The organism is Ruegeria sp. AD5 (assembly GCF_056542345.1).
Genome location: NZ_JBQFZR010000001.1, coordinates 336,682 through 392,236 on the forward strand (window position 1 = coordinate 336,682; position 55,555 = coordinate 392,236).

The 55,555-nt window shown below is 56.3% G+C and carries 58 protein-coding genes, 1 tRNA gene and 1 pseudogene (2 of these 60 running past the window's edge); 18 read left to right on the forward strand and 42 right to left on the reverse strand.

Going from position 1 to position 55,555, the window contains the following annotated elements; genetic code table 11:
- Positions 1-299, forward strand: the final stretch of a protein-coding gene (locus ACR0JG_RS01675; RefSeq protein ID WP_480567354.1) for an NAD(P)-binding domain-containing protein. It extends 457 nt beyond the left edge of the window; the window shows 299 of its 756 coding nt (coding positions 458-756); its start codon lies off the left edge, out of view; its stop codon occupies positions 297-299.
- A gap of 2 nt (positions 300-301) precedes the next feature.
- Positions 302-1,369, forward strand: a complete 1,068-nt coding sequence (locus ACR0JG_RS01680) for a 5-(carboxyamino)imidazole ribonucleotide synthase (RefSeq protein WP_170636068.1) — start codon at positions 302-304, stop codon at positions 1,367-1,369.
- 62 nt (positions 1,370-1,431) lie between these two features.
- Here ACR0JG_RS01680 and ACR0JG_RS01685 read toward each other — a convergent pair whose 3' ends face one another.
- The 6 genes from ACR0JG_RS01685 to ACR0JG_RS01710 form a co-directional block, all read right to left on the reverse strand.
- Positions 1,432-2,583, reverse strand: coding sequence for an alpha-D-ribose 1-methylphosphonate 5-triphosphate diphosphatase (locus tag ACR0JG_RS01685; protein WP_480567356.1), 1,152 nt, complete (start codon positions 2,581-2,583; stop codon positions 1,432-1,434).
- Entirely contained in the window at positions 2,580-3,353 is a 774-nt protein-coding gene (locus ACR0JG_RS01690; protein WP_170401841.1) for an alpha/beta fold hydrolase, read from the reverse strand. The genes ACR0JG_RS01685 and ACR0JG_RS01690 overlap by 4 nt, the downstream gene beginning before the upstream one ends.
- A gap of 38 nt (positions 3,354-3,391) precedes the next feature.
- Positions 3,392-4,234, reverse strand: a complete 843-nt coding sequence (locus ACR0JG_RS01695) for a DMT family transporter (RefSeq protein WP_480567358.1) — start codon at positions 4,232-4,234, stop codon at positions 3,392-3,394.
- A gap of 182 nt (positions 4,235-4,416) precedes the next feature.
- Positions 4,417-6,060 (reverse strand): chaperonin GroEL, encoded by a 1,644-nt coding sequence (groL, locus tag ACR0JG_RS01700; protein WP_170392413.1) that lies wholly within the window; start codon positions 6,058-6,060, stop codon positions 4,417-4,419.
- 55 nt (positions 6,061-6,115) lie between these two features.
- Positions 6,116-6,403, reverse strand: a complete 288-nt coding sequence (gene groES / locus ACR0JG_RS01705) for a co-chaperone GroES (RefSeq protein ID WP_010441779.1) — start codon at positions 6,401-6,403, stop codon at positions 6,116-6,118.
- Positions 6,404-6,577: 174 nt separating this feature from the next.
- Positions 6,578-7,252 carry a DUF2161 family putative PD-(D/E)XK-type phosphodiesterase gene (locus tag ACR0JG_RS01710; protein WP_170594561.1) on the reverse strand — a complete coding sequence of 225 codons (675 nt, stop codon included), beginning with the start codon at positions 7,250-7,252 and terminating at the stop codon, positions 6,578-6,580.
- Positions 7,253-7,373: 121 nt separating this feature from the next.
- On the opposite strand from ACR0JG_RS01710, the gene ACR0JG_RS01715 reads away from it, so the two are divergent.
- From ACR0JG_RS01715 to ACR0JG_RS01750, 8 genes are all read left to right on the forward strand, one after another.
- Positions 7,374-8,354, forward strand: a complete 981-nt coding sequence (locus ACR0JG_RS01715) for a TraB/GumN family protein (RefSeq protein ID WP_480567361.1) — start codon at positions 7,374-7,376, stop codon at positions 8,352-8,354.
- Positions 8,355-8,453: 99 nt separating this feature from the next.
- Positions 8,454-9,374: a manganese-dependent inorganic pyrophosphatase gene (locus tag ACR0JG_RS01720; RefSeq protein WP_170512514.1), complete on the forward strand. Its 921-nt coding sequence runs from the start codon at positions 8,454-8,456 to the stop codon at positions 9,372-9,374.
- A gap of 196 nt (positions 9,375-9,570) precedes the next feature.
- Complete coding sequence (locus tag ACR0JG_RS01725) at positions 9,571-10,446, forward strand: TIGR01459 family HAD-type hydrolase (RefSeq protein ID WP_170392423.1); 876 nt, start codon at positions 9,571-9,573, stop codon at positions 10,444-10,446.
- Between the two features lie 100 nt (positions 10,447-10,546).
- Positions 10,547-10,990 (forward strand): MaoC family dehydratase, encoded by a 444-nt coding sequence (locus ACR0JG_RS01730; protein WP_170661787.1) that lies wholly within the window; start codon positions 10,547-10,549, stop codon positions 10,988-10,990.
- A 127-nt stretch (positions 10,991-11,117) separates the two neighbouring features.
- The gene (locus ACR0JG_RS01735) at positions 11,118-12,083 is read left to right on the forward strand and encodes a phosphatase PAP2 family protein (protein WP_480567363.1); all 966 of its coding nucleotides are present in this window, start codon (positions 11,118-11,120) and stop codon (positions 12,081-12,083) included.
- 99 nt (positions 12,084-12,182) lie between these two features.
- Positions 12,183-13,115, forward strand: coding sequence for a bifunctional riboflavin kinase/FAD synthetase (locus ACR0JG_RS01740; protein ID WP_480567364.1), 933 nt, complete (start codon positions 12,183-12,185; stop codon positions 13,113-13,115).
- Positions 13,112-13,585, forward strand: coding sequence for a YcgN family cysteine cluster protein (locus ACR0JG_RS01745; protein ID WP_170512517.1), 474 nt, complete (start codon positions 13,112-13,114; stop codon positions 13,583-13,585). The genes ACR0JG_RS01740 and ACR0JG_RS01745 overlap by 4 nt, the downstream gene beginning before the upstream one ends.
- Positions 13,585-14,619, forward strand: a complete 1,035-nt coding sequence (locus ACR0JG_RS01750) for a threonine aldolase family protein (RefSeq protein WP_170392428.1) — start codon at positions 13,585-13,587, stop codon at positions 14,617-14,619. The genes ACR0JG_RS01745 and ACR0JG_RS01750 overlap by 1 nt, the downstream gene beginning before the upstream one ends.
- A gap of 19 nt (positions 14,620-14,638) precedes the next feature.
- On the opposite strand, the gene ACR0JG_RS01755 is transcribed toward ACR0JG_RS01750, so the two are convergent.
- The gene (locus tag ACR0JG_RS01755) at positions 14,639-15,238 is read right to left on the reverse strand and encodes a 2-hydroxychromene-2-carboxylate isomerase (RefSeq protein WP_170420553.1); all 600 of its coding nucleotides are present in this window, start codon (positions 15,236-15,238) and stop codon (positions 14,639-14,641) included.
- A gap of 108 nt (positions 15,239-15,346) precedes the next feature.
- On the opposite strand from ACR0JG_RS01755, the gene ACR0JG_RS01760 reads away from it, so the two are divergent.
- Complete coding sequence (locus tag ACR0JG_RS01760) at positions 15,347-16,366, forward strand: ribose-phosphate pyrophosphokinase (RefSeq protein WP_170392433.1); 1,020 nt, start codon at positions 15,347-15,349, stop codon at positions 16,364-16,366.
- Positions 16,367-16,418: 52 nt separating this feature from the next.
- Here the strand turns inward: ACR0JG_RS01760 and ACR0JG_RS01765 are convergent, their stop codons facing one another.
- The 8 genes from ACR0JG_RS01765 to ACR0JG_RS01800 form a co-directional block, all read right to left on the reverse strand.
- Positions 16,419-17,111 (reverse strand): nitroreductase family protein, encoded by a 693-nt coding sequence (locus ACR0JG_RS01765; RefSeq protein ID WP_170392435.1) that lies wholly within the window; start codon positions 17,109-17,111, stop codon positions 16,419-16,421.
- A 103-nt stretch (positions 17,112-17,214) separates the two neighbouring features.
- Positions 17,215-17,565 (reverse strand): H-type lectin domain-containing protein, encoded by a 351-nt coding sequence (locus tag ACR0JG_RS01770; protein ID WP_170801993.1) that lies wholly within the window; start codon positions 17,563-17,565, stop codon positions 17,215-17,217.
- A gap of 117 nt (positions 17,566-17,682) precedes the next feature.
- On the reverse strand, positions 17,683-18,093 hold the full coding sequence (locus ACR0JG_RS01775; RefSeq protein ID WP_480567365.1) for a F0F1 ATP synthase subunit epsilon: 411 nt from the start codon (positions 18,091-18,093) through the stop codon (positions 17,683-17,685).
- Positions 18,094-18,105: 12 nt separating this feature from the next.
- Positions 18,106-19,530 (reverse strand): F0F1 ATP synthase subunit beta, encoded by a 1,425-nt coding sequence (gene atpD, locus ACR0JG_RS01780; RefSeq protein ID WP_039537698.1) that lies wholly within the window; start codon positions 19,528-19,530, stop codon positions 18,106-18,108.
- A gap of 20 nt (positions 19,531-19,550) precedes the next feature.
- On the reverse strand, positions 19,551-20,429 hold the full coding sequence (locus tag ACR0JG_RS01785; protein WP_170392441.1) for a F0F1 ATP synthase subunit gamma: 879 nt from the start codon (positions 20,427-20,429) through the stop codon (positions 19,551-19,553).
- A gap of 15 nt (positions 20,430-20,444) precedes the next feature.
- Positions 20,445-21,983: a F0F1 ATP synthase subunit alpha gene (atpA, locus tag ACR0JG_RS01790; RefSeq protein ID WP_480567366.1), complete on the reverse strand. Its 1,539-nt coding sequence runs from the start codon at positions 21,981-21,983 to the stop codon at positions 20,445-20,447.
- Positions 21,984-22,544, reverse strand: coding sequence for a F0F1 ATP synthase subunit delta (locus ACR0JG_RS01795; RefSeq protein WP_170564161.1), 561 nt, complete (start codon positions 22,542-22,544; stop codon positions 21,984-21,986).
- A 302-nt stretch (positions 22,545-22,846) separates the two neighbouring features.
- Complete coding sequence (locus ACR0JG_RS01800; protein WP_170401881.1) at positions 22,847-23,581, reverse strand: methyltransferase domain-containing protein; 735 nt, start codon at positions 23,579-23,581, stop codon at positions 22,847-22,849.
- 61 nt (positions 23,582-23,642) lie between these two features.
- On the opposite strand from ACR0JG_RS01800, the gene gloB reads away from it, so the two are divergent.
- A complete protein-coding gene (gloB, locus tag ACR0JG_RS01805) occupies positions 23,643-24,410 on the forward strand; it encodes a hydroxyacylglutathione hydrolase (RefSeq protein ID WP_480567367.1) in 768 nt (255 codons plus the stop codon).
- Between the two features lie 174 nt (positions 24,411-24,584).
- The gene (gene clpA, locus ACR0JG_RS01810) at positions 24,585-26,909 is read left to right on the forward strand and encodes an ATP-dependent Clp protease ATP-binding subunit ClpA (RefSeq protein ID WP_170401887.1); all 2,325 of its coding nucleotides are present in this window, start codon (positions 24,585-24,587) and stop codon (positions 26,907-26,909) included.
- An 87-nt stretch (positions 26,910-26,996) separates the two neighbouring features.
- Here the strand turns inward: clpA and ACR0JG_RS01815 are convergent, their stop codons facing one another.
- From ACR0JG_RS01815 to ACR0JG_RS01825, 3 genes are all read right to left on the reverse strand, one after another.
- Positions 26,997-28,676, reverse strand: coding sequence for a peptidoglycan -binding protein (locus ACR0JG_RS01815; RefSeq protein ID WP_480567368.1), 1,680 nt, complete (start codon positions 28,674-28,676; stop codon positions 26,997-26,999).
- Between the two features lie 3 nt (positions 28,677-28,679).
- The gene (locus ACR0JG_RS01820; protein WP_480567369.1) at positions 28,680-29,858 is read right to left on the reverse strand and encodes a biopolymer transporter ExbB; all 1,179 of its coding nucleotides are present in this window, start codon (positions 29,856-29,858) and stop codon (positions 28,680-28,682) included.
- A 68-nt stretch (positions 29,859-29,926) separates the two neighbouring features.
- Entirely contained in the window at positions 29,927-30,457 is a 531-nt protein-coding gene (locus ACR0JG_RS01825) for a gamma-glutamylcyclotransferase (RefSeq protein ID WP_170594547.1), read from the reverse strand.
- A 67-nt stretch (positions 30,458-30,524) separates the two neighbouring features.
- Between ACR0JG_RS01825 and ACR0JG_RS01830 the strand changes: the two genes are divergently transcribed.
- Positions 30,525-31,526, forward strand: coding sequence for a DUF2125 domain-containing protein (locus ACR0JG_RS01830; protein ID WP_170392459.1), 1,002 nt, complete (start codon positions 30,525-30,527; stop codon positions 31,524-31,526).
- On the opposite strand, the gene ACR0JG_RS01835 is transcribed toward ACR0JG_RS01830, so the two are convergent.
- The 4 genes from ACR0JG_RS01835 to ACR0JG_RS01850 form a co-directional block, all read right to left on the reverse strand.
- Complete coding sequence (locus ACR0JG_RS01835; RefSeq protein ID WP_480567370.1) at positions 31,523-32,344, reverse strand: extensin-like domain-containing protein; 822 nt, start codon at positions 32,342-32,344, stop codon at positions 31,523-31,525. The genes ACR0JG_RS01830 and ACR0JG_RS01835 overlap by 4 nt on opposite strands.
- Positions 32,341-33,261, reverse strand: a complete 921-nt coding sequence (locus tag ACR0JG_RS01840; protein WP_480567372.1) for a prephenate/arogenate dehydrogenase family protein — start codon at positions 33,259-33,261, stop codon at positions 32,341-32,343. The genes ACR0JG_RS01835 and ACR0JG_RS01840 overlap by 4 nt, the downstream gene beginning before the upstream one ends.
- On the reverse strand, positions 33,258-34,343 hold the full coding sequence (hisC, locus tag ACR0JG_RS01845; protein ID WP_480567373.1) for a histidinol-phosphate transaminase: 1,086 nt from the start codon (positions 34,341-34,343) through the stop codon (positions 33,258-33,260). The genes ACR0JG_RS01840 and hisC overlap by 4 nt, the downstream gene beginning before the upstream one ends.
- Positions 34,344-34,407: 64 nt before the next feature.
- A complete protein-coding gene (locus tag ACR0JG_RS01850; protein ID WP_480567374.1) occupies positions 34,408-35,823 on the reverse strand; it encodes an aminotransferase class V-fold PLP-dependent enzyme in 1,416 nt (471 codons plus the stop codon).
- A 103-nt stretch (positions 35,824-35,926) separates the two neighbouring features.
- Here ACR0JG_RS01850 and ACR0JG_RS01855 point away from each other — a divergent pair, with 103 nt between their 5' ends.
- Complete coding sequence (locus ACR0JG_RS01855) at positions 35,927-36,388, forward strand: Lrp/AsnC family transcriptional regulator (RefSeq protein WP_170401903.1); 462 nt, start codon at positions 35,927-35,929, stop codon at positions 36,386-36,388.
- 123 nt (positions 36,389-36,511) lie between these two features.
- Here ACR0JG_RS01855 and rpsD read toward each other — a convergent pair whose 3' ends face one another.
- From rpsD to ACR0JG_RS01930, 15 genes and pseudogenes are all read right to left on the reverse strand, one after another.
- Entirely contained in the window at positions 36,512-37,132 is a 621-nt protein-coding gene (rpsD, locus tag ACR0JG_RS01860) for a 30S ribosomal protein S4 (protein ID WP_170392466.1), read from the reverse strand.
- Between the two features lie 212 nt (positions 37,133-37,344).
- On the reverse strand, positions 37,345-37,659 hold the full coding sequence (locus ACR0JG_RS01865; RefSeq protein WP_480567375.1) for a hypothetical protein: 315 nt from the start codon (positions 37,657-37,659) through the stop codon (positions 37,345-37,347).
- A gap of 317 nt (positions 37,660-37,976) precedes the next feature.
- Positions 37,977-38,685: pseudogene (locus tag ACR0JG_RS01870) on the reverse strand (IS5 family transposase); the annotation flags it as partial.
- Between the two features lie 110 nt (positions 38,686-38,795).
- On the reverse strand, positions 38,796-39,272 hold the full coding sequence (locus ACR0JG_RS01875; RefSeq protein WP_170405730.1) for a DUF411 domain-containing protein: 477 nt from the start codon (positions 39,270-39,272) through the stop codon (positions 38,796-38,798).
- 283 nt (positions 39,273-39,555) lie between these two features.
- Positions 39,556-39,945: a hypothetical protein gene (locus tag ACR0JG_RS01880; RefSeq protein ID WP_480567377.1), complete on the reverse strand. Its 390-nt coding sequence runs from the start codon at positions 39,943-39,945 to the stop codon at positions 39,556-39,558.
- Positions 39,946-40,097: 152 nt separating this feature from the next.
- Complete coding sequence (cueR, locus tag ACR0JG_RS01885) at positions 40,098-40,484, reverse strand: Cu(I)-responsive transcriptional regulator (RefSeq protein ID WP_170405727.1); 387 nt, start codon at positions 40,482-40,484, stop codon at positions 40,098-40,100.
- Positions 40,485-40,499: 15 nt separating this feature from the next.
- Positions 40,500-43,010: a heavy metal translocating P-type ATPase gene (locus ACR0JG_RS01890; protein WP_480567378.1), complete on the reverse strand. Its 2,511-nt coding sequence runs from the start codon at positions 43,008-43,010 to the stop codon at positions 40,500-40,502.
- Positions 43,011-43,335: 325 nt separating this feature from the next.
- Positions 43,336-44,064, reverse strand: a complete 729-nt coding sequence (locus ACR0JG_RS01895; RefSeq protein WP_480436160.1) for a DsbA family protein — start codon at positions 44,062-44,064, stop codon at positions 43,336-43,338.
- A gap of 1 nt (position 44,065) precedes the next feature.
- Complete coding sequence (locus tag ACR0JG_RS01900; protein ID WP_480567379.1) at positions 44,066-44,539, reverse strand: c-type cytochrome; 474 nt, start codon at positions 44,537-44,539, stop codon at positions 44,066-44,068.
- Positions 44,539-45,345 (reverse strand): multicopper oxidase domain-containing protein, encoded by an 807-nt coding sequence (locus ACR0JG_RS01905; protein WP_480567380.1) that lies wholly within the window; start codon positions 45,343-45,345, stop codon positions 44,539-44,541. The genes ACR0JG_RS01900 and ACR0JG_RS01905 overlap by 1 nt, the downstream gene beginning before the upstream one ends.
- 141 nt (positions 45,346-45,486) lie before the next feature.
- Positions 45,487-45,909, reverse strand: a complete 423-nt coding sequence (locus ACR0JG_RS01910) for a multicopper oxidase domain-containing protein (protein WP_480567381.1) — start codon at positions 45,907-45,909, stop codon at positions 45,487-45,489.
- Positions 45,910-45,948: 39 nt separating this feature from the next.
- Positions 45,949-46,848, reverse strand: coding sequence for a c-type cytochrome (locus ACR0JG_RS01915; protein WP_480567382.1), 900 nt, complete (start codon positions 46,846-46,848; stop codon positions 45,949-45,951).
- A gap of 9 nt (positions 46,849-46,857) precedes the next feature.
- Positions 46,858-47,445 (reverse strand): c-type cytochrome, encoded by a 588-nt coding sequence (locus ACR0JG_RS01920; RefSeq protein WP_480567384.1) that lies wholly within the window; start codon positions 47,443-47,445, stop codon positions 46,858-46,860.
- A gap of 396 nt (positions 47,446-47,841) precedes the next feature.
- The gene (locus tag ACR0JG_RS01925; RefSeq protein ID WP_480567385.1) at positions 47,842-48,291 is read right to left on the reverse strand and encodes a c-type cytochrome; all 450 of its coding nucleotides are present in this window, start codon (positions 48,289-48,291) and stop codon (positions 47,842-47,844) included.
- A gap of 69 nt (positions 48,292-48,360) precedes the next feature.
- Positions 48,361-48,951, reverse strand: a complete 591-nt coding sequence (locus ACR0JG_RS01930; protein WP_170625179.1) for a L,D-transpeptidase — start codon at positions 48,949-48,951, stop codon at positions 48,361-48,363.
- A 15-nt stretch (positions 48,952-48,966) separates the two neighbouring features.
- Between ACR0JG_RS01930 and ACR0JG_RS01935 the strand changes: the two genes are divergently transcribed.
- Positions 48,967-49,242, forward strand: coding sequence for a hypothetical protein (locus ACR0JG_RS01935; protein WP_170625178.1), 276 nt, complete (start codon positions 48,967-48,969; stop codon positions 49,240-49,242).
- A gap of 484 nt (positions 49,243-49,726) precedes the next feature.
- Positions 49,727-49,933, forward strand: a complete 207-nt coding sequence (locus ACR0JG_RS01940; protein WP_480568998.1) for a helix-turn-helix domain-containing protein — start codon at positions 49,727-49,729, stop codon at positions 49,931-49,933.
- A 304-nt stretch (positions 49,934-50,237) separates the two neighbouring features.
- Here ACR0JG_RS01940 and ACR0JG_RS01945 read toward each other — a convergent pair whose 3' ends face one another.
- The gene (locus ACR0JG_RS01945) at positions 50,238-52,520 is read right to left on the reverse strand and encodes an adenosylcobalamin-dependent ribonucleoside-diphosphate reductase (protein ID WP_480567387.1); all 2,283 of its coding nucleotides are present in this window, start codon (positions 52,518-52,520) and stop codon (positions 50,238-50,240) included.
- A 26-nt stretch (positions 52,521-52,546) separates the two neighbouring features.
- Positions 52,547-52,652: transfer RNA gene (locus tag ACR0JG_RS01950), tRNA-OTHER, on the reverse strand.
- Positions 52,653-52,778: 126 nt separating this feature from the next.
- Between ACR0JG_RS01950 and ACR0JG_RS01955 the strand changes: the two genes are divergently transcribed.
- Positions 52,779-53,210: a DUF1489 domain-containing protein gene (locus tag ACR0JG_RS01955; protein ID WP_170819292.1), complete on the forward strand. Its 432-nt coding sequence runs from the start codon at positions 52,779-52,781 to the stop codon at positions 53,208-53,210.
- On the opposite strand, the gene hisG is transcribed toward ACR0JG_RS01955, so the two are convergent.
- The 3 genes in view from hisG to hisS are tightly spaced (at most 3 nt apart) and all read right to left on the reverse strand, a layout consistent with a single transcriptional unit that may run on beyond the window.
- On the reverse strand, positions 53,207-53,896 hold the full coding sequence (gene hisG, locus ACR0JG_RS01960; protein WP_170401909.1) for an ATP phosphoribosyltransferase: 690 nt from the start codon (positions 53,894-53,896) through the stop codon (positions 53,207-53,209). The genes ACR0JG_RS01955 and hisG overlap by 4 nt on opposite strands.
- Positions 53,893-54,981, reverse strand: a complete 1,089-nt coding sequence (locus ACR0JG_RS01965; protein WP_480567388.1) for an ATP phosphoribosyltransferase regulatory subunit — start codon at positions 54,979-54,981, stop codon at positions 53,893-53,895. Before ACR0JG_RS01965 ends, hisG begins: the two co-directional genes overlap by 4 nt.
- Before the next feature lie 3 nt (positions 54,982-54,984).
- On the reverse strand, positions 54,985-55,555 hold the 3' end of the coding sequence (hisS, locus tag ACR0JG_RS01970) for a histidine--tRNA ligase (RefSeq protein ID WP_480567389.1). It continues 929 nt past the right edge of the window; the window shows 571 of its 1,500 coding nt (coding positions 930-1,500); the start codon falls outside the window, past its right edge; it ends in the stop codon at positions 54,985-54,987.

Consider the following 55,555-nt stretch of genomic DNA (forward strand, 5'->3'; position numbering starts at 1 on the left):
CCCACTTCGCCATCTGCGCCATGGTGCCAGGTATCCTGGACCTTATGGCAACAGGCACCGACTGGTTGACTGATCAGACCGGCGACAAAGACCGGGCCGAATTCTACACCACGCAGCTTGTGTCAGGGTTTCTGACATCAATGCACAAAGAGCATGCGGGCCAACTGGCAGCCGAGCGTGACGCGCTTGCGACCGAGGGCACACTGAGCCTTCAGATGACGGATATTTTGCAATCTGAGGGCGCGCATGATGCCTTGCGTGCTGCACTGAGTGCGATTGGCAAGAGATTGGAGACATGACGATGTCAGATATGCTTACGCCCGGTGCGACAATCGGGATATTGGGGGGCGGTCAGCTGGGCAGGATGCTCTCGATCGCGGCTGCACGGTTGGGGTTCAAGTCCCACATATTCGAGCCGAGTGCAAATCCTCCGGCCGGTCAAGTTGCAAATCAGGTCACGACCGCAGCCTATGATGACGCCGACGCATTGAAGGCCTTTGCTGAGTCGGTCGACGTGATCACCTACGAGTTTGAAAACATCCCCACCCAGGCGCTGGATCTGCTTGAGGCACACCGCCCCATTCACCCGGGTCGAGAGGCGTTGCGGGTCAGTCAGGACCGCTTGACCGAAAAGACATTTCTACAAGGCTTAGGCCTGCAAACCGCGCCCTTTGCAGACATCTCCGATTTGGACAGCCTGCGCGCCGCAATTGATGACATTGGCACCCCCGCTATCCTGAAAACCCGACGCTTCGGCTATGACGGCAAAGGTCAGGCCCGGCTGCGCGCACCCGAAGATGCCGGGGCGGCACTGGCCGATATGGCGGGCGCGCCGTCCATACTGGAAGGGTTTGTGGACTTCAGCCACGAGGTTTCGGTCATCGCAGCACGCGGTCTGGACGGGCAAGTTGCCTGTTTCGATCCGGGCGAGAATGTCCATCGCGATGGCATATTGCACACGACCACAATACCGGCACGCCTGTCTCCGGCGCAGCGGACAGATGCGGTATTGCTGGCCGCCAACATTCTCAACGCGCTAGATTATGTCGGCGTCATGGGTGTCGAATTGTTTGTGACGCCACAAGGATTGATCGTGAATGAAATCGCGCCGCGCGTTCATAACTCGGGTCACTGGACCCAGAACGGCTGCGCCGTGGATCAGTTTGAACAACATATTCGCGCCGTGGCCGGTTGGCCTTTGGGCGACGGTCAGCGCCACTCGGACGTCGTGATGGAGAATTTGATCGGGCATGACATGGACCGCGTACCCGAGCTTTCACGCGAACGGGACGTAGCACTGCATCTCTATGGCAAGGCCGAGGTCAAGGCCGGCCGCAAGATGGGGCATTTCAACCGGATTTCGCGATGAGGTAATCGCGCTTACGCGCGATGCCTCCGGCGGAGGTATTTTTTAGCCAGATGAAGCCGGGATCAGCTCAAGAAACGTGTTGCGATACTACCGGACATATAGCTGACACACCCGCCTGACAGTGTGGCAGCGACTTGGTGGGTTGCCGCATCGAGTATCACCAGATCAGCACGATATCCGGGCTGTAACGTTCCGCGATCCTTCAGGCCTAAAACCCGCGCGGGACCGGACGAGACAAGCGCCCAGGCGCACGCAATATCCAGCAGGCCAGATTTTACCAACATCAGCGCAGCGCGGCGCGGGCTGGGGTAGTGGTAATCCGATGCCAATGCATCACACAAACCCATCGAGATCAGATCCACCGCGCTGGCATTTCCCTTATGTGAGCCGCCCCGCACAACATTGGGTGAGCCGAGGATGATGTGATCTCCGCCCGCCCGGGCACATTCGGCGGCTTCCAGCGTTTCCGGAAATTCCGAGATCATCACCCCGCGCTCGCGCCACTCAGCACGATCCTGCGGCGTTGTATCATCATGGCTGCCGAGCCGAATTCCTCGGTTCGCAAGGACAGTGCAAAGGCTGTCCAGTGCTGCTGGCACCTCGGCGCTGCGGTTGTGCATTGCCTTCAGCATCTCAAAATGCACTTCGGGATTCCGTCCCGCCTTCAGTGCCTGCCCCGTCAAGCGGGGTGGTTTTCGCCCCTCAGCCAGCCGGTCATGAGGTAGATGATCATTCAGAACCACATAAGGCACCTGCCAATCCGCGATACGTTCGGGCAGCCCGTCATAGTCGTCCAGCATATGGGTTTCGAAGCGCAGTTGAGGGATCAGTTGGGTTACAACATCATCCCGAACCGCAGCGATGGCGTCAAAAACCTGACCAGCAAACTCGGGCCCGCGCACGCCGCCTTCCCAACTGTGGAACTGCGCCAGAACAGCTGTGGTTATTCCATTCGCGGCTAGTTCCGCTTCAACCGATAAAATGCCCTCTGCCATCTGCTTCATGGCACCGCGCCGGGGCGCGATGTGACGTTCAAAACCGTCGCCATGCAAATCAATGATGCCAGGCAGGATGAGGTATCCTGACAAATCAATCTGCCGCCCTGCCCTATCGGATTGAATGGTACCTTCGGCGATCGTCAGTTCAGCACGCGACACCCCTTCGCCGGGCAACAGAACCTTCGCGCCGGTCAATGTCAGTTCCAATGAGTTCATTGAGTGGGCTCCGAGTCCGGTTCCGAGCAATCTTCCCCAAGACAGATCTGGTCGATGATATCCATCACCCCGTCAAGCCAGGTGATTTGTGGATCGAACTGTCCGAATTCGATGAAATGCAGGGTCTGCGCCATGACCCGCGGGTTGTTCATCATGAACGTATGCGTCACCGGCAAGACGATGTGATCAGCCATACCCTCAACCTTTGTGGTCTCTATCGATACCTTGCCGTCATCTGGACCATCGATCAGAGACGAGAACAATGGGTTCAATGAGTTCTCGCCTGCAATCACCCCCAAATCGAACTCCACGGGCGGCAGGCGGCGTGGAATACCCTCTGGTCCGGTTCCCAACGCAAGCCCTGCAGGGCCATTCAGAAAGCCGAAAACCTCCCAGGCGCCAAGCTCGTCTACCAGTTGGCTGCCCTGATTAGGAGGTCCGAGCATGACAACGCGTCCCAGATTCTCGGGGTCGTTGTCCTGCAACCAATAGCGCAGCAGAATGCCCCCCATCGAATGCGCTACAACGTTAACCGTATCCTCCCCGCAGGCGGCGAACGCAGCTGGTAAAGTCTGGTTGGCGAGGTCTGGTATTGGTAGGTCTGTCGAAGGGTAACCTGGACGAACCACAGTGTAACCATGCGCATGAAAAAGCTGTTCCATGACGGTAAACGAGGCCTCTGTGCGCGCGAGGCCATGCAGAAGAACCACGCATTTCGCATTGGCCACCGCAGGCATAAGGCACAAGAGGAGAACAGCAAGAAATTTCATACACGCCAGATAAGGCCTAACCCAGGCCGAGGGAACCCCTAGCCACGGTTCCGGCGCAGCACCGCCAGTGCGATGCCGCCGAGTACAAATCCGGCGCCGAGTAGAAGCCTTAGACTTGCCATCTCGGCTAACAGGATGACCCCGGCAGCAATTGCGATAACTGGAACGCTGAGTTGCACGATCGCGGCCACCGCCGGTGAAAGCTGTGGCACGACACGGTACCATAGCGCATAGCCGAGACCGGACGTGACGCCTCCGGAAAGCGCAGCCAGCCCATAGCCAAGCGGAGACATTTGCCAATTGCTTCCCAGCAGGAACAGGGCAAATCCCGTGACAGGCAACGCCATGATGAAATTTGCTGCAGTTCCCGACAATGCATCTGGTTCGGACCGGCCCGCGATGGAATATATGGCCCACCCGACCCCGGCAGCCGTCATTAAGCCGGCCCCTGTCGGGTCGACCTGAACCGTCCCAGCAGGCCAAAGAACAAAAGCCAGTCCACCAAGCGCAATACCGGCACCCAATATCTGTCTCAAAGTGGGTGCAGAACCGGTCATTGCACCAATCGCAAACATGGTAATTTGCACAACCCCGAACAGGATCAGCGCACCAAGCCCGGCATCAAGCGTCAGATACGCTACTGAAAACCCGATCATATAAAGCGACAGTGACCCGGCCCCAACAACACGTCGACGATCAAAAACAGGGATCGAGCCGCCCCGAAGCGCCACCAATACCGTCAAAACCAAGGCACCAGCCAAAACCCGGATGATGGCAAATCCCGCCGGATCACTTGCGCCACTGTCGATAGCAAGGCGGTTCAAGATCGAATTCGCGGCGAAGGCGCATATGGTTAAAGCGGTCAGAAGAAACAGTCGCATATCAACCGCATAGCCGTTTCAAAGGGATTTGCACACTCACATTCCCGATTGCCGAGCCAATCCCGACCCTCCTCGGACCAGAGCCTACCAGCGCCAATGATACGAATGCACAACAGACATTCCAAACAAAACCGGGGCCGCCCAAAGGCGACCCCGCTATTAAGCACTAAGGCTTAAGCAGCTTACATCATGCCGCCCATGCCGCCCATGTCGGGCATGCCGCCGGCAGGTGCCGCGCCTTCTTTGGCGGGCTTGTCGGCAACCATTGCTTCGGTGGTGACCAGCAGGCCAGCAACCGATGCCGCATCTTCCAGAGCGGTACGGACAACTTTGGCCGGGTCGATGACGCCGAACGAGAACATGTCGCCATATTCTTCGGTCTGAGCGTTGAAGCCGAATGCTGCGTCGTCGCTTTCGCGAACTTTGCCAGCAACAACCGCACCGTCGACACCAGCGTTCTCGGCGATCTGGCGCAAAGGCGCTTCGATTGCCTTACGAACGATGTTGATACCTGCGTTCTGGTCAGCGTTTGCACCTTCCAGAGTTTCCAGTGCTTTACCGGCCTGAACCAGAGCAACACCACCGCCGACAACAACGCCTTCCTGAACGGCAGCGCGGGTCGCGTTCAGAGCATCGTCGACACGGTCCTTACGCTCTTTCACTTCAACTTCGGTCATGCCGCCGACGCGGATAACAGCAACACCGCCTGCCAGTTTGGCAACGCGCTCTTGCAGCTTCTCACGGTCGTAGTCCGACGAAGTTTCTTCGATCTGAGTGCGGATCTGAGCAACACGTGCCTCGATCTCGGCTTTCTCGCCAGCACCGTCGACGATGGTGGTTTCGTCTTTGGTGATTTCGATTTTCTTGGCGGTGCCCAGCATGTCCATGGTGACGGACTCGAGCTTCATGCCAAGATCTTCGCTGATGACCTGACCACCGGTCAGGATCGCGATGTCCTGCAGCATGGCCTTGCGGCGATCGCCGAAGCCCGGTGCTTTGACAGCAGCAATTTTCAGGCCGCCGCGCAGTTTGTTGACCACCAGAGTTGCCAGCGCTTCGCCTTCAACATCCTCAGCAATGATCAGCAGCGGCTTTTGCGACTGGATCACCTGCTCGAGCAGCGGAACCATCGGCTGCAGCGAGGACAGTTTCTTTTCGTGCAGCAGGATCATGCAGTCGTCGAGTTCTGCGATCATCTTGTCTGCGTTGGTGACGAAGTAAGGCGACAGGTAGCCACGGTCGAACTGCATACCTTCGACAACATCGGTCTCGGTTTCCAGACCTTTGTTTTCTTCGACGGTGATAACGCCTTCGTTGCCAACTTTCTGCATCGCGTCTGCGATCTGCTGGCCGATTTCGGCTTCGCCGTTGGCCGAGATGGTGCCAACCTGAGCAACTTCTGCCGAGTCTTTGACTTCACGCGAAGCGTCTTTGATGCCTTCGACAACCTTGGCAGTTGCCAGGTCGATGCCGCGCTTCAGGTCCATCGGGTTCAGGCCCGCTGCAACCTGCTTCAGACCTTCGCGAACGATGGCTTGGGCTAGAACGGTTGCGGTGGTGGTGCCGTCGCCGGCTTCGTCATTGGTGCGGCTGGCGACTTCTTTCACCATCTGCGCGCCCATGTTTTCGAACTTGTCTTCCAGTTCGATTTCCTTGGCAACCGAAACACCGTCTTTGGTGATGCGCGGCGCGCCAAAGGATTTGTCCAGAACCACGTTGCGGCCTTTCGGGCCCAGGGTCACTTTAACAGCATCGGCCAGAACATTTACACCGGCCAGCATGCGGTTACGGGCATCGGTGTCAAACTTGACGTCCTTTGCAGACATGTTGTCTCTCCTTGAGAATATCTGTTGAAATGAAGATCAGAGAAAGCAGGTGCGCTTACTCGATGATCCCCATGATGTCGCTTTCTTTCATCATCAGCAGCTCTTCGCCGTTGACCTGAACCTCGGTGCCCGACCATTTGCCGAACAGGATCTTGTCGCCAGCTTTTACAGCCATCGCGATCAGTTCGCCGCTGTCCTTGCGCGCGCCTTCGCCGGTTGCAACGACTTCGCCTTCGCTGGGCTTTTCTTTTGCGCTGTCGGGAATGATCAGTCCGCCTGCGGTTTTCTCTTCGCTTTCTACGCGACGAACCAGCACACGGTCATGAAGCGGTTTCAATGCCATCTTTGCAGCTCCTTGGGCTCAAAGTTTGTTATCCTCCCCTCGCCGACTGACGAGGCGTTAGCACTCGGGTCTCATGAGTGATAACGACGCATAGCTAGGGAGTTGCAGGAAGCGAGTCAACAATATGTGAAAGATTTTTTTGCCCGGCGCGATAAGCAGGCAAGAACAAGGCACCTAGTCTGGCTGATCCCAGCTGTACGCCCAGTGTTTCAGACCTTCTTGCCCTGCCTCAGACAGCGCGTAGACGCCCTTTTCCACTTTTTCGAACCAGCCGTAATGATTGTCGTACATCAAACGTGTCGCCGCACTTACGCCAGTGGCCTTTGCGACATCGGCCCCCTTGCCCGCTCCGTTCTCTGCCAGATGGGCCGCGCATTTTAGCGCATCTTGCCGATAGGCCGTTACGATCCCATGACGCGTGGCACCGCCCGCATTGGGATCGCCCTGCAACCTTTCAAACTCGCGCAGCAATCGCTTAGCCCTGACCTTATCCTTGCGCGGCGCATAGGGGCCGGGATCGCATTGAACCTCGACCGCTCCATCAGAGCGCACGGTGATCAGGCCCAATCCCAGGCGGCGGCACAGCGCCAGATTATCCTTCAACGCCCGTCTCGCTGCCCGGCCTTTTGGTTTACAGACCCCAATATAGACCTGATCGGTTATTTTCAGTCGTGTGATGGCCTGATGAAACAGCGCGAGACTGAAGCGCAGCTTGAGTTCCACGATCACCGGCTCCTGCCCATCCCGCAGAGCAACAATATCGGCGGCGCCAACCTCACCTTTAACGGTATATCCCTGACGTTCCAACAAGGCTTTGATGGGTGGATAGAGATCCTGCTCGAGCTTCATAACGCTATGCTATGTAGTTTCGCGCGGATTGCCAGCCACGGTTTGAAGACAAACTACATTGCAACTTACAAGAAGGCAGGAGTACGTCTTGGTCATATTCGCCATTTCCGGAAGGTTCCATATGCGCTTGCTCAGCTTTTGTCTCGGCCTTTTGCTTCCGATTACCGCCCATGCGGCCTGCGAAGGGAGAGATCTTAGGCTTGACCTGTCGGCCGAAAGTCAAGCTGATCTCGAGAAGACAATCAGTGAAATTCCGTTTCCGGAGGGCAACCACTGGATCGCGACAAAAGACGGGACCGTCTTGCACCTGATCGGCACCCTCCACACCAGCGACCCCCGCATGGCACCCGTGGTCGAGCGCTTGGAGCCAGTTCTGAGTCAGGCCGACGCGTTTTTCTTCGAGGTCACACAGGACGAAATGGACGCGTTCGAAAAAGATCTGGCCGATGATTTCAGCCCGGTCCTGATTACGTCCGGCCCCACTTTGATTGACCTGATGTCGGAAGAAGATTGGACAGCGCTGTCCGCGACTCTGGCCGAGCGTGGCATTCCCGCCTGGATGGCCGCCAAGATGCGCCCTTGGTTTCTAAGCATGATGTTGGGCATTCCGCCTTGCCTGATGAATACCCCAGACTTTGATCGCGGCATGGACACGCGCCTGACGGAACTGGCCGAACAACACGGGATACCCCAGTATTCGCTAGAGCGGATCGAGGATCTGATAGCCATGTTCGACAGCCATCCTCTGGAGGAACAAGTGGCGTCACTGACCAGGCTGGCTGGGGCGCTGCAGGCCGGGGACGACCAAATGATCACCATGGCGAACGCCTATATCGAAGAGCAGCACGCCGCGATCATTGAGCTTGCGAAAATTCAGGGACTTGAAGCTTCAGGGATGACACCAGAAGAGTTTAACGCCGAATGGAAAGGGTTCGAGGATCAGCTTCTGGTGCAACGCAACGCCAACTGGATGGAAAAGATTCTGGACCTGAAGGATCAGACCGCGGTGATCGCTGTCGGGGCCGGACATCTGAGCAACGACTACGGCTTACTGAACCAGCTACAGCAAGCCGGATATACACTGGAACGCGCTGAATTCTAGGTTTTCAGACCAAGGGTCGCAGCAAGTTTGCTTCCGGGTGACAACCGTGTTTGACCACCCTATAAGGCGCGCAAATCCATATTCTTCAGGACACGAGACATGACAACGCTAGTTTTTGGCCACAAATCTCCCGACACCGATTCCACCGGCTCTCCGATCCTGTGGTCATGGTATCTGAACGAAGTAAAAGGTGAACAGGCACAGCCCGTTTTGCTAGGCGAACCCAACACCGAAGCCGCCTTTATGCTTGAGCGTTGGGACCTGCCCAAGCCGCAAATCATCGAGGACGTGGCCGAGGATGCACCGGTTGTCATCGTCGACACCAACAATCCGGCCGAGCTGCCCGCCAGCATCAACAGCGCAGATATCCGCGCCATAATCGACCACCACAAACTGGTTGGCGGGCTTGAAACCAAAGGCCCCATCGACATCACTGTGCGCCCGCTGGCCTGCACGGCAACCATCATGGTCGATCTAATGGGTGACGACGCCGCCAAGATGCCCGACGCGATCAAAGGTGCCGCGCTGACCTGCATCCTGTCGGACACACTGGAATTCCGCTCACCCACAACCACCGCACACGACCGCGCCGTGGCTGAGAAACTGGCGGCTGAACTTGGTCTGGATGTCTCGGCCTACGCCGCCGACATGTTTGCAGCAAAATCGGATGTATCGTCATTCTCGGACGCCGAACTGATCCGCATGGACAGCAAAGAATACGAAGTAGACGGCACCAAGTTCCGGGTCTCGGTTCTGGAAACCACAGCCCCCGGTGTCGTGCTGGATCGGAAGGACAGCATCGTAAGCTCGATGGCTGATGTGGCCAAGGAAGACGGCGTTGATCAGGTGTTGCTGTTCGTGGTCGACATTCTGAACGAAGAGGCAACGCTGCTGGTTCCAAATGATCTGGTCAAAGGTGTCGCTGAGAAGAGCTTTGGCGCAACCGTGGACGGTGACGCGGTTGTGTTGCCCGGCGTGATGAGCCGGAAAAAGCAGATCATTCCGAACCTCAAGGTTTGAATTTAGATTATCAAAGGCGCCCGAAACCGGGCGCTTTTTTTTGCGAGGCTCTGCCTCGTGCTCCGAGATATTTTTGGCCAGATGAACAAGGGGGGTTGATTTCGGCCGCTCCGCCTAGGGCTGCACCTCTGGCCAATTGCGCCACGCTCTGCCATAGGCTTTGACATCTCGCATTCCCTGCTGCACGAGGCGCGCCATGACCCAGATCGTTTCTTCACTCGCTGAAATCTCTGACCGCTACAAAGCGCTGTTTGTTGATTTGTGGGGTTGCGTTCATAATGGGATAACTGCCTACCCAGAGGCCGTCGCGGCACTGCAAGCTTATCGTCAACGTGGTGGCACGGTGGTTCTTGTAACCAATTCCCCCAAGCCTCGGGCCGGGGTTGCCGAGCAGCTTTTACATTTCAATGTGCCGGCAGATTCCTATGACACGATTGCAACCAGCGGTGATTCGGCGCGTTCAGCGATGTTTCGCGGGGCGATTGGCGAAAAAGTCTACTTCATGGGGGAATGGCAGCGGGATGCCGGTTTTTTTGAACCCCTGAAACTGCTGGATCATCCGATCCACATTGAACGCGTTCCGCTGGACGCGGCCGAAGGCATCGTGTGTTGCGGCCCATTCGACCCGATGGCGGACCCAGATGTGAACCGGCCCGACTTTCTTTATGCCAAGCAGAAAGGGATGAAACTGCTCTGCGCAAATCCGGACATCGTGGTGGACCGAGGCGAAACGCGCGAATGGTGCGCAGGTGCTTTGGCCCGACTTTATACCGAGATGGGTGGTGAAAGCCTATATTTCGGTAAGCCACACCCGCCCATCTACGATCTGGCCCGGCGCAGGTTGCAGGCGATTGGGGTTGATGTGTCGGATTCTGAAATACTTGCCATAGGGGACGGGCCGCAAACAGATATCGCTGGAGGCATGGGGGAAGGCATTGATACCCTCTTCATCACCGGCGGTTTGGCAGCCGCAGAAACCAAAACATCACATCATCCAGACGAAGACGCGTTGAAAGCTCATAACGAGAAGGAACAGATCAATCCAACCTATTCGATTGGTCGCCTGAGATAGCAAAAAAGACTTGATTTTCTGCAACTGCGAAGTAATAAAGTTGCCGACGAGCGGCAGATGATGGTCTTTTGTTGCTCTTTCGATCTCGAATGAGGGCAGCATGTTGGACAACCTTCCGCGCGGAACGATTTGCATCGAAGACATCGAAATGGGCATGTCACGGCACTTGCGCAAAGTCGTGACCGATGAAGATATCGAGATGTTCGCTCAAGTATCGACCGACCGGAATCCGGTTCATCTGGATGATGACTATGCCCGCGATACGATTTTCGAAGGACGTATTGCGCATGGCATGCTGACCGCTGGCCTGATCTCTGCGGTTATCGGAGAGCAGCTGCCCGGACATGGAACCGTGTACATGGGACAATCGCTTAAATTTCTGGCGCCGGTGCGTCCGGGCGACATGGTTTATGCCGAGGTCAAGGTGATCGATATCGATTTCGCCAAACGCCGGGTTAAGCTGGATTGCCACTGCGCAGTTAACGGAAAGAAAGTGCTGGTGGGTGAGGCCATGGTGCTGGCTCCGAGCCGCAAGTTCGACTGACATTTCCAGCAGCCACACTCCAGTCGTAGATTTTACAATTTACCGACAAAAGCCCAAACTTTAGCCACATTGTCGCCGAATTGCGCTCCTAATTCTGGGCCGTTCATTAGCGCCAGAGCAACTATTTATGAGAATTTTCTTTTTATTTTCATTTTGTTACGCCGTTTTCTCAATCGCCTTGGCACTCCTTGTCCGTGACAATGCCAGCATAGCACTGAACTACGAAACCACCAAGCTGCTCGCCCGAGTTGTTAAGTTTGTGCTTTATCTAAAGTTCGCCGGGATTCCACTATTGATATTGTTGTATGTTAGTCGGCAACAAAACTGGAAGGTCAAAGCCGCTAATACGGCATATGCGTTCTTCGGTAGCCTGATGTTCTGTGCCGCATTTTCAATAACAAAAACATCCATCCCTTACGTGGTTCCCTTTTACGCCGACCCTCTTCTGGCGGACGTCGACAAATTCCTCCACTTCGGGATTGATCCGTGGGAAATCACACATCGCGTATCCGCAAATATTACGCCAGCTATGGTCGAGGTCGTCTATGTGAAAATGTGGGCCTTGCCCGCATTCTTCCTGCCAGTGCTTATCGCACTCACCGATGGCGACAAGCCTCGTAGCCATCGTTACCTGGTATTGTACTGCGTATGCTGGATTTTACTTGGCAACATTTTGGCGCTTGGATTCAGTTCGGTCGGGCCCGTCTACTACGATTTGCTGTTTGATGACAGTCGCTTCGCTGGCCTGACACGAGCACTCAATGATACAGGGATTTCCGAGAGCATTCTTGGGCAAGTCCAAGCTTTGCTTTGGAACGACTACATCAGTAACTCGCAGAATTTTGCAACTGGGATTTCAGCATTTCCATCACTTCATGTCGGGATGGCAACCGTTATCGCCCTTTACATGACTGAACGTAGCGCCTTTCTGTTTCTGCCCGGCTTCGCGTTTCTGCTCGCCGTATTATTCTGCTCGGTCTATATCGGATTCCATTATGCAATCGATGGCTATGCCTCGATTGGCGTCATATTGGTGGTCTGGGCCTTGCAGAGACGGAGAACGCTCCCGATTGGCGCATTCGCGCCTGCATGACGGAACACACTGAAACAGAAATCCGGCGAAACTGCTGTATTGAAGCACCGCCACAATCAGATGCTTGAACCTGAACGGCAGTCCCGCTAGGCAAGCCGCATGCTTATCATCCGGGACTTCCAGTTTGTTGAACCAGAAGACCGAGGCGCAAGTGTCGCCATCGGGAACTTTGACGGTGTTCATCTTGGCCATCAATCCGTCATCGAGTTGGCGCGCAATGCTGAATTGAATGCGCCACTGGGAGTCATGACATTTGAGCCGCATCCACGAGAGTATTTTGCCCCAGAGGCACCGCCCTTTCGTCTGATGCGCGGCAATGCGCGCGCGCACCGGCTGGAAAAACTCGGCGTGCAGAAGCTTTATGAACTGCCTTTTAATTCAACGCTCGCGGGTATGACGCCCGAAGCTTTTGCGAGGAATGTCATATGCGATGGTCTGGGGCTTTCTCATGTTGTCGTGGGTGCCGATTTTTGTTTTGGCAAAGGGCGCAGCGGTAACCCTCAGGACCTGGTTCGCTTTGGCGAAGAGATGGGGTTCGGTGTGACCATCGCGCCCCTGTTGGAGCGCACCGAGAATGTGGTTTCGTCGACTGCGATCCGGACAGCTCTGTCAGAGGGGCGCCCGCGCGATGCGGCAACAATGCTGGGGCACTGGCACCGGATTGAAGGTGAGGTCGTCGGAGGCGAGCAACGCGGACGAGAGTTGGGGTACCCGACAGCCAATATGTCGATCGAAGGACTACACCCTCCGAGATTCGGCGTTTATGCAGTTTTGGTCGACGTCCTGGATGGCCCGCATCAGGGCAGCTATCACGGGGCGGCATCGGTCGGGACCCGGCCCATGTTCCAAGGCGAGGTTCCTAACATCGAGACATTTCTGTTCAATTTCTCAGGTGATCTTTACGGTGCCACGCTGTCCGTTGGTCTGGTCGACTATCTGCGGCCCGAAATGACATTCGACGGCCTTGACGGGTTGATCTCGCAGATGGATGCCGATTGCGCGCGCGCGAGAGAGATACTGGCCAGTACATGACTACGGATCCAATCGATCGAGCTGGCCTCGCGCCCCGATTCTGGGAACGCAAGCCGCTGCGCAAGATGAACCAGCGTGAGTGGGAGGCACTGTGCGATGGTTGCGGCAAATGCTGTCTGAACAAGCTGGAAGACGAAGATACGGGCGAGGTCGCATTGACCTGTGTTGCCTGTCGCCTGCTGGATGACGAAACTTGCCGGTGCACCCAATATGATATCCGCCACCAATTCGTGCCCGAATGCATCGTCATGACACCCGATAACATCGACAACCATGCCTATTGGCTGCCGCAGACTTGCGCCTATCGACTGCTCTGGGAAGGCAAACCGCTTTACGACTGGCACCCTTTGCTATCAGGTACGCCTGAAAGCGTTCACACCGCCGGAGTCTCCGTGCAGCGGCGAACCGTATCTGAATTCGAAACGCCCATGGAAGAGTGGGAAGACTACATCATCGAGGAGCCGAATTAATGCATTTTGCCTCTGATAATTCCGGGCCTGTTCATCCCGAAGTTCTGGCCGCATTGGCCGAAGCCAATCAGGGCTATCAGATGGCTTATGGCGCCGACACCTTGATGAACGAAGTGCGCGACCAAATCCGCGGCATTTTCGAAGCACCGGGTGCGGCAGTTTATCTGGTCGCTACGGGAACGGCAGCTAATTCACTGGCGTTAGCAACGCTGAGCAAGCCGTGGGAAACCGTGTTCTGTTCACCCGTTGCTCATATCCATGAGGATGAGTGCAATGCCCCCGAATTCTACACCGGCGCGAAACTGACTCTGGTGCCGGGTGGCGACAAGATGACCCCCGAAGCATTGACCAAGTCCATTGAGGGGGAAGAAACCCGCGGCGTGCATGGTCCGCAGCGCGGGCCTGTCTCGATCACTCAGGTGACCGAGCGTGGCTCGGTTTACTCGCTTGCCGAACTTCAAGCCTTGTGTGGCGTTGCCAAGAAGTATGGGTTGCCGGTGCATATGGATGGTGCACGCTTCACTAACGCTCTGGTCGCTTTGAATTGCTCACCGGCAGAGATGACGTGGAAATCTGGTGTTGACGCAGTCAGCTTTGGCGGCACCAAAAACGGGCTGATGGGTGTCGAGGCCGTAATCTTCTTCGACGAAAGCAAAGCTTGGGAGTTCGAGCTGCGACGCAAGCGCGGGGCGCACCTGTTTTCCAAGCACCGTTATCTGTCGGCCCAGATGGCTGCTTATCTGCAGGATGACCTGTGGCTGAAATCAGCTCGCAAAGCGAATGCCAATTGCGCGCGATTGGCGGATGGTCTACGGGCAGTCGGGGCAGAATTCCTGCATGAACCCCAGGCAAACATGATTTTCGCAAGCTTTCCCCGCAGCCAACACAAGCGCCTGCACGAGGCCGGCGCCGTCTATCACCTGTGGGGCGATACGTTGGACGGTGAGGACGAAGACGAGATGCTGGCCTGCCGCCTTGTCTGTGACTGGTCCATCGAAACCGACCAGATCGATCGGTTTCTGAACCTCTTGTAGCCGTGCCTCCCTGCCCCGGCTATTTCAACTCAGCCAGATGCTTGTCCAGATCATCAAGACGGTCCTGTCCCCAGAACCTCTGATCGTCCGGTGTGATGTAAAATGGTGCCCCGAAAACACCCCGGTCCACGGCTTCTTCCAGATTTGCGGCGTAGGTTTCCGCACCTACCAACAGGCCACTATCAGCTAGATTTGGATTAAATCCTGCCTGTTCCAAGCAATCCCGGATCACGCCATCATCAGAGATGTCCTTTTCTTCTGCCCAGCAGGCACGCAAGAAGGAATGGCAAAGTTTACCCACATCACCTGATCCATCCTGTACTGCTGCGATCACAGCGTAAGAGGACGGTGCCATGTTCGTCGGCCAGTGCGCAGGCTGCAGGTTCAACGGCATATCCAGATTGCGCGCTTGGCGCACCAATTCCTGCGCGCGGTATTCGATGCGAGATATATGTCGGTCTTTTGGTGGTGTTCCACCTGTCCGGCCGAACAGGGCAACAATATCCAATGGTTTATAGTTGATCGTCGCACCGTGTTTTGCCGCGATCTCTTCAAGGCGCATTCCCGCCAGATAGGAATAGGGCGAGAGTGTCGCAAAAAAGTAGTCAATCTGGGCCATGTTCACTTTCTCCGCTGCGTTATCTTTGCGGGACGGTAGACCCATGCTAAGCGGTGTCAACATCACGAATCTGTCACATTGCCACTGCTGCCCGGGGAAAATCAGCCGATGCCGACACTTCACGAACCCAAGCTTATCGCTGGGAACGCCAATCTTCCGCTTGCCGAAACCATTGCACGTCGCATGAGCCTGCATCGCGGCGTTGACCAGGGGCTGGTCGATGCTCGGGTCGAACGGTTCAACGACGGAGAGATTTTCGTCGAGGTTTTCGAGAATGTGCGCGGTGAGGATATGTTTATCGTTCAACCAACCTCGAACCCCGCCAATGACAATCTGATGGAGCTGCTGATCATCGCAGATGCGCTGCGCCGTTCATCCGCAGCCCGGATCACCGCTGTCATTCCGTATTTCGGGTACGCCCGTCAGGACCGCCGCACCAAGGCGCGCACACCAATCAGCGCCAAGCTGGTGGCAAACATGCTGACTGGTGCGGGTATCGAACGGATTCTAACTATGGATCTGCACGCAGCCCAGATTCAGGGCTTTTTCGACATGCCGGTGGACAACCTTTATGCCTCTCCGATCTTTGCCCTGGATGTGAAGAAACAATTCAAGGATCAGATGGACGACCTGATGGTGGTCTCGCCGGATGTCGGCGGTGTTGCACGTGCCCGTGAATTGGCCAAACGCATCAATGCGCCCCTTTCGATCGTCGACAAGCGCCGCGAAAAGGCAGGCGAAGTGGCCGAGATGACTGTCATTGGTGACGTGAAAGACAAAATCTGCCTGATCGTCGATGACATTTGCGATACTGCTGGCACTCTGTGCAAAGCTGCTCAGGTGCTGATGGATAACGGTGCCAAGGAAGTGCACTCTTACATCACCCACGGTGTCATGAGTGGACCGGCGGTTGAACGTGTGACCAATTCGGTGATGAAATCTCTGGTCCTATCGGACACGATCCAGCCTACGGCTGAGATCAACAAGGCCGCCAATATCCGCATCGTGCCCACCGCGCCGATCTTTACGCAGGCGATCCTGAACATTTGGAATGGCACCAGCGTATCATCGCTGTTCGAAGACAAGACACTGACGCCGATCTACGAGTCACTTTATCATATGGATTGATCAAAAAAACTGCTGACTACTATTGATAATGTCTGAATTCATGACGGCCTGCCTATTCGGCGACCGTCATGATTTCTTCCAACGGTTTTTTCATCTTTGCAACTTTTGGCACCTTCGCGTCGTCTTGCGGGTGGCCTACAGCTACGATCATAATAGGTTTTTCATGATCAGGGCGGTTTAGCAGTTTATTCAGGAATTTCATCGGGTTGGGTGTGTGGGTCAGCGATACCAGCCCTGCATGGTGCAGCGCCGTCAACAAAAAGCCCGTGGCAATGCCCGTGCTTTCAGGCACGTAGTAGTTTTTGAACCGATCTCCATCAGCGAAATGACCCCAACGTTGGGCGAAAATCACTATCAGCCACGGTGCGTCTTCCAGATGCGGCTTCTGATCGTTAGTCCCGATTGGTTCAAGCGCCTTCAGCCATTCATCCCCGGCACCGCCTTCATAAAACCTGCGCTCTTCAGCTTCCGCTTCTTCCCGAATACGGCGCTTCATCTCAGGGTTCGAGATTGCCACAAAGTGCCAGGGCTGATGATTGGCTCCTGAGGGCGCTGTTCCGGCTGCGCGAATGCACTCTTCGATGACCGTGCGCTCGACGGGCCGGTCCGAATAGTCACGCACGGTATGGCGGCGTTTCATCTTGTCGTAGAACGCTCGCGCTTCGGCCAGCATTTCTTCATCAGACAAGTCCATACGATCCGGAAGGTCCAGGGCCTCGTATTCGATATGATCTCGTGCAAACACCTGTAAGATCCTCCGGTTGCGTTAGCCGCTATTTGGGGTGGCCAGTCTTCTCTATGGGACGACGCGCGAAGGTGCGCAATCTTATCTCACGAACAGGCCTGCTTCACGAAATGTCCCAATCGTCTTCATGCGAAACATCTCCAATTGCGGTCCAGTTCACCCGAATTCTGGCGATACGCGTATCAGACCAGGTGCGAAACACCGCATTGAATCCTACCGGCGTTATATCTTCGGCCTGAACTTCAGCGCGTAAAGCGGAAGACGTATCCACATCCCAAAGCACCACGCCTATCTGGACGATTGGCTCAGAGCGGAACACTTCTGAAAAACGGATGCTTACGCGACGCTCACGCGGGCCCTCACCAGTCCACATCACGCCACCATCGGCGAAATCGGAAAACAAGACCTCCTCGCCCTGATCAATGCCGATGGGATGGGTTTGAAACTTTTTCATCTATCGTCTTTTATTGTTCAATTCCTGCAGCTTAACTTCAGCGAATGGCAAAATCACGACAAAAAAACGGCCCCGCGGATACGGGGCCGTTCCAAGTGATCAGAATGTCATGAACCCTTACAGGCTCATATGCGTTCCTAGGGCTTCCATGTCAGCCAGCAACTTTGCAGCATCGTCGACGATCGTCTGATCTTCACCGGCCTTGGCCGCCTCGTGCGAAGCGCGGGCCTCGGCGATCAGATCGTCCAGATGCGAACGTGTTACTTCGGCAACTGGGATGGCTTTTTCGGCCAGAACCGACAGGCCATCACCATTGATCTGAGCAAACCCACCGGTGACCAGGTATTCGCTGGAGCCTTGGGGTGCTTCGACCTTCAGGATGCCCGGGCGCAGAGTTGTAATTGTGGGGGCATGATCGGGCATTGCCGTCATGTCCCCGTCCGCGCCGGGAATCTGGACCGCGGTGGCCTCGAGCGAAGCAAGGCTCCGCTCGGGGCTGACGAGGTCGAATTGCATCGTGTTTGCCATCAGGGATACTCCTTAGGCGGCTTCTGCGGCCATCTTCTCCGCTTTGGCGATCACTTCTTCGATGCCGCCAACCATCAGGAAGGCCGCTTCGGGCAAGTGATCGTATTCGCCAGCGACAACCGCTTTGAACGACGCGATGGTCACATCCAGAGGAACCTGAACGCCCGGCGAACCGGTAAAGACTTCGGCCACGTCGAACGGCTGCGACAGGAAGCGCTCGATCTTACGGGCACGGGCAACGGTCAGTTTGTCTTCTTCCGACAGTTCGTCCATGCCGAGGATGGCGATGATGTCCTGCAGCGACTTGTAGCGCTGAAGGATTTGCTGAACGTCGGTCGCAACCTTGTAGTGCTCTTCACCAACGATGGCCGGGTCGAGCAGACGCGAGGTCGAGTCGAGCGGGTCAACCGCAGGGTAGATACCCTTTTCCGAGATCGCGCGGTTAAGAACGGTGGTCGCGTCCAAGTGCGCAAACGAGGTTGCCGGCGCAGGGTCGGTAAGGTCGTCCGCAGGCACGTAGATCGCCTGAACCGAGGTGATCGAGCCCGACTTGGTCGAGGTGATGCGTTCCTGCAGGGCACCCATGTCGGTGGCCAGGGTCGGCTGGTAGCCCACCGCCGAAGGAATACGACCCAGCAGAGCCGAAACCTCGGAACCCGCCTGCGTGAAGCGGAAGATGTTGTCGACGAAGAACAGAACGTCAGTACCGGACTGGTCGCGGAACTGCTCGGCCAGGGTCAGACCGGTCAGAGCAACACGCGCACGCGCACCCGGAGGTTCGTTCATCTGACCGTAAACCAGGGCCACCTGCGATTCCGACAGGTTGTCCGGTTTAATAACGTTCGATTCGATCATCTCGTGGTACAGGTCGTTGCCTTCACGGGTCCGTTCACCAACACCCGCGAACACCGAGAAGCCCGAGTGCACTTTTGCGATGTTGTTGATCAGTTCCATGATCAGAACGGTTTTACCAACGCCGGCGCCGCCGAACAGGCCGATCTTACCGCCTTTGGCGTATGGGGCCAGCAGGTCAACAACCTTGATGCCGGTTACCAGAACTTCCGACTCGGTCGACTGTTCGTCAAAAGTCGGTGCGGGCTGGTGGATCGCACGGGCTTCGGTTGCTTCAACCGGGCCTTTTTCGTCGATCGGCTCGCCAACCACGTTCAGGATGCGGCCCAGAGTGGCGTTACCAACCGGAACCGAGATCGGTGCGCCAGTGTCGGTCACGGCTTCGCCGCGGACCAGACCCTCGGTCGCGTCCATCGCGATGGTACGGACGGTGTTTTCACCCAGGTGCTGAGCAACTTCCAACACCAGGCGCTTGCCGTTGTTGGTGGTTTCCAGCGCGTTCAGAATTTCAGGCAGCTGATCTTCGAAGTGCACGTCGACGACGGCCCCGATGATCTGTGTGACTTTGCCTTTTGCATTCGCCATGTTTCGTCTCCGGTATGTCTCTACAGCGCTTCGGCGCCGGAAATAATTTCAATCAGCTCGTTGGTGATCACGGCCTGACGCGAGCGGTTGAACTGGATCGTCAGCTTGTCGATCATCTCACCCGCGTTGCGTGTCGCGTTGTCCATTGCGGACATCCGTGCACCCTGTTCAGACGCTCCGTTTTCGAGCAGAGCCGAGAAGATCGCGGTGGCAACCCCCTTGGGCAGCAGGTCGGCCAGGATGGCCTCTTCGCTGGGCTCGTAGTCGAATACCGCACCGCTGTCGTCACCCGTCGCTTCGTCTTCGAACGAGGCGGGGATGACCTGCTGTGCCGTCGGGATCTGGGTCACAACGTTGACGAACTTCGAGTAGAAGATCGTGGCAACGTCGAACTCACCCCCGTCGAAACGAGACAGGACGTCCTTGGCGATGTCTTGCGCGTTGGAATACCCCAGACGCTTGACCTCGCTCAGGTCGATATGTCCAACGAACAGATCGCTAAAATCACGCTTGAGCGCGTCGCGGCCTTTTTTGCCGACGGTCAAAACCTTGACCGTCTTGCCTTTGGCGCGCAACTCGTCCGCCTTTTGGCGAGCGAGCTTGGCGATGTTCGAGTTGAAGCCGCCACACAGGCCGCGTTCAGCTGTCATGACAACCAGCAGATGGACATCATCACTGCCCGTGCCACGGAGCAGCTTGGGGGCGCTGTCGCTGCCCCCGACCGAAGCCGCCAGCCCCGCCATCACGGCATTGAACCGCTCGGCATAGGGACGCGAGGCTTCGGCAGATTCCTGGGCGCGGCGCAGTTTTGCTGCCGCGACCATCTGCATGGCCTTGGTGATCTTGCGGGTCGATTTGACCGACTCGATCCTGTTTTTAAGGTCCTTAAGATTTGGCATATGCCCGCCTCTCCCTTAAGCGAAGGTTGCGGCGTATTCGTCCAGCGCAGCCTTGATCTTGTCGGAAGCGTCACCCTTGATCTTGGGATCTTCGTCCGTGATCCACTGAAGCAGATCCGCGTGCTTGCCACGCAGGTGCGCCAGCAGGCCGGCTTCGTATCGGCCAACATCGGACACGTCGATCTTGTCGAGGTAACCGTTGGTACCGGCGAAGATAACGCAGACGATTTCGGCGTTGGTCAGCGGCGAGTACTGCGGCTGTTTCATCAGCTCGGTCAGACGCGCACCACGGTTCAGCAGCTGCTGGGTCGCGGCGTCGAGGTCGGAACCGAACTGCGCAAACGCAGCCATTTCGCGGTACTGAGCCAGCTCCAGCTTAACCGGACCGGCAACCGACTTCATCGAGTTGGTCTGAGCCGAGGAGCCCACACGCGAAACCGACAGACCGGTGTTCACAGCAGGGCGGATGCCTTGGTAGAACAGTTCGGTTTCCAGGAAGATCTGGCCGTCGGTGATCGAGATCACGTTGGTCGGAATAAACGCCGAAACGTCACCACCTTGAGTTTCGATAACCGGCAGAGCGGTCAGCGAGCCCGCACCGAAGTCTTCGTTCAGCTTTGCCGAACGTTCCAACAGACGCGAGTGGAGGTAGAAAACGTCGCCAGGATAGGCTTCACGTCCGGGCGGACGGCGCAGCAGCAGCGACATCTGACGATAGGACACAGCCTGCTTCGACAGGTCATCATAGATGATCAGCGCGTGGCGGCCGTTGTCACGGAAGTATTCGGCCATCGCGGTCGCGGCGTAAGGTGCCAGGAACTGCATCGGAGCCGGGTCGGACGCGGTTGCCGCCACAACGATCGAGTAGTCGATCGCACCGGACTCTTCCAGTTTCTTCACAAGCTGAGCAACGGTCGAACGCTTCTGACCGATCGCAACGTACACGCAGTACAGCTTCTTCGACTCGTCGTCGCCTGCTGCGTCGTTGTAAACTTTCTGGTTCAGGATCGCGTCCAGAGCAACGGCGGTTTTACCGGTCTGACGGTCACCAATGATCAGCTCACGCTGGCCACGGCCGATTGGGATCATTGCGTCAACCGATTTCAGGCCGGTTGCCATCGGCTCGTGAACCGATTTACGCGGAATGATGCCCGGCGCTTTAACGTCTGCAACGCCACGCTTGGTCGCGTTGATCGGGCCTTTGCCGTCCAGCGGGTTGCCCAGACCGTCAACAACGCGGCCCAGCAGCTCGTCACCGATCGGAACGTCCACGATCGAGTTGGTGCGCTTAACAGTGTCACCTTCTTTGATGTCACGGTCAGAACCGAAGATAACAACACCGACGTTGTCGCTTTCCAGGTTCAGCGCCATACCCATGATGCCGCCGGGGAATTCGACCATCTCACCGGCTTGCACATTGTCCAGGCCGTATACACGGGCAATCCCGTCACCGACGCTCAGCACGCGGCCGATCTCGGCCACTTCGGCTTCCTGACCAAAACTCTTGATCTGGTCCTTCAGGATTGCAGAAATCTCTGCAGCTTGGATTCCCATTTATCCGACCTCTTTCATTGCATTCTGTAGGGAGTTCAGCTTCGAACGGATCGAGCTATCGATCATTTTCGAGCCCACTTTAACGACAAGACCGCCGATGAGGCTTTCATCAACGGTCGCATTGATTGTCACGGTCTTGCCCACACGCTCGGACAGCGTCTTGGACAGTTTATCCATTTGGGTCTTGGTGAGCGCCTTGGCCGAGGCGACATCGGCGGTCACCTCGCCACGCTCGTCAGCCAGCATGTCGCGCAGAACCTGCACCAGTTGCGGTACAACGAACAGACGACGTTTCTGCGCCATCAGACCCAACGTATTGCGCAGGATGGCATGTAGGCCCATCTTGTCAGCAACAGCAGTGATTGCGCTTTCCTGTTCGGCGCGCGAAACCAAAGGCGATGCGATCAGGTCGCGCAATTCTGCGCTATCACCCAATGCGGCTGCCAGATCGTTGATTCCGCTTTCCAGACCTGCAAGGTCATTATTCTCTTTGGCGATCTCGAAGATCGCGGTGGCATAGCGCTCGGCGATGCCAGTGGAAATCGAAGCTGGTTCGGACACGTCCACCCTTCCGATATTTGAGGCCCCGATTTTGAGTAGCGGCCGCTACCTTGGGGCGTGAGGAAACCCCGTCCATTTAGGGCGGGGATCAAAATCACCGGGGATGTAGCAGAGGTGTTCCAACCAAGCAATACGCTATAGCGGTAACAGTTTTATCCACAAATTATTATTTTTCATACACTTAACCCAACTGCGACCCTTTGGACCGATTGGGGCAGTTGAAAAATGTTACGAATATGCAGGTTTTTGCGATTCCTGTGACCTTTTTCCCGCATTTTTTCCGTTCAAAATGCGCCGGACTGTCACGCAGGCTTTAACAAACCATCCAACGCTTTGATCGGGCGCTTCGCTGTGTCTTTGGTAACGCTTCCGCTAGGCGGGCGAATGAGTTTACTGGCCTCAACCATAAGCACGCCTCCGGCCATAACGGTTGGGATGCGTTGCCCAGTCTTCTCGATCAGGCTGCCCGATTTTAGCCAGAACCTACGGAACGAAGGCGGCAGGTAAAGCGCCGAGCAATGATTTTCAGGGACGAAGTGGTGCGCGCGCAATTGGTTTTCCAATTGGGTCGTTGAATAGGGCTGCCCAAAGCCAAACGGTGTCCGGTCTGAGCGCGACCAAAGCCCGGCCCGGTTCGGTACGACAAATAGCACACGCCCTCCGGGCCCCAGAACGCGCCAGCATTCTTCCAGCAATTGGCTGGGTCGGTTTGAAGTTTCCAAACCATGCATCACCACGAGTTTATCCACATGGCCAGTTTCGATTGGCCACATCGTCTCTTCGGTCAGAACGGAAACATTGGGCATCCCCGCAGGCCATGGCATTACACCCTGCGGACCAGGCATAAGACCAATCACACGGCGCGCATCTTTGAGGTAAGGCCGCAATAAAGGTACGGCAAAACCAAATCCGACCACAGTTTGCCCCTTGGCTTCGGGCCAAAGATCCACCAACCGACCACGGATCGCTGCCTGGGCCGCGCGACCCAGGGTGCTGCGATAGTAGAAATTCCTCAGATCCTGCACATCAAGATGCATTGCGGACACCCGGTCAATCGGCTTAGCTGGGCGCAGTCTAGCAATGAAAGGGCAAAAGGCCATGCCTCTTGAGATCGTTACCATTCCTTGCCTCAGCGATAATTACGCCTTTCTCGCCCATGATCCGGCCAGCGGTGAGACTGCCTTGATCGATGCGCCAGAGGCAGCTCCGATTCTGGCTGAACTGGATTCGCGCGGCTGGCAGCTAAGCCATGTGTTGTTGACACATCATCATTGGGATCATGTGGACGGGCTGAGCGGCATTCTAGCGAAACAGCCCGCGCGTGTGATCGGCGCAAAAGCAGATGAGCATCGCTTGCCAAAACTTGATCAGGCGGTGGTTGAAGGTGACACATTTTATATCGGCGGTGAGCCGGTCGAGGTTCTTGATGTGTCCGGTCATACAATTGGGCACATTGCATTCTACATGCCCCAAACTGGCGTTGTATTCACCGCTGACAGCCTGATGGCGCTGGGATGTGGACGATTGTTCGAGGGCACGCCTGCGCAAATGTGGGCCTCTCTCAGCAAGTTGGCGGCCCTGCCCGATGAAACAATCGTGTGCTCAGGCCACGAATACACACAGGCAAACGCCAAGTTCGCCCTGACCATCGATCCCAACAACCCAGCCTTGCTTGACCGCGTGGCCGATATTAATCGCGCCCGCGCTGCCGGAGAACCCACGGTACCCTCGCTTTTGGGCCTGGAAAAGGCGACAAATCCGTTTCTAAGGGCCACTGACCCGGCGATTCAGGCCCATCTGGGCATGGAAAACTCTGATCCCGTGTCCGTATTCGCCGAAATTCGAGCCCAAAAAGACAGCTTTTAACCCGTTTCAAGCCCCAATCACGGCCACGGTCACAACAAATGTGACTGTCAAGTGAAAGAAAACCCTTGAAGCCGGGGCGGGATCAACCAAACTCTAATAGTATGAGGACATGGTTGGGATGGGGATCCGGCCTGCAGCCCGCCCCCTTCCGGCCCAATACAGAGGAGCACCCGCGTGCCTTCATTCTCGAGCACACTTGAACAAGCCATCCACGCGGCCCTTGCGGCGGCGAATGAACGGCGACATGAATTCGCAACGCTAGAGCATCTGCTGCTGGCGCTGTTGGAAGAACCCGATGCGGTGCGCGTCATGAAAGCGTGCAGCGTCGATCTGGACGAGTTACGCAGCACCTTGGTCGAATTTATCGACGAAGATCTGTCAAACCTCGTCACTGATATCGACGGGTCAGAAGCAGTACCGACTGCAGCCTTCCAGCGTGTCATTCAGCGCGCCGCGATCCACGTTCAAAGCTCTGGCCGCACAGAGGTGACCGGGGCCAATGTACTGGTGGCCATCTTCGCCGAACGTGAAAGCAACGCAGCCTATTTCCTGCAAGAGCAGGACATGACCCGTTATGACGCGGTAAACTTCATCGCACATGGTGTGGCCAAAGACCCGGCCTATGGAGAGAATCGTCCTGTAACGGGTGCTGATGAAGCCGAAGAAGAGGCTCAGACGACATCTGGTGACGCCGAGCAAAAAGAAAGTGCGCTTGGCAAATATTGCGTTGATCTGAACGCCAAATCACGCGCCGGTGATGTAGATCCGCTGATCGGACGCTCGGACGAGGTTGAACGCTGTATTCAGGTGCTGTGTCGCCGGCGCAAGAACAACCCGCTGCTGGTAGGTGACCCCGGTGTCGGCAAAACCGCCATCGCCGAAGGTCTGGCGCATAAGATCGTTGCGGGCGAGGCCCCGGACGTGTTGTCGGAAACCACTATCTACTCGCTCGATATGGGCGCCCTGCTTGCGGGAACTCGCTATCGCGGCGATTTCGAAGAGCGTCTGAAAGCGGTTGTGACCGAATTGGAAGAGCACCCTGATGCGGTTCTCTTCATCGACGAGATTCACACTGTGATCGGAGCGGGTGCAACCTCGGGCGGTGCGATGGATGCGTCGAACCTGCTGAAGCCAGCGCTTCAGGGCGGCAAACTGCGCACCATGGGCTCGACCACGTATAAAGAGTTCCGTCAGCATTTCGAAAAAGACCGCGCGCTGAGCCGCCGGTTCCAGAAAATCGACGTGAACGAGCCGTCGGTCGAGGACAGCGTCAAAATTCTGCGCGGTCTGAAACCGTATTTCGAAGAGCATCACTCGATCAAATATACTGCCGACGCCATCAAGACGGCTGTCGAATTGTCGGCGCGCTATATCAACGACCGCAAACTGCCCGACAAGGCCATCGACGTGATCGATGAGGCCGGGGCAGCGCAGCACCTGCTGGCCGAAAGCAAACGTCGCAAGACCATCGGCGTCAAAGAGATCGAGGCGGTGGTTGCCAAGATTGCGCGAATCCCACCCAAGAACGTCACCAAGGATGATGCAGAGGTTCTGAAAGATCTCGAAACCTCGCTGAAACGCGTGGTGTTTGGTCAGGATGAAGCGATCGAAGCGCTGTCCAGTGCGATCAAACTGGCGCGCGCCGGTCTGCGTGAGCCCGAAAAACCCATCGGCAACTATCTGTTCGCTGGCCCCACCGGTGTTGGCAAAACAGAGGTGGCGAAACAGTTGGCTGACACGCTTGGTGTTGAACTGCTGCGTTTCGACATGTCGGAATACATGGAGAAGCACGCGGTCAGCCGTCTGATCGGTGCGCCTCCGGGTTATGTCGGGTTTGATCAGGGTGGTTTGCTGACCGACGGTGTCGACCAGCACCCACATTGCGTCTTGTTGCTTGATGAGATCGAAAAAGCGCACCCGGACGTGTTCAATATCCTGTTGCAGGTGATGGATCACGGCGAATTGACCGACCACAATGGCCGGACGGTGAATTTCCGCAACGTGGTCCTGATCATGACATCGAACGCAGGTGCGCAGGAGCAGGCGAAAGCCGCCATCGGCTTTGGCCGCGACCGGCGCGAAGGTGAGGATACCGCAGCGATCGAACGTATGTTCACGCCGGAGTTCCGCAACCGCCTGGACGCTGTGATCTCATTTGCACCACTACCGAAAGAGGTCATTTTGCAGGTCGTTGAGAAGTTTGTCCTGCAGCTGGAAGCACAGTTGCTGGATCGTGGCGTGACCATCGACCTGACACCGCGTGCCGCCGAATGGCTGGCCGACAAGGGCTATGATGACAAGATGGGTGCGCGTCCTCTAGGCCGTGTCATTCAGGAGCACATCAAGAAACCTCTGGCCGAAGAACTGCTATTCGGCAAACTGGCCAAAGGCGGCGTGGTCCGTGTCTCGATGAAGAAGGGCGAGCTGAACCTGGAAATCCTGGGCCCCGATCAGCCCCGCATTCCGGGCGACAAGCCCCCGCTTTTGACAGCGGACTAACCCACGGCTTCTATAACGAAAAACGCCCACCTTTTCGGTGGGCGTTTTTCGTTTTTGGCAGGTAATCCAAGTTGGTTCGTACCAGCCTTATCGCTCTGTCAGCTTCAACTCGATCCGACGATTCTGGGCGCGCGCTTCGGGTGTGTCGGCGGGATTAACAGGCTGGAATTCTCCGAACCCGTTTGCCGCCAAACGATCAGGTGGAATGCCCAGTGCGTCAACCATGTAGCGCACCACAGAAAGGGCACGACCCTGGCTGAGCTCCCAGTTGTCGCGATATCGTCCGCTGCCTGCAAGTGGCACATTATCGGTATGCCCATCGACACGGATGACCCAGTTCAGCCCCTCGGGTATTTCGGCGGCAACGCTTCGCAGGATATCGGCAACTTTGGCAACCTCCTGACGGCCTTCCGCGGACAGGTTTGCGGACCCGGTGGCAAACAGCACCTCCGACGAGAACACGAAGCGGTCGCCCTCAATGCGCACACCATCCTGATCACCCAGCACATCGCGCAGTCGCCCGAAGAATTCCGAGCGATAGCGCTGCAAATCCTCGGCCTGTGCGGCTAGTTCCTGATTTTGGCCCGCCAGTTTCTCGGCCTCGGCTTCCAGCCGAATACGTTCAGCCTCTTCCAGCAGTCGGCGACGGCGTTCTTCCGAGGCTGCGCGCGCTAGAGCGGCATTCAGATCCTGGCCCAGCGTCTGTATCTGGATCTCGGCGGCGGTATTACGTTCTTCGTAGTCGTCTAACAAAGCCTGCAGCGACCCCAACTGGCTGCGCAGGGCTGCCATCTGCTGATTAAGCAGCGCGGTCTGACGTTGCGCTTCGGTCGAGATTTCCTGTTCCGATGCAAGCGCCTCTCGGGCGAGCGCCAGCAGCGCCGCGCGCTCCTCGGCCAGCGACCTTTGTTCAGCTTCATTTGCTAGTGCTTGGGTTTGGGCATCCAGTGCCGCCTGCAGTTGTTCCCTCAGTTCTTCGGCATTGATCTCACCGAACTGACGCTCAAGCTCTGCCTTGGCAGCCTGTGCCGCAGCTAGCAAAGTCAGGGTATCCTCGGCTTCCTTTCGCTGCGCTTCCAGCGCCAAGGTCATTGCCGTCAGTTCGGCATCTGCATTCTGCAGACGATCACGCAACGCCTCAGCAGCGGCGGCTTCGGCCAGGCGCGCGGCCTCTTCCTCGGTCAGTTGCTGTTCTAGCTCGGATATCTGAGCTGCCTGTGCATCTTCGCTGGTTTCAAGTTCGGCGACGAGAGCTTCAAGTGCTTCGCGTCGAGCCGCGGCAAGGCGGGCGGCTTCGGCCTGTGCGTCGATTTCTTGTCTGCTTTGAGCAAGTGCCAAATTCAAGGCATCTTGTTCATTTAGCAACTCATCGCGTTGCGTTTCTAGCGCGGCGATATCCCCCTGCGCACGCGCCTGATCAGCCAGCAAAGCCGCGACCTGTGCTTCAAAGTCGGTTATGCGGGTTTGTGCCTGCGCCAGATCGTCTTCGACCTGATTAAGCGTTGCATTCAAGTTCCCAAGACGCGCTTGAAGACGGCTGTTTTCCCGCTCTTCCAGCCCCAGCGCCCCGGCCAGAGCGGCGATTTCGTCGGACAGCGCAGTCAGTTCATCCTCTTGACCTGAAATGGTTTCGCGCAGCACAAATTGCACGACCATGAAGATGGTCAGCACAAAGGTCAGCACCATCAACAATCCCGTCATCGCATCCACGAAGCCGGGCCAGACCGAGCCCGAAAACCGTTGACCTGTGCGGCGGGACAGCGCCATGGGTTACTCTCCTTCCGGGGGGGTACGTACGGCGCCCCGTGGCAAAGTCAACGCTTTGACCAGCAGCTCAAAATCCTTGCGCAGTTCGTTCATGCTGTCCTGACGACCAGCGGAGATTTCTTCGAGTATACGCAGCAACTGAACATCCATCGACCGCAGGCGCATGCGGCTTTCCGCATCGATCCCCTCGCCCGCGCTATGTTCGCGCATGTGATCCAACAAAGCGTCCTGCCCCAGCGCCACACGTTCAAGCGCAGCCGTTACGCCTTCGGTCTGGGCCTGCCGCTGGTTCATTTCCCCGATGACATCGGCCAAATGTCCCAGTTTGGTCGAGACGTTCGTGCGATCAACTTCTTGCGCCGAGAACATGTCCTGCAGTGCATCCATTTGTTCAGACATGGCGTCCAGTACTGGGGTCAGCACGGCCAGTTCCGCGCCGCCCTCATCGCCCGCAGCAAAGCCAACGCGGGTGATTGAGGACAACCATTCTTCCAATTCGCGATAGAACCGGTTCTGGCCATGGCCCGCGAACAGTTCCAGCAAACCGACGATCAAGGATCCGGCCAGACCCAGCAATGACGACCCAAAAGCAACGCCCATGCCCTGCAGCTGCGCTTCCAATCCGGTCATCAGACGGTTGAAGACGGCCAGACCTTCTTCACCTTCCTGCGGGTTCAGGCTGCGGATCGTATCAACGATGGCGGGGACAGTGGTGGCCAAACCAAAAAATGTCCCCAGTAGGCCAAGGTAGATCAGCACGTTGGTGATGTAGCGGGTGATCTCGCGCTCTTCTTCGACCCGTTCGGCGACGGAATCGAGGATCGATCGGGTAGAGCTAGAGCTGATCTGAGACCGCGCCCCGCGTTCCCTCAACAACGACGCCAGTGGGGCAAGCAGTTGCGGCGGGCGCACATCGTCACGTTCGACCCCTCCGGCAAAGGCTTCGATCCAACGAACCGATCCGATCAGCTGTGTGACCTGCAGAAAACAGGCAGCGACACCGATGACAAAGACCAGCAAAATGAACCCGTTAAGATACAGATTGGCCTGAATAACCGGCAGTACATATGGCAACGCCATGAACACGCCAAGTCCTGACAGCCCTATTGCGATCAGCATCATCAAAATCTGACGGATCGGTTGTGAGAAATGTGGTCTCACGCCCTGTTGTGCCTGCGCCATGCGCGTGGCTCCTGGTATTGTCTGCTCTGGGCTGAACCTATCGAAGTTCGCCCCGTGACGCCAAGAGTTTATGCGCTGATTGTCCGCACCCGTTGCGACAACCACTCAAGATCAGGGTCGTGCAGTCCGATCTCGGTCAAGTGCGAGGCAGTATTGTAGAGATATTCGGTATTTGGCCCACGTCCGCCAACCGCGTGGGCGATGATCCGAGCCTGCTCTTCCAATGGAAGACCGCCGCAATACTGAACGTGGTGAGCATCGATGACGTAAGTCACTGCATTTACGATCTGCCCGCAGTCCAGATGCACGTCCAGCATCCGCTCCAGATAGGCTGACGAGATCAGCTCACGCTCACGCAATTCAGCCAAAGTGCGCTCTTCGTGACCTGCCTCGACAGCAAGCGCCAATCCAGTGCAATGCGCGTCTGGCTGTTCGTCCAGCGCCAATACCAAACCGGGGTCTTCTTCCGTGCCGCGATGGTGGATAGAGCGCATGCAAAACGACCGCGCATATCCGTGCAACTTAGCGCGTTCGCTGCGTGCCACCGGAAAGCCCGGGTTCCACAGCAGCGATCCATATCCGAATACCCACATCGTCATTGCACTGGTCCTTGCCCGTTTGGCCCTATAAACATCAAATCCGAGGCAGGAAAAAGGGCCATTCATCATGCGCCGTCTGATACGCGTTTTCGTATTTATCGCCCTCGCGTGGAGCGCGTACTGGTTTGTTGCCGGTTATGGTCTGCGAAACGCCCTGACCGGTTGGTTTGACCGGCAGCAAGAACTGGGCTGGCAGGCCGAATTCTCGGACGTGTCGACGGCAGGATATCCATTTCAGCACATCACACGCCTGAATAATCCCGCTTTGGCCGATCCGGTCAACGGAACGGCGTGGAGTGCGGACTGGGTCGAGTTCCAAAGCCCAGCAATCTGGCCCGGCCGCCAGATGCTGCGCTTTGCCAGTACGCCGCAGCGCCTTTCCTATTTCGACCAGACCACGACCGTTCAGGCCGAAGCGCTACAAGCCGAATTGCAGCTCCAACCCGGTGTCGCGCTGGTGCTCGAGAAAATGGCGCTGACCTCAAAGCGCTGGCTGCTGACAACCGAAGGTGATCCGCAAGCCGGAGGCCAGTCGCTGAGCCTTGTGATGGAGCAATCTGGAGCGCCCGAAAGCTATGGGATTACTGCGAAGATCGACGGATTTACCCCCGGCGATGATCTGAGACGCCTGATGCGTTCAGCATCGACCCTGCCGCAATCGTTCGAAACGCTGGAAATGGATATGTTTGTCACTTTCGACAAACCCTGGGACCGCACCGCACTTGAGCAGCGTCGCCCCCAACCCGTTGCGATTGATCTGCGTTTGGCAGAAATGAAATGGGGTGAGCTGCGTCTGTTCGCCACCGGCGAACTGGAAGTTGACGAACAGGGCATTCCAACGGGTGAAATTGCGATGAAAGCCGAAAACTGGCGCGACATGATCGCGATGGCAAACGCCGCAGGTGCGCTGCCGGATCAGGCAGTCGATCCTGTGACCCGCGCATTGGGCTTCATGGCTGGACTGGGTGGCAACCCAAATGCGCTGGATTTACAGCTGAATTTCAGAGATGGGTTCGTCGCCTTAGGTCCGTTGCCCCTTGGTCCTGCCCCGAGACTGGTGCTGCGTTAACGGCAATAGGTGCCGCTGCGGTAGCGCGCGGTGTCTAGGTGGAAATGATCCCGATGGTAGCGATCAGAGTTTGGTCCGAGAACCGTGCCAAATGGCCCACACGCGCCGCGCCAAACCTTGGTCAGTTGCTTCTTGGTCGGATTTTTGCGCCAGCCATTTAAAACCGTCACCACCTCACCATCGGCCATCTTGAAGCCCGAAATGTCGATGGCGCGCCCTTTACCATGCTCAGAGATCCGCGCCCCTTTACGGTTGTTACGTGTTCTACAGGCGTAATGCGCGGCGACCTGTAGCTCGACCACCGGACCTCGGCGTTTGAACGTGGGCTTTACAGTTTTGTCGACCCAATTGTTCAGCGCCTGTGCAGTGCCGCAATCCATCGTCGCTGGGCGGCTCAGCCCGACCCCCGATACTGAGGTGATTTGCACTGCATCCTTAATCCCGCAGGCTTTGATCTTGCCCTTCACACGTCCAACCGGCTTACCCTGAATATCGATATCGCCACAGACTGAACCCTTACGCAGCTTGCGTTTCTTAAGAAAGACGCGTTGTTCCAATTCTTCCGGGCGCACAAACGGGCGGATCGAATTCTCGGGCCCGAGCAATGGTAATTCAGCGGGACGGGCTGCAGCGGCCGTTACCTGCGGCGAAGCGGGCCGTAGCACCGGCCGGATGTTGGGGGTGACGATTGCCACCATCGCTTGGGTGGTTTCCGGGCGCGTCAACGGCACAATAGAAGTCTCAGGCGCCGCCGCATTTGCAGTCGTTGCCGCCAAAGCAACGCAGAAAATCAAATGGCTGCAACCGATCTTTCTCATGTCGATGTTTTTCCCCGCCCGAAATCTGGCGCATCCGTATCCTGGCCCGCATCAATGATGCCGCGGCGGATCGCCCGTGTGCGCGTAAAGTAGTCGAACAATTGCTCTCCGTCACCTGTTCGGATGGCCCGCTGTAGCGCAAAGAGCTCTTCCGTAAACCGGCCCAGAATCTCCAGCGTTGCGTCTTTGTTGGTCAGAAACACATCACGCCACATCGTCGGGTCCGAAGCCGCGATGCGGGTGAAATCGCGGAAACCAGCTGCCGAATACTTGATGACTTCGGTGTCTGTAACCCGCCGGAGATCATCCGCAACACCCACCATCGTATAGGCAATCAGGTGAGGTGCGTGCGAGGTGACCGCCAGCACCAAATCATGATGCGCGGCATCCATTTCATCGACATTCGATCCCAGACCCTCCCACAAAGCCCGCAGGCGAGCGATCGCATCCGGATCGGAATCTTCGACCGGCAACAACAGGCACCAACGGTTGTCGAACAGTTCGGCGAAACCCGATTCAGGCCCGGAATGCTCGGTCCCGGCCAGTGGGTGCGCCGGAATGAAATGAACGCCATCAGGTATGTGTGGTGAGACGGCGTCAATCACGTGACGCTTTACCGACCCCACGTCTGAAACGGTGGCACCGGATTTCAGAACCGGCGCAATCTGCTGCGCTACCGGTCCCATTGCGCCAACCGGAACACACAGAACCACCAGATCAGCACCCTCGACCGCCTCTTCCGCGGTCTCGCAAACCCGGTCACAAAGGCCGATCTGGCGCGCCGTCTCGCGGGTTGCCTCGGATCGCGCATAGCCCGTCACTTCGCCCGCAAGCCCAGCCCGTTTGATCGCCCAGAACATGGACGATGCAATCAGGCCCAACCCGATCAGCGCAACACGGTCGTAAATCTGGCTCATGCAGCGCCCCCTTTGAACGCAGCAATCGCTGCAACCACGCGGCCACAGCCGATTTCGTCACCTACGGTGATCCGCAGCGCGTTTGGCAGGTTGTAGCCCGCGACCCGCCTCACGATCAAACCCTGCGTTTTCAAATAGTCATCGCAGGCTTCCGCCTCGGCCCTGTCAGCAAAGCGGGCGAGGATGAAATTCGTGCATGACACATCGGATGCGACGCCAACCTTCGCCAGTTCATCAGACAACCAAATCCGGAGGCGTGAATTTTCAGATAGACAGAACCGCAGATATTCCTCATCCCGCACGGCGGCCTCGGCCGCCGCAAGAGCCGTCAGCGACAGGTTGAACGGCTGACGAACGCGGTTCAGCACATCAATAATCTCTTTCGCCGCATAGCCCCAGCCAACGCGCATCCCACCTAGACCGTACACTTTCGAAAACGTCCGGGTCATGATGACATTGCTAAACCGGTCCACCAGCCCTGCGCCTCCATCGAAACCATCGACAAATTCGGCATACGCACCATCCAGCACCATCAGGCAATCGGCTGGCAATGCGTCCGCCAACCTCTGCAATTCGGCGTCTGAGATCATGGTTGAAGTAGGATTTCCCGGATTGGTCACAAAGACAATCCGTGTTTGCCCAGTGACCGCAGCAAGGATGCTATCTACGTCCACCCGGCGATCCCGCTCGGACACCATGACCGGGGTCGCGCCAGCCATGCGTGCGATGATCGGATACATGGAAAATCCATGCTCGGTATATATCACCTCATCCCCCGGACCGGCATAGGCCTGCGCCACGAACTGCAACACTTCATCACTGCCGACACCACAGATGATACGGGTGGCATCCAGCCCATGCCGTTCAGCAATTGCGGCGCGCAGACTGGCATGGTCGGTGCTGGGATAACGATGCAGCGAAGCCGCGCTTTCGCGCACCGCTTCGATCGCCTTGGGGCTTGGCCCAAACGGGTTTTCGTTGGAACTCAGCTTGATGACATCCGCAACGCCGTCGACATGGGACTGACCGCCCTGATACAGTGCGATGTCCATTATGCCGGGTTGAGGGGTGATCTGGTTCATGAGGGGCTCCGCTAACTTGGCCCCTCATACCTGTCTCAACGGGTTGAGAAAAGCAGCAATTCCTTCAGGCCGCCTTGAAGCGCGCCGTTGCAGGGTCGGCATTGTAGAATGGCACGAATTCCTCTGTCCGGCGCGACAGGTCATTAACGCTGTCGATGATGAACTGAACGGTTTCTTCACTCATGAGGTACGAGAAATTCAGTCGCACCCAACCGGGCTTCTTCATTTCTTCACCCGCCGACAACGAGGCATGCAACTCATCCGATGTGGCACGATCAATGCCCAGCAAACGATGCGCATATGGCCCGGCACAGGCACAGCCGCCACGCGCCTGTATGCCATAGATATCGCTGAGCATTCGGGTAAACAGCTGCTGGTGCACCGGTTGCCCACTCCGATCACGCACAAGGAACGAGAAGATCGGTAAACGATGCGTATTCTCAGTGCCAAGCAGTGTCAGGTGGGGGTTGTCGGACCATCCATCCAACGCCATGCGGTTATACAGCGCCTCTCGCCGCGCAATCTCGTCCGTTCCTACGGCGTCTTTCACGATGAAGGCTAAAGCTGCACGAATGTCTCCGATAACATTGGGTGTACCCGCCTCTTCCCGCGTCGCCAGATCTGCGCTGTAGTCGTGCCGCCATGGCGAAACAAAACTGACGGTCCCACCGCCGGGCCAACTCGGACACGTCCGCTTCACAGCGCATTGGTTGACGACCAAAACACCCGACGCCCCCGGCCCGCCCGGAAACTTATGCGGAGAGACAACGATCGCGTCCTTGCGCGCATCTTCCGGCCCAATGTCCATCGGCAGATATGGACCACCACCCGCATAGTCCCATACCGCAAGCGCACCATGCTCTTTCAGCATCCGTGTCACTGGATCAGGGTCGGTGATGATGCCGGTGACGTTTGACGCCGCTGAGAATGACCCAATCACAAGATCGGAATCCGCGTGTTCGATCAGCGCCGCCTTAAGCGCCTGCATGTCGGGACCACCATCAACGGCTTCAGGAATCTCGATCACCCGCGCCTTGCTTTCACGCCACGGCAGAATGTTCGAATGATGCTCATACGGACCGATCAAAACGACCGGCTGATTAGCCTCTTGCACTCCCAGCAGACTAACCAGCCGGTTGAGACCCGCTGTAGCGCCAGACCCGGTAAAGATCACCGCGTCCTCTTCCTTGGCGCCAACTATGCGGGCGATCTTGGCCCGCGCCTCGCGGCGCAAACGGGTTATATAGGAACCGCAATAGGAGGCTTCGGTGTGGCTGTTGGCATAGAACGGCAACACATGCTCAGCCACGAAATTTTCGACCTGTCGCAACGCGCGACCCGAGGCAACGTAGTCCGCATACACAAGCGGCACGTCCCCATGCAGACCCGGGATGAGTACCCCCTCACCGATCAGCCCATCACGCAGAGTATTTCCGTGAGCAGCAGATTGAATTTCTGCGCGAAAGTTGGACAAGGTCATAACACAGGCTCCATATTGCTAACTCCAATATGATTGATCCATCCTGTGGAAACCTCACAATTTTATGCTTTATATGTCCGAGTTTCGTGTCATATGAGTTTATATGGAGAAAAAATTAGATCAAATTGACACGCGTCTTCTGAAGGAACTGCAAAAAGACGCAACACTTTCCCAGCGAGAATTGGCAGATAGGGTCGGCCTGTCCCAAAATGCCTGCTGGCGAAGAATAAAGGCCTTGAACGACACAGGTGTCCTGCAAGGTTCTACGGCGCGCATCGCGCGCGAAAAGCTTGGGCTGAATCTGGTGGTTTTCGTCATGCTACGCACGCGCCACCACTCTGCCCAATGGTTGCAGGCCTTTCGCAGTCATGTCCTGACCATTCCTGAAGTGGTCGATTTCCATCGCATTGGCGGCGACTATGACTATCAACTCAAGGTCGTTACAGAAGATATGGCCTCTTACGACAAAGTCTATCAACGCCTCATCGATAAGATCGAACTGGACAGCGTCACCTCCTATTTCGCAATGGAGGCCATTGCCGAAAGTCGCCCGCTTCCTATCTGATCCGCCTCTTCATCTGGCCAAATATATCTCGGGGGAGTCGCGCAGCGACTGGGGCAGAGCCCCATCGAAACAAAAAAGACCGCGCTGAAAGCGCGGCCCTTAAACTCAACAGGTCGGCGAAGATTAGTTCTTCGCGTAGAATTCGACGACCAGGTTCGGTTCCATCATAACCGGGTAAGGCACATCGCTCAGGCCCGGTGCACGCACGAAAGTCGCGGTCATTTTCGAGTGGTCGGCGTCGATGTAGTCAGGCACATCACGCTCGGCCAAGCCGACAGCTTCCAGGACAACGGCCAACTGCTTGGACTTGTCACGCACTTCGATAACGTCGCCTTCTTTGACGCGGTAGGACGGGATGTTGACCCGCTTGCCGTTCACTTTAACGTGGCCGTGGTTCACGAACTGACGTGCGGCGAACACGGTCGGAACAAACTTGGCGCGGTAAACAACGGCGTCCAGACGGCGCTCCAGCAGACCGATCAGGTTTTCACCGGTGTCGCCTTTGACACGCTCAGCTTCTGCATAGATGCGGCGGAACTGCTTCTCGGTCAGGTCGCCGTAGTAGCCTTTCAGCTTCTGCTTGGCACGCAGCTGCAGACCGAAGTCAGACAGTTTGCCCTTGCGGCGCTGGCCGTGCTGGCCGGGGCCGTATTCACGACGGTTAACCGGGGATTTCGGACGACCCCAGATGTTTTCGCCCATCCGGCGGTCGATTTTGTACTTGGCAGACGTGCGTTTGGTCACGGCTGATCTCCTTCTTTAGATTGAGGCCCCGATGGGCCACTATGAAGGGCGTTGTCCTCTTGAGGTTTCCCCCATGACAGGCATCCCCTCGCGGGGGCCACCAACACCAATGAAGCCGCGCTTATATCCCTGCTTCGGCCAGAGTCAACACGCCACAGCAAGCAAAGGGTAGGATTTCTGCTTAGAGTTGGAATCTTTCTGAGAAGTATCCGTTATTCAGCGGCCCAACCGGCAGTATTTGATAGACTTACCGGCACTGAACTTGCATTTGCACGAGCCGCCGGGAACACGACAACCTTGTCGTCATAACCGCTGTCAATCTCAACAGGTTCAATATGCGAAACTGCCGAACTGACCCAGAAATCTTGATCAGGCTCAGGGTATCCATCCTCAAACACAAGCACCAGAGACGCTTCGTTCAACTCACGCACCAGCTCGGCAACGAAAGTCTGAGCGCCGTTTGACAACTCGATCTTGGCACTTTCGTTGATCTCGCCGGGGTTGGTGAAACTGGCTCTGGCCGCCAATATAGATCCAAGACCGGTGGAGTCTGCGTGCAGCGCAACTTGGTCAGCACTTGCGGCGAGTTGGACCCCTCGCCCCCTCCAGGACCAAGAGCTACCAACGCGCAAGTGGGCCAAAGGCGCCGCCTCAAGCCCGTCAACTTCCGTCTGTGTCCAAAATATTGCTATCCGACCGTTACAACCGGTTCTCATCTGTCCGCCCGCACTTTTACTCATCCCACAAGTAACTGTGCTTGTGTATCAACGAAAAAATGGGCGGAAAAGAGACCGAAATGTAGCAATCACGAAAATGTTGCTAAAGAACAGCCTCATATTGATACTTATCGTCGAATGTTGGTGAACGTCTGGCGCACTGCGCTAGACTCTAGGCTCATTGAATTTCGGAGCCTGAAAATCTCTGCGGGTGCGATGGCTGATGGGAACACTTTCGGCCATATTTCGTAGCGGGTTTCTACTCGGCTCCATTCCTTCAAGCGACCGAATATGATCTTGATGCGGTTTCGGCGCTTGAACCTGTGTTTGTCTTTTCGGACAGGCTTCTCGCGTGACTTTCTGCCGGGCATGCATAGGCGTGTCCCTTTGTATTTCATAACCTTTCGGAACTAGTCAGAATCGTAACCCCGATCAGCAATCATCCAATCGGCGGCTGGTAGGCTGCTCAGAAGTGCCCTGGCACCCGTGTAGTCACTGATCTGATCGACAGTTATGAAAGACCGGACTGGGTGACCAGAAGCATCGGTGACGGCATGCAACTTGGTGTTCATTCCGCCTTTGGCACGCCCAATCAGGCACCAGCGCCCCTTTTTTCAACCGTAGGCTTAAAGCCATACGATGTGCCTTCAGATACTTGCGCAGGTCCACTCGAACGCATGGCGATCACCTGCTCACTTTTATCATGATCGCCCTGTGATCGGAATGGTCCGAAGCCAGCCCTTCCATGATCCGTGCAAACACGCCGTTGTCGCTCTAACGTTTTCAGCAGTTGTAGAGCGTCTTGGGTGGGCCTTACTCTCTCGGAGCATCGGACCAGCCCCGTATCGGACTAGCCGACCTTGAACTCGCTTTTCAATCGCTGCTACCGAAATTCACCTTAAACGCATGACAATTCCGTTTGCGGTTGTTGCAAAAAAAATTGGCGATCAAGCTGCCTCGTAATGGTTGAACACTTCCGTGGTGCCATCCTTACCGATCAGGAAAACCGAATAGGCTTCCCGCTCACTCTCCGGCCCCATACCAGGTGAGCCATAGGGCATACCTGGCACTGTCAGCCCGACCGCATCAGGGCGTTCGGCCAACAAGCGCCGGATGTCCGCCGGGGGCACATGACCTTCTATGACATAGCCCTCGAGCAAGCCCGTGTGACAGGACGCCATCTCTTCTGGAATACCCTTGTTAGCTTTGTATTCGGACAAAGTCTCCCAGGAGGCATTCTGCACTTCCATCTCGAATCCTTCGCGTTGCATAATATCAATCCACGCGCCACAACACCCGCATGCGGGGTCCTTGAGAACCTGCACCAGCGGTTTGGTCGTTGCAAATGTAGGTGAAGCCAGGGCGATGCCGGAGGCGCTGAGGCCAGCCAGGAAAAGGCGTCGGTCAAGTTTCGTGGTGGTCATGTCATTTCCTTTCCGGGTTTACGCCTGCGCTGTGATATTCGGTCTTGTGACCGAAATCGCAGGCAAGTGCTATGATTTGTGTCAAGCACGCGATCATGACCAGCCCTGTTTCTGTTCGCTTTCGGTGCATAGCGCACGCATGTCGCAACCGCTTGGATACGATGAGCGCCAAGGCAAATACTGATAGTTTAGCCTCTCTTCCACACATAATAATCTCCTTACGACCGCAGTGCATGCTCGAACAGAAACAATTTGAAAACCCGCACTTTCGGGACTTTGGGTGTTAGGATACTTGTGGAGGAAGATTGGGCGTCAGAGGCGCTTGAGAATTATGGTTATCCGTGTCCATGTTACGGTTTCTCTGGCCATAAGCTTCCACCAAAACCGCAAGTCCTAATTGGGTCGGGTTTTCACCAACGCAACAGGTTCCGGTGTGGCATGCCCCGCCACAACTCACGCAGTCGTCCACGCAATCTTGATCGGTGGTAGAATGCGAACGGCGATTGTTGTGTTTGAATTCAGATGCTTTTGACGCGATCGAAACGCCATACTGTCTGTGGCTGTCTGCGATCTCAAAGTCGTTGTTTGCAAAAGCAACAGAGCCGATGATTGTCACCGTAAGACAGACGCACACTAAAAGCGTTTCTCTTAAAACAGGGATCAACTCATTCACCGTACTGCGGACGTAGTGTGATCGTGGCAACGTGCTGACCCGAAGCCAACAAAACTACAATTGATAGTGCGGCGCGCACTAGAGAAGAGCGGATTGCCACGTCTGAAGAAAAAGATTGCCAAACTTGGAGGCAGATCAAACAACAAGGTTAACTACGCTTGGCCCAAGTTTTTTAGAATTGGACAGTCTGGGCGGTGGTCGCCAGCGCATTCTTCGATCAGATGAGACAGTGTTTCATGCATCGCCTTCAGATCGGCAATCTTATCGTCGATCTCTTTCAGATTCTGTTTTGCAATTTCTTTCACGTCCGCGCTGGCACGTTCTTTGTCCTCGTACAACGCCAGTAGTGAACGACAATCCTCAATGGTAAAGCCCAATGAGCGGGCTCGCCCGATGAAAGCCAGCTTGTGCAGTTCCTTTTCGTCGAAATGGCGATACCCATTGAGGCTCCGCTTGGGTTTGATGAACCCGATATCCTCGTAATAGCGGATGGTTTTGGCAGGCAGACCCGAACGTTCTGCTACATCTCCGATATTCACAGCGGTTCTCCTATACTATCCAGCATGCACTGAACGCAGCGTTTGCTCGGTGTTCTGCGAGATCTGTTCTCGCCCAACTTTGATCGGCTTTACCCAGCGCAACCGCAGCGCATTGGTCAGGACAAATACGCTGGACAGCGCCATGGCACCTGCGGCCAAAACCGGCGACAGCAGCGGGCCGCCAAACGGATAAAGCACCCCTGCCGCAACCGGTATGAGCAGTGTGTTGTAGCCGAACGCCCAGAACAGGTTTTGGCGGATGTTATGCATGGTGCGCTGACTAATATCGAAGGCATTGACCACGCCCGTCAGGTCGCCTGACATCAGAACGACGTCAGCCGCTTCGATGGCAATGTCAGTGCCTGTCCCGATCGCAATTCCTACCTCAGCTGCCGCCAAAGCAGGCGCATCATTGATGCCATCACCCACAAAGGCCAGTTTTCCGCCATTTGAACGCAAATCCTGTAGCGCGGATACTTTACCCTCGGGCAGAACTTCAGCCACGACATGATCGATGCCAAGCTGCGCCGCAATGGATTTGGCAGTAGCGGCATTGTCACCGGTGATCATCGCTACTTTCAGGCCCTGCCCGTGCAGAGCTTCGATTGCGTCCGGCGTGGTGGTTTTGATTGGGTCCGCCACAGCGATTACGGCCGCGATAGCCCCGTCTACGGCAGCATAAAGTGGAGTCTTTCCGTTGATTGCGAGTTCAGCGCCCCGATCAGACAACGCGCCCATTTCTACCCCTTCGCGACTCATCAGGCGGTCGGCCCCGATCAGGATTTTATGGCCTTCGACTGAGGCGCTTACCCCGTAACCGGTGATCGACGTGAAGTCTTCTGGCTTGGAAAGCTCCAGACCACGGGTTTCTGCCGCGCGCACGATGGCTGTGGCGATTGGATGTTCGGAAGTGACCTCAACGGCAGCAACAAGGTGCAGAACCTCGTCTTCGGTCATTCCTTCGGCCACAATCAGGTCGGTCAGCTCCGGACGCCCTTCGGTCAGGGTGCCCGTCTTGTCCACCGCAACAACGGTGGTTTCCTGCAGCATTTGCAAGGCATCGCCCTTTCGGAACAGGACGCCCATCTCGGCAGCGCGGCCAGTGCCGACCATGATGGAAGTAGGTGTGGCCAACCCCATGGCGCAGGGGCAAGCAATGATCAGTACCGCAACCCCGGCCACCAACGCCAGGCTAAGCGCGGGATCGGGTCCGAACAACATCCATACCAGCACTGTTACAACGGCCACTGCGATCACTGCCGGCACAAACCACAGCGTGATGCGGTCGACCAGGCCTTGAATCGGAAGCTTGGCACCCTGTGCTTGTTCGACCATCTGAATGATCTGGGCCAACATAGTGTCTGCGCCGATCTTTTCAGCACGGTACGTCAATGCACCAGCGCCATTTACGGTCCCCCCGACCACAGTTGCGCCCTCGGTTTTTTCGACGGGAACCGGCTCTCCGGTGATCATGCTTTCATCGACATATGACGCGCCGGTCATTACGGCACCATCCACCGCGATTTTTTCGCCCGGTCGAACGTGCACAATATCCCCTACAACGATCTGCTCAATCGGTAGCTCGACAACCGATCCGTCGCGCTCAACTCGTGCTGTTTTTGCCTGCAGACCGACCAGTTTTCGGATCGCTTCACCCGTTCGGCCCTTGGCGCGCGCCTCGAGGAACCGCCCAAGCAATATAAGAACCACGATTACCGCTGCGGCCTCGTAGTAGACATTTGCGGTTCCGGCAGGAAGAATATGCGGCGCAAAGGTCGAGATAAGCGAGAACCCATAGGCCGCCGAAGTGCCCAGAGCCACCAGAGAATTCATGTCCGGCGCGCCTTTGACCAAGGAAGGGAATCCCTTGGTGTAGAACTGCAAGCCTGGCCCAAAAAGAACGATCGTGGTCAGAAGGAATTGCAGGTAATAGCTGTTCTGGATGCCGATGGTGCTCGCTATCAGGTGGTGCATGCCCGGAATAACATGCGAGCCCATTTCGAGAATGAATACCGGCAAAGCGAGCAAAGCGGCGAAGCTTGTTCGCCGCGCCAGATGGCTGATCTCTGCCGCTTTGCGGTCTTGTGGTTCGGTCTGCGTTGCGGATCGCAGGCTCGCCGGATAGCCGGCAGATGCCGCAAGCGCCGCGATTGCTTCGGGTGTTGTGACTCCCTCAGCAAAACGCACAGTTGCACTTTCAGTGGCCAGATTGACCGACGCGGACAAGACGCCGCCATCGGCTTCCAGGGCTCGTTCAACGCGCCCTACACAGGATGCGCAGGACATGTTCTGAATATCCAGCGTGACCTCTGCCGTCCGCGCCGGATATCCGGCGCGGTTTAACGCATCAGCAATGGCCGCTTTATCGGCTGGATCGCGGAAATCGACCTGAACGCTTTCGCTGGCGAGATTAACCGAAGCGGAATCTACCCCTGGCACAGCTTTCAGCGCGCGCTCGACGCGCCCAACGCAGGAAGCACAGCTCATACCCTGAACCTGGAACCGCGCATGTGAATTTTCAGTCATATTGTCACCACGTATGTTCTGCTGACGGGCAACATAAGGGTTCCAGCAAGTGGAAGGTCAAGGGATGAGGCTGACTTTCTTTCTCATCATCCATGACGACGCTAAGTATCCCGGATATGAGCTGCGGGCACCGCAAGTCAGTTATAGACAAAGCCATTGACACAGTAAGTTCCTCCGCAAAGTTGGACTTTGACATGAAAAACCGCAGGGTACGTGTCTTAAGCACCAATCAACTTGATCATATCCTTGCAGCTCAGAGTCCGAGGGATACGAAGCCACGTTCGCAACAGAAGTTTAGGAGCGCAAATGCTGTCGTCCCTTAGTTCTATCTTGCGTCTCTGACTGCCTCGATTAGCCGGGTCATTTCATCTTCGGCGATCAGACCCGGGGCAAGCGCATCTCCAATCACAAACGAAGGGGTGCCACTGAAGCCAAGCTGCCGGGCCAATTCCATGGACACCTGAATATGCGCGTCGACTTCCGGCGCCTCCATGTCTGCGCGCAATTGATCCTCGTCCAGGCCAAGTTCCCGAACAACTTTCAGGACACTGGCCTCAGTGGCACGACCGTTCAGAGCCATAAGCGCCCAATGAAATTCTTCATATTTTCCCTGATTACGTGAGGCAAGCGCGGCGCGTGCCGCGAAGTCGGAACCTTCTCCGAGTATGGGCCATTCTCGGTAAACAACTCGGACATCGGAATCGCCTGCGATTACGTTTTTCACGACCGGGGCCGCGCGTTTGCAATATGGGCAGTTATAGTCAAAAAACTCGACTACGGTTACATCACCTTCCGGGTTTCCGATGACAGGCGCATTCGGATCCTGTTCCAGCAATTCACGCTGATTTTCCAAGACGTTTCCAATGGCTTCGGCTTTTGCCTGATCTTCGCGCTGTTGAAGCAATTGAATCGCCTGCATGATGATTTCGGGGTTTTCCATAATGGCTTCCAGAGCCAGCCGTTTTACATCGGAGTCAGACAATTCGTCAGCACTCGCCATAGCAGCACCAATCGACATAGTGATGGCAATTAAGCCTGCAAAAAATCGTTTCACGTCAGTTTCCTTCCGTTTGTTCTGCCTCGGTGCGCTGCTCTTGCAGCTTGCGTTCCCGATCCGGCCAACTCTCCTTGATGAAGGCGAGGATGTCCCAGATTTCCTGATCCGACAGAGTGTACTCGAAACCTGGCATACCGCTTTTGACGTCAGTGACACCCATCTGCTTCAAAGTTTGGTCCCCACCAAGTTTTGTATAATCGAACAACAGCTTGTCGCCGTGATGCCAGGTGTGCCCTGTTCGGTCATGCGGGGGAGCTCGCAAGACGCCATCTGGATCAGGTGTCTGCCAATCTGGTTGACCCTCCAGACTTGCCCTGTGGCATGACGCGCAGTTTTCGGCGTACAAAACTGCACCACGTGCCGAATCCGCTGATGCACCGTTTTGTGCGCGCCCGCTCAGGCCCCAGCCAGCGACCGCGACAATGATCACCACAGCAGCTAGTGACACCCATTTCGCCGCGCTCTTATTCATCACGCCACGCTCAGCCAGGTCTTCATTCCAGCGGCCTGATGCGACAGCATGTGGCAATGAAACAGCCAGTCCCCCGGGATATCCGCAACGAACGCAATCTCCCGCGTTTCCATCCGGTCAACCAGTATTGTGTCTCGCAGCGGTCCCAGGCTCCCGTTCGGCAGAACTTCCTGAAAGTGCGTCCCGTGCAAGTGCATGGCGTGCGCAAAGACAGTGTCGTTCTGCATCTGAATACGGACTATGTCGCCACGCGAAACAGAAGCGAGCGGGTCTTCGGGTAACCCTGCGACTCCGTTGAATGTCCAGATCTGTCCTTCCTGAACCAACTCATTAGCGCTCATGACTTGGCCGTTGTAAGTACCTTGACGCAGTCCGCCCATCGCCCCGCCTTCCATCACCAATGGAACCTTTAAGGCGTCAGAAACATCTTCAAGAAAAGAAACAGGGTTGGGTGGCAGAGCTTCGATCTCACCGCGGCTGGCAGATGTACCGCTTCCCGAAACCGGGATCTCAGCGATAACAAATGATTCATCGCGTTCGTGAAGAGTTATTTGAACGGCTTCGTTCGATTCCGCTGTGACGTCGACAATCAAATCTGCTCGCTGCGCAGGTCCGAAAACAAGTGTTTCGAAATCTTCTGGCTGCCTTACAGGCATGCCATCATAAGCGACCAGTTTCCCGTTTGCGCCACCTACTGACACATACATGATCCGATCAGTTGCCACGTTGACCATTCGAATTCGCAATCGCTGGTTCGTCAAAACTTCGGTCATTGGCGATATGCGCGCGTGAACGTAGTTTCCCATGCGACCTGCATGGGTCCAATCATGCATTGCACCAAATTCATCTACTATTTGAGCGTCCTTACCCAACCGCCAATCATCCAGAAGGATCGTGATGTCATGGTCCGTGTCTGGCGGGTCCGTTTCGTCGACGATGAACGCGCCTTAAAGGCCCTTGGCCACTTGTTCCGTTGACTGGTTGTGAGAGTGATACCAGAAGGTCCCCGCGTCCTTCAGAGGCAAGTCATACTGAAATTTGCCGCCGATTGGTACAGCCTCCTGCGTAAGGCCCGGCACCCCGTCCATATTGTTCGGAACCCGCAATCCGTGCCAATGGATTGCTGTAGGCTGAGGTAGCGAGTTCAGGAGTGTCCGGCGAACCGTTTCGCCTTGCCGGGCTCGAATTTCAGGGCCCGGAACACCGCCATCATATCCCCATATCTCGGTCTCCGGATAGTTGTCGGGGGCAACACGCGCCAATCCTGAGCGCGCCTCGATTATTCGGGGGGCGGTAGCCGCCTTCCCGATAGTCGGCACCGCGAACAATGCCGACGTGCCCGCAACGAATTGCCTGCGATTGAGCTTCATTAGGACTTCCTTCCAAAGAATACTTGATCTCGCACTGGATTATCCCTCGTCGTGTACATCCAGCAGATAGGTCGCCATTGCCTTCCGATCTTCGTCTGTCAGAAAGCTGGTGCCATAGTTTACGACCTCTCCCATGGCGCCGCCGAAGACATCGCCATCAGGCATGACGCCGGTGCGCAACGCGTAGGCCAGATCATCAACTGTCCACCCACGCATTTGCAGGGTCTCAAAGTCGATGGCCGGTGCCTTGTCACCGCCCGGCAGAGAGTCACTTCCCTTGAAGTGTTCCGTGTCCGAATTTCTTGCGCCAGCCAGGTTCCTCCCGGTGTGACAGGCGGCACAATGCGTGGCACCTTCAACGAGTAACCGGCCCCGGTTCCATACATCATCATTGCCCGGCACGGGATCGGTCCGCGGCGGTTCCAAAAATGCCGCCCGCCACAGCTTCAGGCCCCATCTCTGATTGAAGGGGAACACCATTTCCTGCTCTTTTGACGGTTCCGCAACTGGCGGAACCGTTTGCCAGGCGGCCCAAAGATCGGCGATGTCCTGATCCGTGAAGTTGGCATAGAACGGATAAGGAAAGGCCGGGTAGTAGGGTTGTCCGTCGGGCGACACACCCTGACGTACTGCGCGGGCAAATTCCTCGATGGTCCAATCACCGATCCCGTGATCGGGATCTGTGGTCAGGTTCGGCGAAAAGAGCGTGCCGAACGGGGTATCCAACTCCACCCCACCGGCCAAGGGCTCACCTCCTTTGGCAAAGTCTGTGTGGCAGGCGATACAGCCGCTTGCCCTTGCCAGATACGCCCCGCGGTTAACGTCACCTTGAATGTCGAGAGCTTGTAAGGGCTGGCCAATCGGCCAAGCCATCACAGCAACAAACCCTGCTGACGCCGTAACGGCGGCAGCAAGACTCAACCGTATTATCGGCTTCATGATGCATTCCTATTCCGACCGAAATCGCGTGTGACACGCCGAGCATGTCTGGCTCAGCATCATGAACACACCATCTGCCGGCATTTCAGACAGCTGTGCTAAGTTTGGACTGCCAGCCATCATCCCGCTGCCCATCATGGAACCACCTCCCATCATGGAACCACCTCCCATCATGGATTTGCCGCCCATCATGCCGGAACCATGACCCGATCCGGACGCCATCAGCCCGTTGTCTGCCGAAAGCGCAAGGCCTTCTGAGTAGATTTCCAACTGTCTGGCTATTTCTGTAAAGGAACCCCAATCCTGCCAGATTTGCGATTTGGCCTCCGAGGGTTTGCCATCAGATCCCTCTGGAAACAGCTTTGTCATGCTTTCACCGGCGTGGCTTCCGATTTTCTTGGCTTCGCTTCGTACCGTTTGCGCATTGTAGGGCGTTTTCCCCTGCATCATCGGTGTAAGGACCTTCATGCTGTCCTTCATCGCGGACATGCCGTCCATGCGTTCTTTGACGATGCCGGTTGCGCCACCATGCGCCAGGGCGGCCGCCGCAAATAGTGAAACCAGGGCCACGCTTGTAGTCATTTTTAGGATGTTCATTTCTTTGTCCTTTTCGTCTGCTTCGACGCGCCCATCTTGGGCGCAATTCGACTCGTCAGATCAGGACACGCGGCGGTGGTGGGTCAAACGCGATAATACTAAGAACCCGGTATTGAGCTCGCGGGATCGAGTATCTTCGTTCCGTGCCTTGGGGACCAGGCGGTGTTGGACCCATCAAAAATAGTCCAACAGCGTTGCAGATCGCTCCGCCATGACAATGCCCGGGATGACCCTGCTTGACATGTTCGACGTCCGCAGAGTCGGTTTGGTCAATCACATGCTGTGAATCACCGCCATGTGCATGAGCAGAATCGGCCGTTACAAATAACCCGCCAATGGCCAGCGCAATTGACAGGATGAAGTAACGAATTGCGGTGCCCACTCGACTCGTCACCTTCAGAAAATCCCGTTTTCCTGCTGCAACTCTCTTATATACGCTACGATGCCTTTCACATCCGCGCGGGTCAAGCCATCGACCGGCGGCATGTTACCGAACTTCCAATGGTGTGCCCGAACACCATTCTGGACGGCCACGTAAAATGTCTCGTCCGAATGGTGGCCAGGTTCATAGATTTTATGCACCAAAGGTGGTGCAAGGCCCTCCAGACCTGTTGCATTCCCGCCATGGCACGCCGAGCATTTTGCGTCGAATGCCACTTTTCCGACGGCCGCAAATTCGCTTAGCTGGTCCGGTAGATTGACGTTTTGGATTGGGTCTCCTGACGCCAGCGTCGACGTATCAGGTGTCGTCATCGAATGGCCAGCTGGTTGCTGATTTAGATTGTAGACGATTGCGACGGCACCTGCGATCGCCACACCGCCTATCATGAGTGTAAGTTTATCCATCTCACTATTTCACGTCGTTGTCAGTTACCGAGCTTAAGCGCCTGTCCAGAAAAGCCGACTTGACCATGGTCAGATCAATTTTACCTGCGTGCCCACGGTGGCCAGTTCGAACAAGTCCGCGATCTGCTCATTGTACAAGCCGATGCAGCCATTGGAGGATCTTCTTCCGATCTTGCGTGTGTCGTTGGTGCCGTGGATCCGGTAGTATTGCCAGCTCAAATAAAGTGCATGTGTCCCCAGAGGATTCTCCGGACCCGGGCCCACATAGTCGGGCCAAGCGGGGTTGCGCTTTTTCATTGCTGGTGTCGGTCGCCAAGATGGCCCCTCAACCTTGCGAGTTACTGTGGTGTAGCCCAGCCTTGTAAGGTCTTCCGTCAGCGGCACGCTGGTTGGATACATCCGATAGACGCTCTCGTCTTCTGACCAATATTGCAGGACCTTGGACTGTGTATCGGACAGGATCACACCATTCTTAAGCGTATCAAAGTGATCCTGCCATTTAGCAACGCGGAATGAAGAAACATTGCGGCGCGTCCCCTCGGTTGTCATCGATTGGGCCCAAACGGCCGGTGCTGGAAAAAGAGTTGTCGCAGCAAACGCGGCAATCACTCCGCGTCGCGTAACAGCCTTTCTATCCCTGTTCGGTTTCATGCCTGCCATCCCAAGCGTGTATTCTTGCTTTACGACTCATTTGGGCTGTATGCCCGGTTCCCGCGCTGGAAGGTCAACAAACAACAGGTTTTGCGTAAGGGATATTTCATCTGGAATGCCGCCGCCGTGGGCACATGGGGCGGTTTCAAAGGTGGCTTCAGATCGTCAAGCCATTGTGAAAATCCAACTTTTCTTAGACATAATGCCAGTTCGCTTTCAGAAAGAGCTTTGTTTTCTGCACCGATCAAACACAATAAAAGCAACGTTAACAATCGCTTAGATTCTGGTGAATTGATTTGATCAGCTGCCGGTGCGAAGGTATCAGATACTAAGAATGACAATCATGCTGGTCGAAGCATGATTCTTGTAGGAACTTGGGGACAGCAACCGCTGGGTAAGTTCGGATCGAAATTCGCGCCGCATGAACTACGCACAATCAGAGTCTCCACTTCGTTGGCAAGTGGTTGATCGAAATGCGCAAATAACGCTTCCATTGCTTCGTCAGTGGTCCTACCGGGCGCTACGCAAAGGATTTAGTAGATAGGCTCCATGTGCTCATATTCGTCTGAAGTTAGTGTGAGTGGCTCTCGGGCAAACGCAAAACAGGGGGAAAAAGCTGCGTTGACTATATGTTTAGCAATTTTCATCATCCGCTCTTAGATATTTAATCTGACTTTCTAAACACTCTGAAAATGAGATTAGGAAATGTCCGAAGCATTAAACGGACACCAAAGCGGCCAAATCTTTCCGCTCGTCCGGGCATCTCGCGCTGATCTCCGCGCCTATCGCCGCCGACAAAGCCCAACGATACTCGCGGGCGAAGCTCGCCAAGAAGTTAAAGTGTCATCCGTTATTTATTACCAGGATTGAGATCGGCCAAAGGCGCATAGATGTGCCGGAACTTGTTATACTATCGCGCACACTTAGCATTTCCCCGGAGCAGTTCTTAAAATTTGTCGCAGACGCAACGCCACTCGACGAACGAATTTAAAGTGCTGCTCTATTAAAGGTTCATGGTTTGAACCTGCACCTGACGCTTGAAGAACTGCGAAGTACTCCAAAGCAAATGTTTGGAACAAATGCCATGCATTAAGTCGCACAGAGAAGCCGAAGCACCTCGCCGGAGGTGCTTCGGTCGACAAGGCCAGTAAATTTCCTGCAGACAAGAAACGTAAAAAAAACTAGCGCTTCTTAGGTTCCGTCAGCAGGTCGGCAGATCGCAGTTAGAGGTCATTTGGTGACAATAATGGCCGTGTCGCCTGAAGCACCACAACATCAATTCCTCTTCCGCCAAATCAGCCACATTTAGAATGACCGCAGCTGCGGCAGGTCATGCAGCCTTCGATCATCACCATGTCGAACTGACCACAGGATGGGCAAGCCTTGCCACGCGGGGCGTCCATGTTGACCACCTGCGCCTGAGGGTCGGATTTCAGGCCCATGCCTTCGCCCTCAAGGAAGCCGATATTGACCATGTGTTGCTCGATCACGCCGCCAATCGCGGCCAGAATGGACGGAATGTATTTGCCTTTGACCCAGGCCCCGCCGCGCGGGTCGAACACAGCTTTCAGTTCCTCGACCACAAAGGACACATCGCCACCGCGTCGGAACACGGCCGATATCATCCGCGTCAAAGCCAGCGTCCAAGCATAATGCTCCATATTCTTCGAGTTTATGAACACCTCGAAGGGGCGACGGCGTCCGCCAATGACGATATCGTTGATTGTCAGATAAATTGCGTGCTCGCTGTCCGGCCATTTCAGCTTGTAAGTCGACCCTTCAAGCGATTGTGGGCGATCAAGCGGTTCGGACATATAAACGACCTCGCCCCCGTCAACCTCATGCGGGGCATCCGCGCTTTCACCCGGCGCTTTGTCGTCGCTTTCCGATACGCTCAGAACCGAGCCGGTCACATCGTTTGGCCTATAGGTCGTGCAGCCTTTGCATCCCTGATCCCAGGCCTGCATATAGACGTCTTTGAAGGCGTCAAAGCTGATATCTTCGGGACAGTTGATCGTCTTCGATATCGAACTATCGATCCACTTTTGCGCCGCCGCCTGCATTTTTACGTGATGGGACGGGCTTAGTGTTTGCGCATTCACGAAATACTCGGGCAATTCGGCGTCGCCAAACTTGTCGCGCCACATCTGCACCGCATAGTCCACAACCTCTTCTTCGGTGCGCGAACCGTCCTTTTGCAGCACCTTGCGCGTGTAGGCATAGGCAAAAACCGGCTCGATCCCCGAAGACACGTTGCCCGCATACAGCGAAATCGTACCCGTCGGCGCGATCGAGGTCAGTAGCGCGTTGCGGATGCCGTGTTCGCGGATTGCGTCGCGCACATCGTCATCCATCTGTTGCATGGTGCCGCTGGCCAGATATTTCTCGGCGTCAAACAGTGGGAAAGCGCCCTTTTCCCTCGCCAAATCGACCGACGCCAGATACGCGGCGCGCGCGATTGCGTGCAACCAGCGCTCGGTCTGACGCGCCGCCTCGTCCGAACCGTAGCGCAGACCCAACATCAACAGCGCATCGGCCAGACCAGTCACGCCCAGCCCGATGCGGCGCTTGTCTTGCGCCTCGGCTTCTTGTTCGGCCAGCGGGAATTTCGACGCGTCCACCACGTTGTCCATCATGCGAACGGCGGTGGCCACTAGCTCTTTCAAGGCCTCCTCGTCCAGATGCGCGGCATCCTCGAACGGCTCGGCAACCAACCGTGCCAGATTGATCGAACCCAGCAGACAGGCACCATAAGGCGGTAGAGGTTGTTCTCCGCACGGGTTGGTTGCCGAGATCGTCTCGACGTAATTCAGGTTGTTCGCCTGGTTGATCCGGTCGATAAAGATCACGCCCGGCTCGGCATAATCATAGGTGGCCTGCATGATCTTGTTCCAAAGATCCCGCGCCTGAACGGTGTGATAGACCTTTCCGTCAAATACCAGATCCCACGGTCCATCGGCCTTGACGGCCTCCATGAATGGATCGGTGACCAGAACCGACATGTTGAACATGCGCAAACGCGCGGGGTCGGATTTCGCGGTGATGAACTGTTCGATATCCGGATGGTCGCAGCGCATGGTCGCCATCATCGCACCACGACGCGAGCCTGCAGACATGATCGTGCGGCACATGGCGTCCCAGACGTCCATAAAGCTTAGCGGGCCCGAGGCATCCGCTGCGACCCCTTTCACATCGGCGCCGCGCGGACGGATGGTTGAGAAATCGTAACCGATCCCCCCGCCCTGCTGCATGGTCAGCGCGGCCTCTTTCAGCATGTCGAAGATACCGCCCATGCTGTCGGGGATCGTCCCCATCACAAAGCAGTTGAACAGGGTTACCTGTCGCGCGGTGCCCGCCCCGGCGGTGATGCGGCCAGCAGGAAGGTATTTGAAATCCTCTAGCGCCTCATAGAATTTTTCTTCCCAATGCGCCGGGTCTTCTTCCACACGCGCCAGATCACGAGCTATGCGCCGCCAGCTGTCTTCGACTGTCTGATCGATGGGCGTACCATCCGCCTGTTTAAAGCGGTATTTCATATCCCAGATCTGCTCGGCGATGGGGGCGGCAAAGCGGCTCATTAGTGCTCCATATCACAAAAAGAGTTTGGTCGCGGCGGCGGGACTTGAACCCGCATCCTCCTCACCGTAGCCTATAGGTGCGAACCATGACTACTCGAAAGCAAGGCGCTCTGTCCTTTGAGCTACGCCACGTTTCCGTCGATTCGTCGACGGATCATTACATTACAGCAGTGCTATTCTAAACCACAACACCTTGATGACAAGCGCATGAGGGCTACAATATAGGGATCACCCTTGGGACGACTCTGTGGGAAAGCTGTGGATAAGTACGTAAACCTCATCAAACTTTCGGTTGGGTCAGAAAGCGTCGACACGCTGATGGCGTGGCAAGACAGCCGCAAACCACTCTATGAGGACGGATACCCGCGCCACGTCACCCGCATGTGGCCCAAGCGCGACGCTGAGATTCTGAATGGCGGGTCGATCTATTGGGTGATCAAAGGTGTGGTCCAGTGCCGCCAGCGCATCCTGCGGCTGGATGAAGTCCGAGGCGAGGATGGCATCCGCCGCTGCGCCATCGTCCTGGACCCCGAGGTACACAGAACGCAGAACGCTCTGAAGCGTCCATTCCAGGGCTGGCGGTATCTCAAGCCTCAGGACACCCCTGCCGACTTGCCTAAAAATCGCGAGCAGGACGATGCCCTGCCCGACGATCTGAACCGCGCATTAGCGGAAATTGGGGTGCTTTAGGCCAACCTGTCCAGCAGCTCATTCAAAGCCGTCTTTTCAGCCGCATCGTATTTGGCCACGCGGCTGCGCCACAGCGTGGCCTGCGATTGCAGGATCAACCCATCCGACAGGATTTTCAGGTGGTTCGCCCGCAGTGTTTCCCCGGTCGAGGTGATATCGGCAATCGCCTCGGCTGTCTCATTCACCACCGTCCCCTCGGTTGCGCCCTGGCTGTCGACCAGCGTGTAATCGGCCACTCCCGCTTCGGTCAGGAATTCGCGGACCAGACGGTGGTACTTGGTAGCGATCCGCAGCCGGTGGCCATGCGCCCTGCGAAAACCCGCCGCCGCCGCATCCAGATCATCCAGAGTGTCCACGTCGACCCAGCAGGCTGGGGTTGCAATGATAAGGTCCGCCTTGCCGAACCCCAAAGGTGCAACCTCTTCCACCTGCTGTTCCCAGCGCGGCAGCTTTTCATGCACAAGATCGATGCCGGTCACGCCCAAATGAATGCGTCCCGCCGCCAGCTCGCGCGGAATCTCTCCTGCAGACAATAGGATCAGCGAGACGCCACCAATCCCATCAACCTTGCCCGCGTATTCCCGGTCTGATCCGCTGCGCGACAGTGTAATGCCGCGCTTTTCAAACCATGCGAAGGTCTTGTCCATCAACCGGCCCTTCGAAGGCACACCGAGTTTCAGGCTCATTGTGCAGCCTCCTCGATTTCGAGCATCAGGTCCGGGCGGATCACGCCGCCAATTGCCGGAATCTCGGCTCCACCACCCAAATGCCTGGTCAGCGCATCATAGCGCCCACCGGTCGCAACCGGTGGTAGATCAGGGCGGCCTTCGGCATAAAAGCCGAATACAAACCCGTCGTAGTACTCCATCGAGGTCCTGCCATAAGACGCCTCAAAATCCAGTGTATCCACATCTACGCCCCGCGCTTGCAGGGCTGCGATACGAGCTTCCAAACGATCCAAAGCAGATGTGATCTGTGGCAGATCAACCGCAATGTCACGCAGTTGTTCCAGCGCGAAAGGCATGGTTTCTCGCACATTAAGTAGCGTCTCCAAACCGGCCAGTTCATTGTCCGAGATCGGCGACGCAGCGCGGTCTTCGCGCAGAGCATCAATCCGTTCGAGAATTTCGGGTGTGCGGCGCTTGCCTATCATGGGCACGTCAATCGCCAATGGGTCGACCGCGTCAAGCAGAGCATCGCGCCCCTCGAGACTAGCTTTGCGTCCGGCATATCGGTCCAGCAAAACGCGGAACCGGCGAGGCCGCCAGAGATGCCGCATCAGTGCAGCCTTACGACGACTAGTGGTCTTGAGACCCTCAACAGCGGCGATCAGAATACCGATATCACCTGTCGCTGCCCGCAAGGGCAGCCCGCGCAATTGCAGGGCAAATAACGAAAACACCTCGGCATCGGCTCCGGCGGGGTCTTCGCGATCAAATACTTCGTAGCCGACTTGGATATACTCATTAGCACGATCCGGATCGTGTTCCTGACGGCGGAACACTTCGCCGGAATAGGTGTATCTTGCTGGTTCAGCCCCGTCGGACATGTGCATCTGCACCACCGGCAGGGTGAAATCCGGGCGCAGCATCTGCTCACCCCGCAGCGCGTCCGAGGTTACGTAAGCACGGGCGCGGATATCTTCTCCATAGAGGTCCAGCAGCGTCCCGGCTGGCTGCAGCAGAGGCGTATCAACCACCTGCGCGCCCGCTGCCTCGAACCGGACACGCATCATGGCGGCGCGGGCCTGTATTTGGGAACGGTTCGGCATGGGTCAGTCCTGATTGTCCAGAATCTCGCGCACCTTAGCGACCAGATCGCCGCGGGGCACTTCGAACTGGCTGGGCCGTTCTTTCCATTCCTCAAGCGTGGCGCTTTCGGCAATCTTGGCGCCAAGAATCAGGTCCTTGATCTGCACGATCCCATTTGCCTTTTCGTCACCGCCTTCGATCACCGCAATCGGAGAGTTCCGCTTGTCCGCATATTTCAGTTGGTTGCCAAAGTTCTTAGGGTTGCCCAAATATACCTCGGCCCGGACTCCTGCATTCCTCAGTTCAGCGACCATCGTCTGGTAATCCGCCATGCGGTCGCGATCCATGACTGTCACAACCACCGGGCCAGTCGCTTGCGCTGCGATCCGCCCCTTTTCGCGCAAAGCGGCCAGCAATCGGTCAACACCGATGGAGATGCCGGTCGCGGGTACTTCCTGTCCGGTAAACCGCTTGACCAGATCATCATAGCGACCACCACCCGAGACCGACCCGAATTGCCGCTTGCGGCCCTTCTCGTCGTATATTTCGAAGGTCAGTTCGGCCTCATAGACCGGCCCGGTGTAATAGCCGAGG

Excerpts from the sequence above, each read along its gene's own strand:
- ACR0JG_RS01680 (WP_170636068.1), top strand. The coding sequence starts at position 302 with ATGTCAGATATGCTTACGCCCGGTGCGACAATCGGGATATTGGGGGGC.
- ACR0JG_RS01685 (WP_480567356.1), bottom strand. The coding sequence starts at position 2,583 with ATGAACTCATTGGAACTGACATTGACCGGCGCGAAGGTTCTGTTGCCC.
- ACR0JG_RS01690 (WP_170401841.1), bottom strand. The coding sequence starts at position 3,353 with ATGAAATTTCTTGCTGTTCTCCTCTTGTGCCTTATGCCTGCGGTGGCC.
- ACR0JG_RS01695 (WP_480567358.1), bottom strand. The coding sequence starts at position 4,234 with ATGCGACTGTTTCTTCTGACCGCTTTAACCATATGCGCCTTCGCCGCG.
- groL (WP_170392413.1), bottom strand. The coding sequence starts at position 6,060 with ATGTCTGCAAAGGACGTCAAGTTTGACACCGATGCCCGTAACCGCATG.
- groES (WP_010441779.1), bottom strand. The coding sequence starts at position 6,403 with ATGGCATTGAAACCGCTTCATGACCGTGTGCTGGTTCGTCGCGTAGAA.
- ACR0JG_RS01710 (WP_170594561.1), bottom strand. The coding sequence starts at position 7,252 with ATGAAGCTCGAGCAGGATCTCTATCCACCCATCAAAGCCTTGTTGGAA.
- ACR0JG_RS01715 (WP_480567361.1), top strand. The coding sequence starts at position 7,374 with ATGCGCTTGCTCAGCTTTTGTCTCGGCCTTTTGCTTCCGATTACCGCC.
- ACR0JG_RS01720 (WP_170512514.1), top strand. The coding sequence starts at position 8,454 with ATGACAACGCTAGTTTTTGGCCACAAATCTCCCGACACCGATTCCACC.
- ACR0JG_RS01725 (WP_170392423.1), top strand. The coding sequence starts at position 9,571 with ATGACCCAGATCGTTTCTTCACTCGCTGAAATCTCTGACCGCTACAAA.
- ACR0JG_RS01730 (WP_170661787.1), top strand. The coding sequence starts at position 10,547 with ATGTTGGACAACCTTCCGCGCGGAACGATTTGCATCGAAGACATCGAA.
- ACR0JG_RS01735 (WP_480567363.1), top strand. The coding sequence starts at position 11,118 with ATGAGAATTTTCTTTTTATTTTCATTTTGTTACGCCGTTTTCTCAATC.
- ACR0JG_RS01740 (WP_480567364.1), top strand. The coding sequence starts at position 12,183 with ATGCTTATCATCCGGGACTTCCAGTTTGTTGAACCAGAAGACCGAGGC.
- ACR0JG_RS01745 (WP_170512517.1), top strand. The coding sequence starts at position 13,112 with ATGACTACGGATCCAATCGATCGAGCTGGCCTCGCGCCCCGATTCTGG.
- ACR0JG_RS01750 (WP_170392428.1), top strand. The coding sequence starts at position 13,585 with ATGCATTTTGCCTCTGATAATTCCGGGCCTGTTCATCCCGAAGTTCTG.
- ACR0JG_RS01755 (WP_170420553.1), bottom strand. The coding sequence starts at position 15,238 with ATGGCCCAGATTGACTACTTTTTTGCGACACTCTCGCCCTATTCCTAT.
- ACR0JG_RS01760 (WP_170392433.1), top strand. The coding sequence starts at position 15,347 with ATGCCGACACTTCACGAACCCAAGCTTATCGCTGGGAACGCCAATCTT.
- ACR0JG_RS01770 (WP_170801993.1), bottom strand. The coding sequence starts at position 17,565 with ATGAAAAAGTTTCAAACCCATCCCATCGGCATTGATCAGGGCGAGGAG.
- ACR0JG_RS01775 (WP_480567365.1), bottom strand. The coding sequence starts at position 18,093 with ATGGCAAACACGATGCAATTCGACCTCGTCAGCCCCGAGCGGAGCCTT.
- atpD (WP_039537698.1), bottom strand. The coding sequence starts at position 19,530 with ATGGCGAATGCAAAAGGCAAAGTCACACAGATCATCGGGGCCGTCGTC.
- ACR0JG_RS01785 (WP_170392441.1), bottom strand. The coding sequence starts at position 20,429 with ATGCCAAATCTTAAGGACCTTAAAAACAGGATCGAGTCGGTCAAATCG.
- atpA (WP_480567366.1), bottom strand. The coding sequence starts at position 21,983 with ATGGGAATCCAAGCTGCAGAGATTTCTGCAATCCTGAAGGACCAGATC.
- ACR0JG_RS01800 (WP_170401881.1), bottom strand. The coding sequence starts at position 23,581 with ATGCATCTTGATGTGCAGGATCTGAGGAATTTCTACTATCGCAGCACC.
- gloB (WP_480567367.1), top strand. The coding sequence starts at position 23,643 with ATGCCTCTTGAGATCGTTACCATTCCTTGCCTCAGCGATAATTACGCC.
- ACR0JG_RS01815 (WP_480567368.1), bottom strand. The coding sequence starts at position 28,676 with ATGGCGCTGTCCCGCCGCACAGGTCAACGGTTTTCGGGCTCGGTCTGG.
- ACR0JG_RS01820 (WP_480567369.1), bottom strand. The coding sequence starts at position 29,858 with ATGGCGCAGGCACAACAGGGCGTGAGACCACATTTCTCACAACCGATC.
- ACR0JG_RS01825 (WP_170594547.1), bottom strand. The coding sequence starts at position 30,457 with ATGACGATGTGGGTATTCGGATATGGATCGCTGCTGTGGAACCCGGGC.
- ACR0JG_RS01830 (WP_170392459.1), top strand. The coding sequence starts at position 30,525 with ATGCGCCGTCTGATACGCGTTTTCGTATTTATCGCCCTCGCGTGGAGC.
- ACR0JG_RS01835 (WP_480567370.1), bottom strand. The coding sequence starts at position 32,344 with ATGAGAAAGATCGGTTGCAGCCATTTGATTTTCTGCGTTGCTTTGGCG.
- ACR0JG_RS01840 (WP_480567372.1), bottom strand. The coding sequence starts at position 33,261 with ATGAGCCAGATTTACGACCGTGTTGCGCTGATCGGGTTGGGCCTGATT.
- hisC (WP_480567373.1), bottom strand. The coding sequence starts at position 34,343 with ATGAACCAGATCACCCCTCAACCCGGCATAATGGACATCGCACTGTAT.
- ACR0JG_RS01850 (WP_480567374.1), bottom strand. The coding sequence starts at position 35,823 with ATGACCTTGTCCAACTTTCGCGCAGAAATTCAATCTGCTGCTCACGGA.
- ACR0JG_RS01855 (WP_170401903.1), top strand. The coding sequence starts at position 35,927 with ATGGAGAAAAAATTAGATCAAATTGACACGCGTCTTCTGAAGGAACTG.
- ACR0JG_RS01875 (WP_170405730.1), bottom strand. The coding sequence starts at position 39,272 with ATGACCACCACGAAACTTGACCGACGCCTTTTCCTGGCTGGCCTCAGC.
- ACR0JG_RS01890 (WP_480567378.1), bottom strand. The coding sequence starts at position 43,010 with ATGACTGAAAATTCACATGCGCGGTTCCAGGTTCAGGGTATGAGCTGT.
- ACR0JG_RS01900 (WP_480567379.1), bottom strand. The coding sequence starts at position 44,539 with ATGAATAAGAGCGCGGCGAAATGGGTGTCACTAGCTGCTGTGGTGATC.
- ACR0JG_RS01905 (WP_480567380.1), bottom strand. The coding sequence starts at position 45,345 with ATGGGAAACTACGTTCACGCGCGCATATCGCCAATGACCGAAGTTTTG.
- ACR0JG_RS01910 (WP_480567381.1), bottom strand. The coding sequence starts at position 45,909 with ATGAAGCTCAATCGCAGGCAATTCGTTGCGGGCACGTCGGCATTGTTC.
- ACR0JG_RS01915 (WP_480567382.1), bottom strand. The coding sequence starts at position 46,848 with ATGAAGCCGATAATACGGTTGAGTCTTGCTGCCGCCGTTACGGCGTCA.
- ACR0JG_RS01920 (WP_480567384.1), bottom strand. The coding sequence starts at position 47,445 with ATGAACATCCTAAAAATGACTACAAGCGTGGCCCTGGTTTCACTATTT.
- ACR0JG_RS01925 (WP_480567385.1), bottom strand. The coding sequence starts at position 48,291 with ATGGATAAACTTACACTCATGATAGGCGGTGTGGCGATCGCAGGTGCC.
- ACR0JG_RS01930 (WP_170625179.1), bottom strand. The coding sequence starts at position 48,951 with ATGGCAGGCATGAAACCGAACAGGGATAGAAAGGCTGTTACGCGACGC.
- ACR0JG_RS01945 (WP_480567387.1), bottom strand. The coding sequence starts at position 52,520 with ATGAGCCGCTTTGCCGCCCCCATCGCCGAGCAGATCTGGGATATGAAA.
- hisG (WP_170401909.1), bottom strand. The coding sequence starts at position 53,896 with ATGAGCCTGAAACTCGGTGTGCCTTCGAAGGGCCGGTTGATGGACAAG.
- ACR0JG_RS01965 (WP_480567388.1), bottom strand. The coding sequence starts at position 54,981 with ATGCCGAACCGTTCCCAAATACAGGCCCGCGCCGCCATGATGCGTGTC.